Annotated in this window: 55 protein-coding genes; 31 read left to right on the top strand and 24 right to left on the bottom strand. The window is 72.6% G+C overall.

The window, feature by feature from the left end:
- The first annotated feature begins 279 nt into the window (after positions 1-279).
- The 3 genes from ACZ37P_RS19055 to ACZ37P_RS19045 all read left to right on the top strand — a co-directional run bounded on the left by ACZ37P_RS19055 (position 280) and on the right by ACZ37P_RS19045 (position 3392).
- Positions 280-870: a lytic polysaccharide monooxygenase auxiliary activity family 9 protein gene (locus ACZ37P_RS19055; protein ID WP_355350307.1), complete on the top strand. Its 591-nt coding sequence runs from the start codon at positions 280-282 to the stop codon at positions 868-870.
- Positions 871-1036: 166 nt separating this feature from the next.
- Positions 1037-2371, top strand: coding sequence for a hypothetical protein (locus ACZ37P_RS19050; protein ID WP_467347585.1), 1335 nt, complete (start codon positions 1037-1039; stop codon positions 2369-2371).
- Positions 2372-2630: 259 nt separating this feature from the next.
- A complete protein-coding gene (locus tag ACZ37P_RS19045; RefSeq protein ID WP_401854251.1) occupies positions 2631-3392 on the top strand; it encodes a class I SAM-dependent methyltransferase in 762 nt (253 codons plus the stop codon).
- Between the two features lie 36 nt (positions 3393-3428).
- On the opposite strand, the gene ACZ37P_RS19040 is transcribed toward ACZ37P_RS19045, so the two are convergent.
- The 13 genes from ACZ37P_RS19040 to ACZ37P_RS18980 form a co-directional block, all read right to left on the bottom strand.
- Positions 3429-3980, bottom strand: coding sequence for a flavin reductase family protein (locus tag ACZ37P_RS19040; protein WP_355345797.1), 552 nt, complete (start codon positions 3978-3980; stop codon positions 3429-3431).
- Between the two features lie 74 nt (positions 3981-4054).
- The gene (locus ACZ37P_RS19035) at positions 4055-4861 is read right to left on the bottom strand and encodes an alpha/beta hydrolase (protein ID WP_355345800.1); all 807 of its coding nucleotides are present in this window, start codon (positions 4859-4861) and stop codon (positions 4055-4057) included.
- Positions 4858-6021, bottom strand: coding sequence for an LLM class flavin-dependent oxidoreductase (locus ACZ37P_RS19030; protein ID WP_467347582.1), 1164 nt, complete (start codon positions 6019-6021; stop codon positions 4858-4860). The genes ACZ37P_RS19035 and ACZ37P_RS19030 overlap by 4 nt, the downstream gene beginning before the upstream one ends.
- A gap of 51 nt (positions 6022-6072) precedes the next feature.
- The gene (locus tag ACZ37P_RS19025) at positions 6073-7293 is read right to left on the bottom strand and encodes an acyl-CoA dehydrogenase family protein (protein ID WP_391052327.1); all 1221 of its coding nucleotides are present in this window, start codon (positions 7291-7293) and stop codon (positions 6073-6075) included.
- Positions 7290-9797, bottom strand: a complete 2508-nt coding sequence (locus ACZ37P_RS19020; protein ID WP_467347581.1) for a molybdopterin-dependent oxidoreductase — start codon at positions 9795-9797, stop codon at positions 7290-7292. The genes ACZ37P_RS19025 and ACZ37P_RS19020 overlap by 4 nt, the downstream gene beginning before the upstream one ends.
- Positions 9794-10876 (bottom strand): LLM class flavin-dependent oxidoreductase, encoded by a 1083-nt coding sequence (locus ACZ37P_RS19015; RefSeq protein ID WP_467347580.1) that lies wholly within the window; start codon positions 10874-10876, stop codon positions 9794-9796. The genes ACZ37P_RS19020 and ACZ37P_RS19015 overlap by 4 nt, the downstream gene beginning before the upstream one ends.
- A gap of 45 nt (positions 10877-10921) precedes the next feature.
- Positions 10922-12016 (bottom strand): ABC transporter ATP-binding protein, encoded by a 1095-nt coding sequence (locus ACZ37P_RS19010; protein ID WP_467347579.1) that lies wholly within the window; start codon positions 12014-12016, stop codon positions 10922-10924.
- Positions 12013-13236: an ABC transporter ATP-binding protein gene (locus ACZ37P_RS19005; RefSeq protein ID WP_467347577.1), complete on the bottom strand. Its 1224-nt coding sequence runs from the start codon at positions 13234-13236 to the stop codon at positions 12013-12015. Before ACZ37P_RS19005 ends, ACZ37P_RS19010 begins: the two co-directional genes overlap by 4 nt.
- On the bottom strand, positions 13220-14104 hold the full coding sequence (locus ACZ37P_RS19000; protein WP_391052338.1) for an ABC transporter permease: 885 nt from the start codon (positions 14102-14104) through the stop codon (positions 13220-13222). The genes ACZ37P_RS19005 and ACZ37P_RS19000 overlap by 17 nt, the downstream gene beginning before the upstream one ends.
- Positions 14101-15177, bottom strand: coding sequence for an ABC transporter permease (locus tag ACZ37P_RS18995; protein WP_467347576.1), 1077 nt, complete (start codon positions 15175-15177; stop codon positions 14101-14103). Before ACZ37P_RS18995 ends, ACZ37P_RS19000 begins: the two co-directional genes overlap by 4 nt.
- The gene (locus ACZ37P_RS18990; RefSeq protein ID WP_467347574.1) at positions 15174-16715 is read right to left on the bottom strand and encodes an ABC transporter substrate-binding protein; all 1542 of its coding nucleotides are present in this window, start codon (positions 16713-16715) and stop codon (positions 15174-15176) included. Before ACZ37P_RS18990 ends, ACZ37P_RS18995 begins: the two co-directional genes overlap by 4 nt.
- A gap of 579 nt (positions 16716-17294) precedes the next feature.
- The gene (locus ACZ37P_RS18985) at positions 17295-18221 is read right to left on the bottom strand and encodes a DsbA family oxidoreductase (protein ID WP_467347572.1); all 927 of its coding nucleotides are present in this window, start codon (positions 18219-18221) and stop codon (positions 17295-17297) included.
- The gene (locus tag ACZ37P_RS18980) at positions 18218-18721 is read right to left on the bottom strand and encodes an RrF2 family transcriptional regulator (RefSeq protein ID WP_467347571.1); all 504 of its coding nucleotides are present in this window, start codon (positions 18719-18721) and stop codon (positions 18218-18220) included. The genes ACZ37P_RS18985 and ACZ37P_RS18980 overlap by 4 nt, the downstream gene beginning before the upstream one ends.
- Positions 18722-18860: 139 nt before the next feature.
- Between ACZ37P_RS18980 and ACZ37P_RS18975 the strand changes: the two genes are divergently transcribed.
- Positions 18861-19367 (top strand): cupin domain-containing protein, encoded by a 507-nt coding sequence (locus ACZ37P_RS18975; RefSeq protein ID WP_188282239.1) that lies wholly within the window; start codon positions 18861-18863, stop codon positions 19365-19367.
- Positions 19368-19459: 92 nt separating this feature from the next.
- On the opposite strand, the gene ACZ37P_RS18970 is transcribed toward ACZ37P_RS18975, so the two are convergent.
- The 9 genes from ACZ37P_RS18970 to ACZ37P_RS18930 all read right to left on the bottom strand — a co-directional run bounded on the left by ACZ37P_RS18970 (position 19460) and on the right by ACZ37P_RS18930 (position 34831).
- A complete protein-coding gene (locus ACZ37P_RS18970; protein WP_467347569.1) occupies positions 19460-22420 on the bottom strand; it encodes a glycoside hydrolase family 3 C-terminal domain-containing protein in 2961 nt (986 codons plus the stop codon).
- Between the two features lie 415 nt (positions 22421-22835).
- The gene (locus ACZ37P_RS18965; protein WP_467347567.1) at positions 22836-25445 is read right to left on the bottom strand and encodes a discoidin domain-containing protein; all 2610 of its coding nucleotides are present in this window, start codon (positions 25443-25445) and stop codon (positions 22836-22838) included.
- A gap of 493 nt (positions 25446-25938) precedes the next feature.
- Positions 25939-27903 (bottom strand): alkaline phosphatase family protein, encoded by a 1965-nt coding sequence (locus tag ACZ37P_RS18960; protein WP_467347565.1) that lies wholly within the window; start codon positions 27901-27903, stop codon positions 25939-25941.
- A 182-nt stretch (positions 27904-28085) separates the two neighbouring features.
- Positions 28086-29363 (bottom strand): iron uptake transporter deferrochelatase/peroxidase subunit, encoded by a 1278-nt coding sequence (gene efeB / locus ACZ37P_RS18955; protein WP_467347563.1) that lies wholly within the window; start codon positions 29361-29363, stop codon positions 28086-28088.
- Positions 29360-30655, bottom strand: coding sequence for an EfeM/EfeO family lipoprotein (locus ACZ37P_RS18950; protein ID WP_467347561.1), 1296 nt, complete (start codon positions 30653-30655; stop codon positions 29360-29362). The genes efeB and ACZ37P_RS18950 overlap by 4 nt, the downstream gene beginning before the upstream one ends.
- Before the next feature lie 182 nt (positions 30656-30837).
- Entirely contained in the window at positions 30838-32091 is a 1254-nt protein-coding gene (locus tag ACZ37P_RS18945; RefSeq protein ID WP_467347560.1) for a glycoside hydrolase family 3 N-terminal domain-containing protein, read from the bottom strand.
- Positions 32092-32334: 243 nt separating this feature from the next.
- Entirely contained in the window at positions 32335-33732 is a 1398-nt protein-coding gene (locus tag ACZ37P_RS18940) for an RNA polymerase sigma factor (RefSeq protein ID WP_467347558.1), read from the bottom strand.
- 42 nt (positions 33733-33774) lie between these two features.
- On the bottom strand, positions 33775-34104 hold the full coding sequence (locus ACZ37P_RS18935) for a YciI family protein (protein ID WP_391117591.1): 330 nt from the start codon (positions 34102-34104) through the stop codon (positions 33775-33777).
- 148 nt (positions 34105-34252) lie between these two features.
- Positions 34253-34831 (bottom strand): YoaK family protein, encoded by a 579-nt coding sequence (locus ACZ37P_RS18930; RefSeq protein WP_467347556.1) that lies wholly within the window; start codon positions 34829-34831, stop codon positions 34253-34255.
- A 36-nt stretch (positions 34832-34867) separates the two neighbouring features.
- On the opposite strand from ACZ37P_RS18930, the gene ACZ37P_RS18925 reads away from it, so the two are divergent.
- Complete coding sequence (locus tag ACZ37P_RS18925) at positions 34868-36511, top strand: recombinase family protein (RefSeq protein ID WP_467347554.1); 1644 nt, start codon at positions 34868-34870, stop codon at positions 36509-36511.
- Here ACZ37P_RS18925 and ACZ37P_RS18920 read toward each other — a convergent pair.
- Together ACZ37P_RS18920 and ACZ37P_RS18915 are read right to left on the bottom strand one after the other, a co-directional pair.
- Entirely contained in the window at positions 36413-37198 is a 786-nt protein-coding gene (locus ACZ37P_RS18920; RefSeq protein WP_467347552.1) for a hypothetical protein, read from the bottom strand. The genes ACZ37P_RS18925 and ACZ37P_RS18920 overlap by 99 nt on opposite strands.
- Positions 37199-37314: 116 nt before the next feature.
- Complete coding sequence (locus tag ACZ37P_RS18915) at positions 37315-37815, bottom strand: hypothetical protein (protein ID WP_467347551.1); 501 nt, start codon at positions 37813-37815, stop codon at positions 37315-37317.
- Positions 37816-37967: 152 nt separating this feature from the next.
- Here ACZ37P_RS18915 and ACZ37P_RS18910 point away from each other — a divergent pair, with 152 nt between their 5' ends.
- The 26 genes from ACZ37P_RS18910 to ACZ37P_RS18785 all read left to right on the top strand — a co-directional run bounded on the left by ACZ37P_RS18910 (position 37968) and on the right by ACZ37P_RS18785 (position 50023).
- Complete coding sequence (locus ACZ37P_RS18910) at positions 37968-38252, top strand: helix-turn-helix domain-containing protein (protein WP_467347550.1); 285 nt, start codon at positions 37968-37970, stop codon at positions 38250-38252.
- Positions 38249-38419 carry a hypothetical protein gene (locus ACZ37P_RS18905; protein ID WP_467347548.1) on the top strand — a complete coding sequence of 57 codons (171 nt, stop codon included), beginning with the start codon at positions 38249-38251 and terminating at the stop codon, positions 38417-38419. The genes ACZ37P_RS18910 and ACZ37P_RS18905 overlap by 4 nt, the downstream gene beginning before the upstream one ends.
- Positions 38420-38640: 221 nt before the next feature.
- On the top strand, positions 38641-39432 hold the full coding sequence (locus ACZ37P_RS18900; protein ID WP_467347546.1) for a hypothetical protein: 792 nt from the start codon (positions 38641-38643) through the stop codon (positions 39430-39432).
- A 32-nt stretch (positions 39433-39464) separates the two neighbouring features.
- Positions 39465-40079 carry a LuxR C-terminal-related transcriptional regulator gene (locus ACZ37P_RS18895; RefSeq protein WP_467347544.1) on the top strand — a complete coding sequence of 205 codons (615 nt, stop codon included), beginning with the start codon at positions 39465-39467 and terminating at the stop codon, positions 40077-40079.
- Positions 40076-40276: a hypothetical protein gene (locus tag ACZ37P_RS18890; RefSeq protein ID WP_467347543.1), complete on the top strand. Its 201-nt coding sequence runs from the start codon at positions 40076-40078 to the stop codon at positions 40274-40276. The genes ACZ37P_RS18895 and ACZ37P_RS18890 overlap by 4 nt, the downstream gene beginning before the upstream one ends.
- A complete protein-coding gene (locus tag ACZ37P_RS18885) occupies positions 40276-40629 on the top strand; it encodes a hypothetical protein (protein WP_467347541.1) in 354 nt (117 codons plus the stop codon). The genes ACZ37P_RS18890 and ACZ37P_RS18885 overlap by 1 nt, the downstream gene beginning before the upstream one ends.
- A gap of 5 nt (positions 40630-40634) precedes the next feature.
- Positions 40635-40856, top strand: a complete 222-nt coding sequence (locus ACZ37P_RS18880) for a hypothetical protein (protein ID WP_467347539.1) — start codon at positions 40635-40637, stop codon at positions 40854-40856.
- Positions 40853-41239: a hypothetical protein gene (locus tag ACZ37P_RS18875; protein ID WP_467347538.1), complete on the top strand. Its 387-nt coding sequence runs from the start codon at positions 40853-40855 to the stop codon at positions 41237-41239. The genes ACZ37P_RS18880 and ACZ37P_RS18875 overlap by 4 nt, the downstream gene beginning before the upstream one ends.
- Entirely contained in the window at positions 41236-42078 is an 843-nt protein-coding gene (locus ACZ37P_RS18870) for a hypothetical protein (protein WP_467347536.1), read from the top strand. The genes ACZ37P_RS18875 and ACZ37P_RS18870 overlap by 4 nt, the downstream gene beginning before the upstream one ends.
- 182 nt (positions 42079-42260) lie before the next feature.
- On the top strand, positions 42261-42404 hold the full coding sequence (locus tag ACZ37P_RS18865) for a hypothetical protein (protein ID WP_467347535.1): 144 nt from the start codon (positions 42261-42263) through the stop codon (positions 42402-42404).
- Entirely contained in the window at positions 42404-42760 is a 357-nt protein-coding gene (locus ACZ37P_RS18860) for a hypothetical protein (RefSeq protein ID WP_467347534.1), read from the top strand. Before ACZ37P_RS18865 ends, ACZ37P_RS18860 begins: the two co-directional genes overlap by 1 nt.
- A 32-nt stretch (positions 42761-42792) precedes the next feature.
- Positions 42793-43311 carry a Holliday junction endonuclease gene (locus tag ACZ37P_RS18855; RefSeq protein WP_467347532.1) on the top strand — a complete coding sequence of 173 codons (519 nt, stop codon included), beginning with the start codon at positions 42793-42795 and terminating at the stop codon, positions 43309-43311.
- The gene (locus ACZ37P_RS18850) at positions 43308-43559 is read left to right on the top strand and encodes a hypothetical protein (RefSeq protein ID WP_467347531.1); all 252 of its coding nucleotides are present in this window, start codon (positions 43308-43310) and stop codon (positions 43557-43559) included. The genes ACZ37P_RS18855 and ACZ37P_RS18850 overlap by 4 nt, the downstream gene beginning before the upstream one ends.
- A complete protein-coding gene (locus ACZ37P_RS18845; RefSeq protein ID WP_467347529.1) occupies positions 43556-44074 on the top strand; it encodes a hypothetical protein in 519 nt (172 codons plus the stop codon). Before ACZ37P_RS18850 ends, ACZ37P_RS18845 begins: the two co-directional genes overlap by 4 nt.
- Before the next feature lie 53 nt (positions 44075-44127).
- The gene (locus ACZ37P_RS18840; protein WP_467347527.1) at positions 44128-45411 is read left to right on the top strand and encodes a hypothetical protein; all 1284 of its coding nucleotides are present in this window, start codon (positions 44128-44130) and stop codon (positions 45409-45411) included.
- A gap of 101 nt (positions 45412-45512) precedes the next feature.
- A complete protein-coding gene (locus ACZ37P_RS18835; protein ID WP_467347526.1) occupies positions 45513-46358 on the top strand; it encodes a hypothetical protein in 846 nt (281 codons plus the stop codon).
- A gap of 47 nt (positions 46359-46405) precedes the next feature.
- On the top strand, positions 46406-46606 hold the full coding sequence (locus tag ACZ37P_RS18830) for a hypothetical protein (RefSeq protein ID WP_467347524.1): 201 nt from the start codon (positions 46406-46408) through the stop codon (positions 46604-46606).
- The gene (locus ACZ37P_RS18825; protein ID WP_467347522.1) at positions 46603-46935 is read left to right on the top strand and encodes a hypothetical protein; all 333 of its coding nucleotides are present in this window, start codon (positions 46603-46605) and stop codon (positions 46933-46935) included. The genes ACZ37P_RS18830 and ACZ37P_RS18825 overlap by 4 nt, the downstream gene beginning before the upstream one ends.
- A complete protein-coding gene (locus ACZ37P_RS18820; protein ID WP_467347521.1) occupies positions 46932-47258 on the top strand; it encodes a hypothetical protein in 327 nt (108 codons plus the stop codon). Before ACZ37P_RS18825 ends, ACZ37P_RS18820 begins: the two co-directional genes overlap by 4 nt.
- A complete protein-coding gene (locus ACZ37P_RS18815; protein WP_467347519.1) occupies positions 47255-47713 on the top strand; it encodes a hypothetical protein in 459 nt (152 codons plus the stop codon). The genes ACZ37P_RS18820 and ACZ37P_RS18815 overlap by 4 nt, the downstream gene beginning before the upstream one ends.
- Positions 47710-47976 (top strand): hypothetical protein, encoded by a 267-nt coding sequence (locus tag ACZ37P_RS18810; protein WP_467347517.1) that lies wholly within the window; start codon positions 47710-47712, stop codon positions 47974-47976. The genes ACZ37P_RS18815 and ACZ37P_RS18810 overlap by 4 nt, the downstream gene beginning before the upstream one ends.
- A complete protein-coding gene (locus tag ACZ37P_RS18805; protein ID WP_467347516.1) occupies positions 47973-48251 on the top strand; it encodes a hypothetical protein in 279 nt (92 codons plus the stop codon). The genes ACZ37P_RS18810 and ACZ37P_RS18805 overlap by 4 nt, the downstream gene beginning before the upstream one ends.
- Positions 48248-48661 carry a hypothetical protein gene (locus ACZ37P_RS18800; RefSeq protein ID WP_467347514.1) on the top strand — a complete coding sequence of 138 codons (414 nt, stop codon included), beginning with the start codon at positions 48248-48250 and terminating at the stop codon, positions 48659-48661. Before ACZ37P_RS18805 ends, ACZ37P_RS18800 begins: the two co-directional genes overlap by 4 nt.
- Positions 48658-48885, top strand: coding sequence for a hypothetical protein (locus ACZ37P_RS18795; RefSeq protein WP_467347512.1), 228 nt, complete (start codon positions 48658-48660; stop codon positions 48883-48885). Before ACZ37P_RS18800 ends, ACZ37P_RS18795 begins: the two co-directional genes overlap by 4 nt.
- Positions 48885-49490, top strand: a complete 606-nt coding sequence (locus ACZ37P_RS18790; RefSeq protein WP_467347510.1) for a hypothetical protein — start codon at positions 48885-48887, stop codon at positions 49488-49490. The genes ACZ37P_RS18795 and ACZ37P_RS18790 overlap by 1 nt, the downstream gene beginning before the upstream one ends.
- Complete coding sequence (locus tag ACZ37P_RS18785) at positions 49487-50023, top strand: hypothetical protein (RefSeq protein ID WP_467347508.1); 537 nt, start codon at positions 49487-49489, stop codon at positions 50021-50023. The genes ACZ37P_RS18790 and ACZ37P_RS18785 overlap by 4 nt, the downstream gene beginning before the upstream one ends.
- The last annotated feature ends 102 nt before the right edge of the window (positions 50024-50125 follow it).

Below are 50125 nucleotides of genomic sequence, written 5' to 3'. Positions count from 1 at the left end.
CCCCCTCCCCCCCCCCCCCCCCCCCCCCCCCACCCCCTCCCCCCCCCCCCCCCCACCCACCCCCCCCCCCCCCCCCCCCCCCCCCCCCCCCGCCGTGCGTAGCGGACACATTGCGCCGCCGCACGGCTGATTCTTGGTGTGGACATGACTAAATCCTGGGACTAGGGTGCGACTTGGTCTAGACCTGGATCGGTGTGGTCTTGTGCCGCACGGGCAGGTCCGGGCCGCGTACGACCGTAGACATCCGCGGAACTCCCCCACGTTCTCAAGGAGTACGCCATGCGCAAGAAGATCAGTGCGGCCGTGATCGGGCTCGGCGTCGCCGGTTCGTTCGTGCTCGCCACCGGAAGCGCCAGCAGTCACGGCTACATCAGCACCCCGCCCAGCCGCCAGGCGCTGTGCGCCGCCGGGACCGTCACGAACTGCGGCGACATCCAGTACGAGCCGCAGAGCGTCGAGGGCCCCAAGGGCTTCCCGGCCGGCGGTCCCGCCGACGGCAAGATCTGCAGCGGCGCCAACAGCCGCTTCGCCCAGCTCGACGACCCGCGCAACGGCGGCTGGCCCGCCACGCACGTGACGGGCGGTCAGAGCTACACCTTCACCTGGAAGTTGACCGCCCGGCACTCGACGACCGACTTCTCGTACTACCTGACCAAGGCCGGGTACGACCCGAAGAAGCCGCTCACCCGGGCGATGCTCAACACCACGCCCTTCCTGAAGATCCCCTACAACGGCTCCCAGCCGCCCGCCACCGTCGTCCACCAGGGCACGATCCCCAGCGGGCTGAGCGGCAAGCAGCTCATCGTCGGCGTCTGGACCATCGCGGACACCGCGAACGCCTTCTACTCCTGCGCCGACGTGCAGTTCTGACGCACCGTCCGGGGCCGCCGCCGTCCTGCCCCGCTGACGGCGCGTCACCGTAACGCCCGGCGTGGGCAGCCGCACCCGCGCCGCCGCGTAGGGCAGTGTCGAAGCCGGAACCGGGCCGTTCGGACGCCCGGACGGCGCGCGACACGACGACGGAGGCGGCAGCGGGATGCGGACACGACGGGGACGGCGACTGACGCGGGGCCTCGGCCCGAGGCGGGCGCGCGGCGGAGTGCTCGCCGCGGCGGCCCTCACGGCTGCGGCGGCGCTCGCCGGAACGGGAGCGGGCGCGGCGACGGCGACGGCGGCGCCCGGCGACGGGGTACGGGATTCGGCCTTCGCCCCGGTGCCGGACGTTTCCGCTGCCGCGCCCGCGCCCGGCGGCCCCGACCTGCCGGTGTGGCGCAGCCGCCGCGCGGCCGGGCCCGAGCGGGACGAGGAACTGCGCGCCGTGGCGGCCCGCGACTCGCTCGACGCGTGGTCGGTCGGCTACCGCGAGGACCCGTCGGGCGTGAACGTCCCCGTCGCCGAGCGGTTCGACGGCGCCCGGTGGAACGCCACCGGCCCGCTCGCCCACCGGCCGTCCGGCGGCGCGGCGGCGAACGGCAAGCTCGACGCCGTACTGCCGCTGTCCGCCCGTGACGTCTGGGCCGTCGGCTCCTGGAACGACGCCGCGGCGTTCCAGGACCGCTCGCTGGCCGAGCACTTCGACGGCCGCCGCTGGCAGGAGGTCCCGCTGCCCGCGGAGGCCGCCGACCGGTCGGCGTACCCGTCGGCGCTCGCGGGCACCGGCCCGGACGACCTCTGGACGGTCGGCGTCACCGCGCAGGACCGGATCGGCGCGCCGCGCCCGCTGGCGTACCACTGGAACGGGCGCGCCTGGTCGTCGGTCGCCACCCCGGAGCCTGGCGGCGACGCGCTGCTGTCGGGTGCGGCGGCCGACGGCGACGGTCGTGTCTGGGCCGTCGGCGTCGTCTACGACGCGCGGGGCGAGGGCCGCCCGCTCGTCGAGCGCTGGGACGGCGCGGCCTGGCTGATCGTGCCGACGCCGCACACCGCCGGCCGCGGCGAGTCGCTGGAGAGCGTCGCCGTGCTCGGCCCCGACGACGTGTGGGCGGTCGGCGGGAGCAGCACGCCGGACGGCACGAACTCCCCGCTGACCCTGCACTGGGACGGGCGTACGTGGACGGAGGTCGCGGGGCCCGCCGTCCACGCGGACCTGCACGGCGTCACCGCGTACGGCGAGCACGGCCTGCTCGCCGTCGGCGAGCAACAGGGCGTGGCCACACCGGCGTTCACCATGCGCTGGGACGGCGCGGCCTGGCACGCCGAGCCCGCGGCGACCGACGCGGCGGGCCAGGGTGCCTCGCTCTTCGGCGTGGCCGCCGTGCCGCACCCGCTGCCCGGCACACCCACCGCGTGGGCGGTCGGCTCGACCCTTCCCCAGTTCCAGCCGACCTGGCGGCCGATCGTCCAGGGCTACGGCGGGGTGCCGGTGCGCTGAGCGGCAGGGGCCGCCTCCGGCGCGGGACGGCCCCCTTGCTGGCCGGCTCCTCAGGTACGGCCCGTGGTCCAGGCGCCGGTTGATCGAGGCCCGGGTGTGATTGAGGTCCGAGGTGGTCGAGGTCCGAGGTGGTCGAAGCCTGGGCTGGTCGAGGCTCGGGTGTGTTCGAGGCCCGAGCCCTGGCTGGTCGAGGTCCGAGGCGGTCGGGGTCCGGGTTAATGGAGTGGTCCGGCAGACGGCCTGCGGCGATGATGCCGGGATGGAACGTGACTTCGACGCGCTGGTGGCGGAGGCCGACTCGGTGTCGGTCGACGGGTGGGACTTCTCCTGGCTGGACGGGCGGGCGACCGAGCAGCGGCCGTCGTGGGGGTATCAGCGGCGGATGGGCGAGCGTCTCGGCCGGGCGTCGGCCGCGCTCGACATCCAGACCGGCGGCGGCGAAGTGCTCGCCGGGGTGCCCGCGCTGCCGCCGCTGATGGCCGCGACCGAGTCGTGGCCGCCGAATGTGGCCAAGGCGACCGCGCTGCTGCACCCGCGCGGCGCGGTCGTCGTCGCGGACACGGACGAGCCCCCGCTGCCCTTCGCCGACGAGGCGTTCGACCTGGTGACCAGCCGCCACCCCGTGACGGTGTGGTGGGACGAGATCGCGCGCGTCCTGCGCCCCGGCGGCACGTACTTCTCCCAACAGGTCGGCCCGGCCAGCGCGTTCGAACTCGTGGAGTTCTTCCTCGGAGAGCAGCCCGACGCGGTGCGCGGCGCGCGCCACCCCGACCTGGCGCGTGCGGGCGCCGCCGCGGCCGGACTCGAGGTGGTCGACCTGCGCGCCGAGTCGCTGCGGATGGAATTCCACGACATCGGCGCGGTCGTCTACTACCTGCGCAAGGTCATCTGGATGGTCCCCGGCTTCACGGTCGCCGAGCACCGCGACACCCTGCGCGCCCTGCACGAACACATCACGTCCGAGGGGTCGTTCACGGCCACGGTGACCCGCTTCCTCATCGAGGCGCGGAAGGCGGCCTGACGCCGGGACCGCCCCCCCCCGCGACGCCCGCCGCGGTTACGCGCGGGGCCGGTCGGTGTGGAAGGTGCCGAACGCCCCGTCGTGGTGGACCAGCGGCGAGTCCGCGCCGGGACCTCCCGCGTCCTCCACATGGCCGACCACGAGGAAGTGGTCGCCGACGTCGTGGACGTGCACGGTACGGGCGGTCAGCCAGGCCGGCACCCCGGACAGCAGCGGCAGCCCGCCCGTGTCCGGTGTCCAGTCCACCCCGGCGAACCGGTCCACTCCACTGCGCGCGAAGCCCCGCGCCAGGTCCTCCTGGTCGGACCCGAGCAGATGCACCGCGAAACGGTCGGCCGACCTGACGGCGCCCGCCGTGGACGCCGTGGTGGACAAGTAGAAGGACACCAGGGCCGGTTCGAGGGATGCCGAGGTGAAGGACGTCGCGGTGAATCCCGCGGGACCCGGCACGGTCACGACGGTCACCGCCGTCGCCTGCCGCCGCAGCGTACGCCGCAGCAGATCGGCCGGACGTACCGCTCCGGCGGCGGAACGGGTGTGATCCACGGGTGAGTTGGTGGCAGCGGCGAGCGACGGGGTCGCGGTCATGACGGGCGGTCCTTCCGGGTCGGATGCCAGGGGAGTGGCCGGACCCCTTACGGGGCCCGGCACATGGCGGGGCGTCAGGGCGCGGCGACCGGGGTCACCGTGAGGATCGGCGGGAGCGAGGGAGCGATACGCAGCCGCTCCAGCCACTGGACGACGAGGGCGGCGACACTGCGGTGCTGGATGTCGTTGAGCACGTCGTGCCTGCCGTCCGTCACCGTGGCCAGGGTCGCCGCGGGCAGCCGCGCGGCCAGGGAGTGGGCGACGGACGGCGCGGAGACCGGGTCGGCCGCGCCGTGCAGCACGAGGGCCGGGAACGGGAGCCCGGCTGTGAGCGCCGCGTCGGCGGCCTCGGCCAGCGCGCCGGGGACGGGGGCGGCGAGGGCGCCGGCGACGAACAGCGGGTCGGCGTCCAGCCGCCCCCGGTGCGTCGGGCACGCCGTGCGTACGGCCAGCTCGTCGTCCCACCCGGCCGCCGCGCCCGGTTCCGGCGCCCCGGCGAGCAGCAGCGCGTCCGGTGCGACGCCCGTACGCCCCGCGGCTGCCAGCGCGTGCAGGGCCCCGCTGTCGGAACCGGCCAGCACCAGCGGCCTGGCCGCGCCCGCCGCGATCGCTTCGACGGCGCCCGCGACCGGCTCGGGATCGCCGTCCTCGGGCACGTCGAGTACGTGGACGACATACGCGTCGGCCGCCAGCCGTCGGCCGAACCGCTCGTACACGCCCGGGTGTTCACCGCGCCCGGGGAGCAGGACGACGGTGCCGCGGTGCGCCAGGCCCGCGGCCGGGTACCAGTCCGCGACCGGCGCGGCCTCCTCCGCCGGGCTCGGGACTCGCGGGTGCACCGGGTCGCCGGTGGCCTCGGCGAGGCCGACCGGGGCGCTCATCGGGCACCGCTCACGGCGGCGACCGCGGGAGCGGAGCCGGACACGCCCGTCGCGTCCGCGTCGCGCCGGGCCACCTCGGCCCGGACCAACGGCAGCAGGTCACGGCCGTAGTCGATCACGTCGTCCAGCGGGTCGTAGCCGCGGATCAGCAGCGTGGTGACGCCGATGTCCACGTAGTCCAGCAGCGCCTGGGCGACGGTCTCCGGCGTGCCGACCAGGGCGGTCGAATTGCCCGCCGCCCCGGTCGCCTTGGCGGTGGGGGTCCACAGCGCGCGGTCGTGCAGCTCCCCCTTGGCCGCGGCGGCGAGCAGCCGCTGCGAGCCGGTGTTCTGCGGCTGGGCGTCCGGGCCGACCGGCAGGGTCGTGCGGCGGCTGCCGACGAACGACCCCGCCGCGCCGCGGGAGTTGATGGTGTCCAGGATGCGGTGCGCGCGGTCCCACGCCTCCTCCTCGGTACGGCCGAGGATCGGCCGGAAGGAGACGCTGATCCGCGGCGGCTCGGTGCGGCCCGCCGCCTCGGCCGCGGCCCGCACGGACGCGATCTGCTCCGCCGTCTCCGCCAGCGGTTCGCCCCACAGCGCGAAGACGTCGGCGTGCTTGCCGCCGACCCGGTAGGCCGCCTCGGACGAGCCGCCGAAGTACAGCGGGATGCGGGGCTCGGTGACCGGGCGCACCTCGGAGAGGTAGTCCTCATAGTGGTAGAAGCGGCCCTCGTGGCTGACCGGTTCCGTGCTGGTCCAGGCGGACTTGAGGATGCCGATGTACTCGTCGGTCCGCGCGTAGCGGTCGTCCTTGCCGAGGTGGTCGCCGTCCCTGCGCTGCTCGGCGTCGTGCCCGCCGGTGATGATGTGCACCGCGGTGCGCCCGCCGGAGAACTGGTCGAGGGTGGCGAAGGTCCTGGCCGCAAGGGTCGGGGCGACGAAGCCGGGGCGGTGCGCCACCAACAGGCCCAACCGCTCGGTGTGCGCGGCGACATGGGCGGCGACCTGCGTACCGTCGGGGCTGCCGGAGCCGTAGCCGATCAGGACGCGGTCGAAGCCCGCCTCCTCGTGGGCGAGGGCGAACCGCCGCGTGTAGTCGGGGTCGACGACCGGCCCGGACGGAGGACGGACCTCGGAGACGTCGCGGGTGCCGATCATGCCGATGAACTCAACAGGCATGGCTGCTGGGGCCTTTCGTGAGAGGGAGCGGGAGAGAAAGCGAAAAGGGGGTCAGCGGGCGGACCCGCCGAGGTCGAGGGCGGCGCGCCCGGTGCCGAGCAGCACCGAGTCGTCCTGCGGGGTGTGGACGCGGGAGCACAGCACGTCCCGCAGATGGCGTTGCAGCGGGTTGTCGTTGGTCAGGCCGTTGTTGCCGATCAGCGCGACGGCCTGCTCGACCGAACCGATCGCGGCCCGGGTGCCGAGCACCTTCGCGCCGCCCGCCTCCGCGGCGGCGAGCGGATCGCCGCTGTCGACGGCCTCGGCCAGCGCCGCCACCAGCCTTTCCGCACCGGCCAGTTGGACCTCGATCTCGCCGACCGCGCTCTGGAAGCGCGGCAGCGTGGCCAGCGGAGCGCCGAGCGCGCTGGGCACGCGCTCGTGCAGGAAACCGGTCAGCCACCGCTGGGCGGCGCGCGCCACGCCGAGGTAGAGCGCGGTCAGGCCCAGCGAGTTCCAGGCACCGCCCACGACGTCCCGGCCGCCGTCCTGGCCGGGCTCCGCGAGCCCGGCGGTGCGGCCGAGCGGCACACGGACCGAGTCGAACAGCACGTCGTCGCTGCGGCTGGCGCGCAGCCCCAAGTGGTTCCAGGTGGGCCGCACTTCGATGCCCGGCGAGTCGGTGCGCACCAGGAACGAACCGGTCCGCACCGGCTCCTCGTCGGTGCGCGCCCACACCATCATCCAGCGCAGCGCCACCGCGCCGGTCGAGAAGATCTTGTGCCCGGTCAGCTCCCAGTGGTCCTCGCGCCGCCGCGCGGTGGCCGCCGGAAGCCCGCCGCGTACCGGACTGCCCAGATCGGGCTCCACCCGCAGGGCGTTCACCAGCGCCGGGCGTCGCGCCGACTCGGCCAGCAGCTCGCCGTAGGTGTCCTGCGGCCAGTGCGGGGCGCGGGCCTGCGCCGCGTGCGCGAACAGCGTCATCGACGTGACCAGGGCGACCGCCGGATCGCCGCCGCCGAGCGCCCGCAGGATGCGTACGGTGTCGGCGAGACCGGCCCCCGCGCCGCCGTGGCCGCGGTCGACGGTCGCGGTGAGCAGTCCGGCGGCGTGCACGGCGGCCACGCCCTCGTGCGGGAAGCTCGCGTCCCGGTCGTGCTCACCGGCCCGCGCGGCCAGCGCCGCCGCGACCTCGGGCAGCCGGTCGTAGTCGGGTGCGGGCAGGCCGGTGGCGGCGGCGTCCGCGGGCGCGGCGGAGCCGGTGCCGGACGAGGACGCGAGGTCGGTGGTCACGGTGTGGCCTTCCTGTGGTGGGGCCGTTCGAAGTGGGGGTCGCCGGGCTCGGGTGGTCCGAGGCGGCCGTACGGGCCGGGCGCGTACGTGTCAGCGGTGGCCGGTCCCGCGGCGGCCGTCGAGGGTGTCGCGTGCGCCGTACGGCCCGCGCGCGGATCGTCGGCGAAGGCGGGCGGCCGGCGGACGGTCACCTCGGGCGGCGGCCCTCCGGCCCACAACTCGACCTCGACCAGCGCGTGTTGGCCGGTGCAGCCCTGGGAGAGCCGTGAGCTGGGGATGTCGGCGGTCAGCACGTTCGGATTGCCGTGCGCGCACAGCGGCGGCTCGTGACCGGGCACCGGGTCGAACCACGCGCCGGTCGGCAGCCGTACGACACCGGGCCGTACCCGGTCGGTGAGCACCGCGCCCGCCAGGCAGGCGCCCCGGTCGTTGAAGATCCGCACCAGATCGCCGTCGCGGACCGAACGGGCCGCCGCGTCCGCCGGATGGATCCGCAGCGCCTCGCGCCCGGCGACCTTGGCGTCCAGGCTCGCGGCCCCGGTGTCGAGCTGACTGTGCAGCCGGTTGGCGGGCTGGTTCGCGATCAGCAGCAGCGGCAGCCGGTCCGCGGCCGGGGCGCCCGGCCACTCGTCGGGTTCGAGCCAGGCCGGGTGGCCGGGGCAGTCGGGCAGCCCGAGGGCGGCCACCGTCGCGCTGGTCAGCTCGATCCGGCCGCTGGGGGTGGCCAGGGGCGCGCCCAGCGGGTCGGCCCTGAAGCTGGCGAAGAGCGTGCGCTCGGCGGGCTGCGGCGGCAGTTCCCACTCGCCCGCCGACCAGAAGTCCGCGAAGGCGGGCGGCTCGCCGCCCCCGGTCGCCGCCAACTCCTCGGCCCACCGCGTGTACAGGTGCTCCAGCCATCCCGCCGGGTCCCGTCCCTCGGTGAACCGCTCGCCGAATCCGAGGCGTTCGGCCAGACCGGCCAGGATCGCGTGGTCGTCGCGGGCCTCGCCGACCGGCTCGACCGCGCGGTGCATGGCGATCAGATGGGTGTCGCGCCGCCCGCCGCCGATGTCCTCACGCTCCAGGGACGTGGTGGCGGGGAACACCAGGTCGGCGTGGCGGGCGGTCGCCGTCCAGTGCGTCTCGTGCACCAGCACGGTGTCCGGCCGCCCGAAGGCGCGCCGCAGCCTGCCAAGGTCCTGATGGTGGTGGAAGGGGTTGCCGCCGGCCCAGTGCACCAGCCGGATGTCCGGGTAGCGGCGGCGCGTGCCGTCGTAGTCGTACTCCTCGCCGGGACGCAGCAGCAGGTCCGCGATCCGGGCGCAGGGGATGAACTCCGCGACGGGATTGGGCCCTTGGGGCAGATACGGCAGCCGGACCTGCGGACCGGTGTCCCCCACGTCGCCCATCGAGCCGTAGCCGTGGCCGAATCCGCCGCCCGGCAGTCCGATCTGGCCGAGCAGCGCGGCCAGCGCGAGCGCCGCCCACACCGGCTGCTCGCCGTGCTGGATGCGCTGCAACGACCAGGTGACGGTGACCAGGGTGCGCTGCCGCGCGGCGCTGCGGGCCAGGTCGCGGATTCGGTCGGCCGGGATGCCGGTGAGCGCCGCGGCCCACCGCGCGTCCTTCACCGTGCCGTCGTCGGCGCCGCGCAGATAGCGCAGGAAGGTGTCGGCCCCGGCGCAGTACCGGTCGACGAACTCCCGGTCGTACAGGCCCTCGTCGACCAGGGTGTGGGCGAGCGCCAGCATCAGCGCGGTGTCGGTCGCCGGGCGGATCGGGTACCAGTCGGCGTCCAGGCCGTCCGGCAGGTCGTCGCGCAGCGGGCTGACCAGCGCGACCCGGGCACCGGCCGCGGCCAGCGCCGACAGATGGCCGGGCGTGCCGTGCCGGGTCACCCCGCCGGGGGTGACATGCACGTTCTTCGCGGGGATTCCGCCGAAGGCGATGATCAGTTCGGTGTGCCCGGTGATCGTCGGCCAGGTGGACGAGGACCGCAGCACCGACTCCGCGTCGCCGACCAGATACGGCAGCAGCACCAGCGAGGTGCCCAGGCTGTACGAGTTGCGCGAGCCCGTGTAGCCGCCGAACTGCGCCAGGAACCGGTGGAGTTGGCTCTGCGCGTGGTGGAAGCGCCCCGCGCTCGCCCAGCCGTACGAGCCGCCGAACACCGCTGTGTTGCCGAACTCGTCGCGGACCCGCGCCAGTTCGGCGGCGGCCAGGTCAAGCGCCTCGTCCCAGCCGAGTTCCACGAAGGGCTCGTCGCCGCGCCCGGAGGTGGGACCGGGGCCGTGCTCCAGCCAGCCGCGCCGGGCGGCGGGCCGCCGGATCCGGGTGGCGTGCCGGAGCGAGCCCGGCACACCGCGCAGCAGCGGTGACGGCGAGGGGTCGGCGGGGTGCGGGACGGCGGTGACCGTGCCGTCCGCGTTCCGCCGTACCCCGAACGCCCCCCAGTGGGAGGTCGTCGGGGTGACCGCCCCGGCCCTCCTCCCCACCGAGGGCGCGCTCCCGGTCCCGGCGGTCATACGGCAGCCGCTCCGGTCAGCGCGGCGCCGTCGGTCTGCTCGCGGACCAGCCGCACCAGGGCGCCGTAGTCGCGGGCGTCCTCCAGCGGGCTGAAGCCGCGGATCAGGAGGGTCGACACGCCCAGGCCCACGTAGTCCAGCAGCGACTCGGCGACCTGCTCGTAACTGCCCACCAGCGCGGTGGAGTTGCCCGCGGCCCCGGTGACCTTGGCGACCGCGGTCCACAGCCGCTTGTCGTGCACGTCGCCCTTGGCGGCGTATTCGAGCAGCCTGCGCGAGCCCTCCTGCGCGGTGTGGTCGAGGTTGAACGCCTTGCGCACCTCGCCCGCCTTCTCCTTCGTCAGCCGCAGGACGTCCTCGGCGCGGCGCCACGCCTCGGCCTCCGTGGCGGCCGGTATCGGGCGCAGGCTGACGCTGAACCGCGGGTCGCGGCCGTACGGCGACGCCGCCGCGCGGACCTGCCGGATGCGCTCGGCGATCCCCGCGAGCGGCTCGCCCCAGAAGGCGTACACATCCGCGTGCTTGCCGCCGACCCGCACCGCGTCACCGGACGCGCCGCCGAAGTACACCGGGATCGGATCGGCCGGGCGGACCGACGAGTAGCCGCCGCGCACGGTGTAGAACTCGCCCTCGTAGTCGAAGGGTTCGGCCGACTCCCACTCCTTGCGCACCACGTCGAGGAACTCGTCGGTGCGCCGGTAGCGGGTCGGCTTGTCGCTGAGGTCGCCGTCCCGCGCCTGGTCGGCGTCGTCGCCTCCGGTGATGACGTGCAGCGCGACCCGGCCAGGGTGGAAGGCGTCGAGCGTGGCGTACTTGCGGGCCGTGAGCGTCGGGGCGACGAAACCGGGACGGTGGGCGAGCAGCACACCGAGCCGGGTCGTACGGCTCAGGATCTGGTCGGCGACGGTGAAGCCGTCGGGGCTCGCGGAGGAGTGCGCGACCAGCACACGGTCGAAGCCGGACTCCTCGTGCGCCAGGGCCAGTTCGGTCAGGTAGCCGGGGTCGACGACAGGCCCGGACGCGGCGCCGGTCTCACTGAACTGCTGGGTGCTGGCGATGCCGATGAATTCGATGGGCACGGGGTCTCTCCCGAAGATCGTGGGGTTGCTGGTGGTGGGCGCGGGTCAGCGGGCGGCGGCGACCGGGTGGTGACAGGCGGCGGCCCGCTCGCCCGAGTGCGGAGAACTGCCCGGTTGCGTACGGCAGTCGGCGTCCGCCAGCGGGCAGCGGTGGGCGAAGACGCAGGCGCCGGGGTCGGCCGCCCAGACCGGCACCTCACCGGGCGGCCCCGGCCGCTCGCGCCGCTTCGACGGATCGCGGTCCACGCGGGGCGCGGACGCGGTGAGCAGCGCGGTGTACGGGTGCAGCGGGCGGGCCAACACATCGGCGGTCGGGCCCTGTTCGACCAGCCGCCCCCGGTACAGCACCGCGATCCGGTCGGCGATCCCGGCCAGCGAGCTGAGGTCGTGCGAGATGACGACGACGGCCACGCCCAGGTCACGGCGCAACTCGTCCAGCAGCCGCAGCACATGGTTGCGGTTCGAGGCGTCCAGCGCGCTGACCGGCTCGTCCGCCAGCAGCAACGCGGGCCGCGTGACGATCGCCCGCGCCAAGGACACGCGCTGACGCTGGCCGCCGGAGAGCTGGGCCGGAATCCGGCCGCCCAGGGTGCCCGCGTCGAGCCCCACCCGGTGCAGCGCCTCCGCCACCCGGCCGCGCCGCTCGGCGCGCTCCACCCCGGCGACCGCCAACGGCTCGCCCACCAGGTCGTTCACCGTCAGATCCGGGTCCAGCGAACGCAGCGGGTCCTGGAACATGTACTGCACCAGCCCGGACCGCCGGTGGTCGCGCAACTCCCGTCCGCGCAGCGCGCCGACCTCGACGCCCGCCACGCCGATCCGCCCGGCCACCACCGGCGCCAGCCCGACCACGGCCCGCGCCAGCGTCGTCTTTCCCGACCCGGTCTCGCCGATCACCCCGAGGATCTGACCGGCCGTCACCTCCAGGTCCACACCTCTCAGCACGGGGGCGCTGTGGCTGTGGCCGGGGCGCCGCTGGTAGGTGACACCGAGCCCTTCGACCTGGAGCGCGGGCGCCGACGCCCGCGTCTCGCGTTCGGCGGCGGGCACCGCGGACGGCGCGACCGGCCGCTCGATGTCCGCCGTGGGCGGGGAGACGTCGGAGACCGGCGCCGTGCGGGCCGCGGGGGTGGTGGTCATGCGGGCACCTCCTGGAGGGGCGGCGGGGACAGGGCGAGTTCCGCGGCGCGCACGCAGCGGACACGGCGGCCGTCGGCGGTCGCGGTGAGCGGCACCGGCCGCGTACGGCAGCGGTCCTCGGCGAAGGCGCAGCGGTCGGCGAACCGGCAGCCGACCGGGGCCTCGCCCGCCTCGGGCGGACGGCCGGGGATGACGGCCAGCTCGCGGCGGTTCCAGTCGCCGAGGGAGGCGACGCGCAGCAGCGCGGCGGTGTAGGGGTGCGCGGGGCGGTGGACGACGTCCTGGGTGGGGCCGTCCTCGACGATCTCGCCCGCGTAGAAGACCAGCACCCGGTCGGTGACCTCGGCGACGACGGCCAGGTCGTGGGTGACCAGCAGCAGGGCGAGACCGCGCTCGTCGCGCAACTGGGCCAGCAGATCGAGGACTTCGGCCTGCACGACGGTGTCGAGCGCCGTCGTCGCCTCGTCCGCGACGAGCAGCCGCGGATCGCAGGCGACCGCGATGGCGATCAGGACGCGTTGCAGCATGCCGCCCGACAGCTCGTGCGGGTACCGGTGGTAGACGTCGGCGGGATCGCGCAGGCCGACCGAGGCGAAGAGTTCCACGGCCCGCTCGTGCGCCCGCGCCCGCTTCAGACCGAGGCGTACGCGCAGCGGCTCCGCGAGCTGGCGGCCCACGGTCAGCGCCGGGTTGAGATACGAGGCCGGGTCCTGGAAGACCGCGCCCAGCTCCACCCCGCGCAGCCGCTCCCACTGCCGCTTGTCGAGCGCGGTCAGATCGGTACCGGCCGACGAGGCGGCGCCCGACGACTTCCTGGCCGAGGACTTCGCGGCCGACGCCTTGCCGAACGACCGGCTTGCGGGCGACGCCTTTCCGGCCGCCGACGCACCCGCCGCCGACCCACCCGCGTCCGAGGCACCGGCCGTCGCCGTACCGACCGCTTCCGTACCGTCGGGATCCGCACCGGCCAGCACCGCGCTGCCCGCCGACACCTGGCAGCCGGGCGGCAGCACGCCGAGCAGCGAGCGGCAGGTCAGCGTCTTGCCGCTGCCCGACTCGCCGACGACGCCGACGGCCTCGCCCGCGTGGACGGTGAAGGACACGTCGCGGACGGCCTCGGCGCGACCGCCGGAGACGGTGATGTGCAGCCCGTCCACGGTGAGTACGGGTCCTGTCGCACCGACGGTGCGGGCACGGCCCGGCTCAGACAGCGACGACACGGTCATCGGCCTTCCTCCCCTGGGGTTCGCGGGCGGCTCGCGGCTCGGCCCCGACATCGGCGCCGCTGTCCCGTACGGCGTCCGCGAGCAGATTGAGCGCGCCGACGGTGATCATGATCAGGACGCCGGGCAGGGCGGGCGCCCACGGCTGCTGGGCGAGATAGCCCAGGTCGCTGGCGAGCATGCCGCCCCAGGTCGGGGCGGGCGGCTGGACGCCGACGCCGAGGAAGGTCAGCGAGGCGACGGTCAGCAGCGCCGTCGCCAGCGCGTGGGCCGTGGTCACGGCGATCGTCGGCAGCACCTTCGCGGCGATGTGGGTCCGCAGGATCCGGCCGCGCGAGGCGCCCATCAGCTCCGCGGCCTCCACGTACTGGGCCTGCTTCAGGCCCAGCGCGGCGGCGCGGGACACCCGGAAGAACAGCGGGGCCAGCAGCACGCCGAGCGCGAGCATCGCCTGGTTGAGGCCGTTGCCGAAGACGCCGATCGCGGCGATGGCGAAGAGGGTGAACGGCAGCGTCATCAGCGCGTCCACCGCGCGCAGCGCGGCCCACTCGAAGCCGCGGCCGAGCCACAGCGACGCGAGGCCCGGCACGACGCCGAGGACCATCGCCGCGCCGACCGACTCGACCGCGCCGAGCACGGAGCGGCCGGTGCCCGCCAGCAGCCTGCTCAGGACGTCCCTGCCGAGGTAGTCCGTCCCCAACAGGTGTGATCCGCTGGGACCTTGGAGCACCCGCGCGGTGTCCTGCGCGAGCGGGTCCTGCGGGGCGATCACCCCGCCGAGCACCGCGAGCAGGGCGACGACGGCGAGTACGGCCAGTGCGAAACGGGCGGCGGGCACCCGTCCGGTGCGGCGCAGCGTCCTCATGAGGCACCGCCACGTGACGCGCCGTCAGCGAGCGCGGCGTCTCCCGATGCCGCGTTCGCCTTCGAACGGCCCCTGCGGGCGGCCGGGTTGAGCGCCAGCAGACCGGCGTTGATCGCGATGTTGGCGAGCAGGACCACCGCCACCGTGACCAGCAGCGTGCCCTGGATGACCGGCACATCGTGCTGCTGGGCCGCCTGGAGGGAGAGCTGCGCGATACCGGGCAGGTTGAAGATCCGCTCGGTGACGACCGCGCCGCCGATCAGCATCGGCACGCTCATGCCGAGGACGGTGAGCGCGGGTCCCGCCGCGTTGCGCAGCACGTGCCCGAAGAGCACCCGCCGGGCCGACAGACCGCGCATCATCGCGCCCGTCACGTAATTCGCCCGCAACTCCCCGACCAGCGAGGCCCGTAGCTGCCGGGCCACGTTCGCGGCGGCGTCCAGGCTGAGCGCGAAGGCGGGCAGCGACGCGAAGCGCAGCCACTGCGCCGGATCGTCGCCGAAGGCGGTGTAGCCGCCGGACGGCAGCCACCCGAGCTTCACCGACACCACCGCGATCAGACCGATCGCGACGACGAAGGCCGGCAGCGTACCGAGCACCGAGCAGGCCGCCGTGATCGCGCGGTCCAGCCGCCCGCCGTTGCTGTACGCGGCGGCGATCCCGCCCGCCGCGCCGAGCAGCACGGCGATCACCAGGGCGAGACCGGCGATCGACAGGTCCACCGGCAGCGCCCGGAAGACGCTGTCGGAGACCGGGAGCGTGGTGAACCAGGAGCGCCCGAGATCGCCGGTCAGGGCGTGGCCGAGCCAGCTCACGTACTGCACCGGCAGCGGCCGGTCCAGGCCGAAGGCGTGGTTCATCCGGTCGATGTCGGCGGGCGTGGCGGTCTCGCCGAGCACCGCCGCGCCGGGGTTGGCGTTCGACAGCGCGCCGAGCCCGAAGGTCAGCAGCGACGACAGCAGGAACACGGTGGCGGTGGTGAGCACCGCGGAACCGATCGGCCGCGGCGCGATCAGCGCCCGGCGGGCCCGTGCCGACCGCCGCCGGGGCAGCGCGGCGGCGAGCGCCGTCATCCGACGGTCACCCCTTCGAAGCGCTGCACCACCGTGGTCTCGGGCAGCGCCGACACCCCGCGGGCCCTGGCGAGGATGCGCGGCACAGTGAACAGGAAGACGTTCGGCGTGGTGCGCACCGCGGTGGCGCTCGCGGCCTGGAGGACCTTCGGGTAGTCGGGGGAGTCGAGCGGAGTGCGGGTCACCTTGTCGATGGCGGCGGCCAGCTCCGGCGGCGTGGTGCGGCCCGGATTCATCAACCCCTGCTCACCGAAGAGCACTTGGAACGCCTGCACGGCGGAGTCGCGGCCCGCGAACTGGTCGACGGCCAACTGCCGGTCGTGCTGGATGTAGATGATCTGGGTGAACTGCGCCTCGGGGATGACCTCGATCTTCGCGTTGATCCCGACCTTCTTGAGCTGCGCCTGGATCTGCTCGGGCTCGCCCTGCGCGGCGCCCGTGGTCAGCGTGAGGTCCAGGCCGCCCGCGTGCCCGGCCTCCGCGAGCAACCGCTTGGCCTTCTCCGGGTCGTACGGGAAGAGATTCGCGCTGGCCGGGTCGTACCCCGCGTAACCCTTCGGGAAGGGCTGGTAGCTGACCTCGCCGTGGCCGAACGCCTGGGTCTTCAGCAGCGCCTCACGGTCGATCGCGTACTTCAGCGCCTCGACCACCTTGGGGTCGTCGAACGGCGCCTTGCTGCTGTTCACATCCAGGGTGGCGACCACCATCGAGGGAATGACCTGCACTTCGAGCCCGGCCGCCTTGGCCGCCTCGACCTGGCTGCCCGGGATCTGCGCCACGTTGTACTGCCCCGACTGGAGCGCCGCGACGACCGTGGAGGCGTCGGGCAGCGGGTACAGCTCGAAGTTGTTCAGCTTGATCGAGGCCGCGTCCCAGTACGTGGGGTTGCGCCGCAGGACGGCCTTGGCGTTCTGGGTGTACGAGGTCAGCGTGAAGGGTCCCGAGCCGGCCGGTTTGGAGGCGATGCCCGCGGCGTCCGAGGTGAAGGCGGCCGGATTGACGACCATCCCGGTCTTGCCCGCCAGCAGGTTGGGGAGCTGGTAATCCGCGTGCGTCAGGTCGATCACGACGGTCGTGGCGTTCGGCGCGGACACCGCCTTGACCGAGGTGAGCTGCGGTGCGACCAGCGACTTGGGGTCGGTACGGCCGCGGTCGAGGCTCTTCTTGACGGCGGTGGCGTCCAGCGCGGAGCCGTCCGAGAAGGTCAGTCCGGGACGCAGGGTGAAGGTCACCTGCGTGCCCAGGGCGTTGTACTTCCACGCGCTGGCGAGCGCCGGTACGGCCGCGCCGTGCGGGTCGAGCTTCGTGAGGCCCGCGTAGACCAGGGAGAGCGAGTGCACGTCCCATCCGGCGGAGGAGAAGACCGGGTCCCACGAAGTGGGCAGCGCCCAGCCCCACTTGAGGACGGAGGAGCCCGCGCTGCTCCCCGAGGTACCGCTGCCACTGCCGCAGGCCGCGAGCGCCAGGGCGGCGCCCGCGCCGAGGCCGAGCCCGAGGAAGGAACGTCTGCTCGGGGAGGAGGGAAGAGAACTGGTCACGGCGGCACGATTCATGACGAGGCGTCACCTTTCGAGGGTGCGTTTCGAGGGGGTGCCCTCGACGGTGAGGGCGGCGCGACGGGGGCGGCATACAGCGTGCCGTTCCGCTCGGCGACGGCCAGGAGACCGGCGCGCCGAGGACGGAGGCGGCACGGATCGCGGTGCGGCGCCATGGCGGCGGCACTGGGCGGTGGGCGTGACGGGGGAGTGCCGCGCCGGGGGCGGGTGCCTCAGGCGGTTACGGCGGGGGTCATGGCGTGGACGTCACGGGACGACGGGGCCACGGAAAGACGAGCGGGAGAACGCGTGGGCGGGGCGCACGGGCCTGGACACAGGCCGGCCGATCGGGGGCCTGGGGCCTGGGGTCTGCGGGGCGGTCAGGCGCCGCGCGAGGGCCACGGGCGTACGGTCAGCGACAGAGAGCGCTGCTGGTACGCAGGAAGTCCACGTAGCGGCACACCACACCGGGGTGCGTCGTAAGCATGTGCCCATCCTGACTGCCGGGGCGAGCCGATGTCAATGGACACCAAAAGGTGTCTCATTCGGTGGAACGGTGACCGCGTGCGAAAGACCCGCTGGTCAACGCGGCAGCGGGGGTACGGATACGGGGGCCGGGTATGCCGCGGCCTCGGCCGGGTGGAGCCACAGCGGCCCGTTCCCGGTGGCCACCGGGACGGCCGACGCGGGCGGCGCGACCCCCGGCGCCAGCAGCTCCCACTCCGGCCCGGTCAGGCTGCGGTGGTACGCCAACAGGGCCTCGGCGGACGGCTGTTCGGCCGACACGGACACCCCGGGGGCGACCGCGAGCGCCGCCTCCAGATAGCTCGCCGCCGGGCGCCTGCCGGGCACCACGCGACGCCCGAGCGGCCCGGTCAGTACGACGGTGGGCAGCGCGTACCGCAGCTCTCCCGACGGGGTCTCCTTGGCGGTGCCGGGATGCGGCCCCGCCGCTGTGACGGTCAGCACATCGGCCAGCGGGGCGCGCGTCTCGCGGTGGTCGGCCGTCACGGCGGCGAGCACCCGGGGGGACGCAACGTCGGCGGCCAGGCGTACGGGGTCGAGACCGGGCACGCCGTCGGCGGCGGCCAGCGCCAGGTCCAGCGTGTCGGCGGGCTCGCCGGTCACGAACATCGTCTCGCGCAGCCGCCGCAGCACCCGGTCGGCCACCTGCCCGCCCTGCGCCTCGGCCGCCTTGGCGACCAGCGAGGCGGGCCAGCTCGTCGCCGCCACCCGGCTCAGCCGCACCGCGTGCGGAGCCCCGGTGTGCCCGCTGATCTCCCGGACGAAGCCCTCGTACCACCGGGTCTCGGCCGCCGGATCGGGCGCCGGGTCGTCGTCGGTGTCGAAGAGGATGCCGAACACCCGCCGCCATGACGCCTGTTCGCCGAGCGCGGCCCGCAGCGCGCGGAAGACGGGCTCGGAGCCCCACGCCCACGGACAGAGCGGATCGGTGTACTCGGTGACCTGGAGGCGGTCGGTGCCACCGGGCGGCGGGGGACCGGTCATGCCACGCCCGCCAGGCGGTCCTCGCCCGCCGAAGGGGCGGACGGAGCGGCGATCGGAGCGGTGTCCGGCGCGGCGGCCTGTGCGCCACCGGCCGCGGCCGACCCGGACGGCAGCAGCGCGGCGATCGTCACCCCGGCCAGCACGGCGGCGGCGCCCTCCTCGATCGTGCGCCACACACTCGGCAGGCCCGTGGCGGGCGTCGGATAGGCCAGCTCGGCCAACGGCTCGCCGCGCAGCGTGATCACCTCGCCGTCCACGGCGCGCACCACGTCGAGCAGCGTGATCTCGGCGGCGGGTCTGGTCAGCCAGTAGCCGCCCTCACAGCCGCGCTGGCTGCGCACCAGCCCCGCCCGCCGCAGCTCGCCGACCACGGACTTCAGGAATCGGAACGGAATCTCCTGCGAGGAGGCGATGGCCTCGCAGGTCAGCGGGCGGTCGATGTCGCAGGCCAGCTCCATGAGGGCCCGCGCGGCGTAGTCCGCCTTCGCGGAGATATGCATGGCTCCAGTATGGCGCGCCGGACGGCGGAAGTCGGCACCGCGGGCGGCTCCACCGGCCACGGAAGGGTGCGTCTGTGCAGGTGAGCCGTAATGGACACCTCTTGACATCTTTTCCGGACGCCCTCTAGCGTCGTCTGCCATGAGCGATCAGCCGACCATCGCCGGTGAGGGATTCCATCCGCATCTCCCGGCCGGTTCCGACCCTTCGCACGGCTCGCTGCGCAGCCGACTGCACCACATCAGGGCCGACGGCCTCGACGGCGACACCGCGCAGACCGGCGGCATGCGGCGGTTCGCGGCGATCAGCGGCGGGACCGTCGGGTCCGAGCGGCTGTGGATGGGCCAGACCCATGTCGCCCCCGCCACCGCCTCCTCCGACCACCACCACGGCGAGTCGGAGACCGCGATCTATGTCGTCAGCGGACGCCCGGAGTTCGTCTTCGTGGACGACTCCGGCGGCGAGCCGGAGGAGGTGCGGCTGCGCGCCGCGCCCGGCGACTACATCTTCGTACCCCCCTTCGTGCCGCACCGCGAGGAGAACCCGGACGACTCCGAGGAGGCCGTGGTCGTCATCGCCCGCAGCACCCAGGAGGCGATCGTGGTGAACCTCCCGAGCCTGTACGCGCTTCCGGGTGACGGCTCCTGACGAGCCGTCACCCGGAAGGTCACGCGAAGCGGTCACCGGGGCCGGTCACCGGGGCCGGTGCCGTCATGTGTGTCCGAGACCGGCGGCCGGGGTCAGTCGTTGACCAGGTCGAACTCCTCCCAGGGGCCGATCGCCGCACGGTTGGCGATCAGGGCGGCGGCGCCCGCGTTCTCCGCCGTCACATACTGATGGTTGGAGTGGGCGCGCAGCGTCACCGCGCCGTCCGGGTCGTGGATCAGGTCGAAGGTCTCGGCGGCGCCGATGGTACTGCTGCTCGCGATCAGCGCACCGGCCCCGGAGTTGGGGGTGGTCACGTACTTGTTGTTGGCGTGCGCCCGCAGCGCGACCGTCCCTGAACCGAGGTCGATCGCGTCGAAGGTCTCCCAGGGGCCGATCGCCGTACGGTTGGCGATGAGCGCCGCCGCGCCCGCGTTCTCCGCCGTCACGTACTGGCTGTTGGCGTGCGCCTTGAGGCTGATCGTGGTGCTCTGACCCGGATTCCCCGTCCCGCCGCCCGGGATGGTGGTCTGGCCGGTGAGGCGGATGTCGCGGGAGGAGGAGCCGACGTAGACGGCGTTGGTGCCTGCCGCGTTGGTCCAGGTGGTGGTCCAGTACTGGAAGCTGCGGGCGTCCAGGGTGACCGTGACGTGCTGGCTCTGGCCGGGGTTGAGGCTGACCCGCTGGAAGCCGCGCAGGTTCTTGGGCGGTTCGCCGGTGGTGGCGGGCTGTCCGACGTAGACCTGGGCGACCTCGGCGCCCGCTCGTGTGCCGGTGTTGGTGACGTCGAAGCCGACCGCGACGTTGCCGTTCGCGTCGGGCGCGCCGACCGTCAGGCCCGAGTAGCCGAAGGTCGTGTAGGACAGGCCGAAGCCGAACGGGTACGCGGGCGTCTTGTTCTGCGAGTCGTACCAGCGGTAGCCGACGTTGATGCCCTCGCTGTACTGCACGGTGTTGTTCTGGCCGGGCCATTGGGCCGGGGTGTGGGCGGGGACGTCGGCGATCGAGGCGGGGAAGGTCACCGGCAGCTTGCCGGAGAAGTTGACGTCGCCGTAGAGGAGCCGGGCGATGGCGTTGCCGTCCTCCTGGCCCGGATACCAGTTCTCGATGATGCCCCGGACGGAGTTGGCCCACGGCATGGCGATCGCCGAGCCGCTGTTGACGACCACGATGGTGTTGGGGTTGGCCGCCGCGACATCGGTGACGAGCTGGTTCTGGTCGCCGGACAGTGAGATGTCGTTGATGTCGGCGCCTTCGCCCTCGCCCTTGTTCACGAAGACGATCGCGGTGTCCGCGTTGCGCGCCGCCGTGACGGCCTCGCCGTGCAGGTCCTGGTTGGGGATCTGCCAGCCCAGTTCCAGCTCGCTGCCGCCGCCGTCCTGGAAGTAGTCGATCTCGACGCTGACCGGCTGGCCCGCGGTGAGCGTCACCGTGCCCGTCTTCGTGGTGGTCGGCTGATTCGCCCAGTTGTTGATGATCTGCTGGCCGTTGACGAACAGCCTGCTGCCGTCGTCACTGGTCAGGGCGAAGGTGTACGTACCGGTGGTCGGCGGGGTCAGCGTGCCGGTCCACTTCGCCGACCAGCCGGTCGCCGGGACACCGGACGCCGGAGAGGCGCCGCCCCACAGGAAGTTCAGCGTCGGGTCGACCCGCGAGAGGACCGGCGTGCCGCCCATCGACGTCCCGTTGTAGAACTGCCCGTACAGGCCGTGGCCGCTGCCCGAAGAGGGCGTCAGATACGGGCTGTCGACGATCTCGCCGCTCGGGGAGGCGTACCCCTGGGCGTAGTTGACGCTCGCGCCGCTGCCCGCGCGGGTGACCAGCGCCGAGTACGGGGTCACGACCGAGGACGAGCCGACGTGCGTGCTGCCGCCGCCCGCCGTCATGGCGTTGGGACCCGCGTCGTCGCCGATCACGGCGATCTTCTTGTTCGCGGAGCCCAGCGGCAGCGCGGCGGAGGCGTTCTTCAGCAGGACGCTGCCCTCCTCGGCGACCTGCCGGGCCGTGGTCCGGTGCGCGTCCGTGCTGACCGGCGTGGTGATGGTGCCGGTCTGCGTGGTGTCGAAGAGCCCGGAGGCGAACATCGCGGTGAGGATGCGGCGGACGTGCCCGTCGAGCGTGGCCTGCGAGACCTGGCCGGAGGCCACCGCGTTGGTGAGCGCCGTGCCGTAGAAGTCGCTGCCGTTCATCTCCATGTCCAGGCCGTTGTTGGCCGAGGCGACCGTGGAGTGGGTGCCGCCCCAGTCGGAGGTGACGAAGCCGGTGAAGCCGAGGTTGCCCTCCAGCACCTGCTGGATCAACTGGGCGTTCTCGCAGGCGAAGGTGCCCGCGACCGAGGCGTAGGAACACATCACCGAGTACGCCTGGCCCTGCTTGACGGCGGCTTCGAAGGCGGGCAGGTAGATCTCCCGCTGGGTACGGTCGGACATGATGACGTTGTCCGAGGCGTTGTTGCGGTTGGTCTCCTGGTTGTAGTCCGCGTAGTGCTTGACCTGGGCCATCGGGCCCTGGCTCTGGATGCCCTGGATGTCGGCTGCGCCCAACTGGCCTGTCAGATAAGGGTCTTCGCCCAGTGACTCGAAGGCGCGGCCCCAGCGCGGGTCGCGCACGATGTTGATCGTCGGGCCGAGCACCACGTTGGCGCCCTTGCCCCACTCCTCGTTGCCGATCACCTGGCCGTAGCTCTTGGCCAGGTCGCGGTCCCAGGAGGCCGCGGCGGCCACCGGGGCCGGGAGCTGTGTGACGCCGCCCGCGCCGTCCGCGACGCCCGCCGGGCCGTCCTGGAGGCGTAACTGGGGTATGCCGAGACGGGTGTTGGCGTCCACGCAGGCGCCCCATGAGCACTGCGCGCCGCCGTGCATCATCGTGATCTTCTCGGCGTTGGTCATCTGCGCCAGCAGAGCGTCGGCGCGCTGCGCGGGGGTGTCGGCCGCGCTCATCCACGGCCGGGCGTCGACCGCCGACGCGGACTGCGCGGGCAGGGGTCCGGCGGTCAGCGCGGCCAGCGCGGCGACCGCGATGGCGAGCACGCTGGAGAGCAGGGGGCGTCGTCTCATCGCCACTCCGTTCGGGTTCGGCGGGCGGTGTGGGGTGCCGCCCGTGCCAGGGGGGATGGAGCCCAAGAGTGCTCACCGAGGATTGTGCTCAACTTGCGCACAGGTCAAGGGTTATTGCAGATTCGACGCCGCCATATTGCGTGAAGTCGGCCGCTACGACCGCCTGTTGCGTCCGCGACTGCCCTGATTAGGTGCGATCCCGAACACCCGGAGTCGGCCCGAGACGGCGCGCGCGAGCGGCCCGAGACGGCACGCGCCGAGCGGCCCGGACCCGTACGGCCCGCTCCCGGACATGCGGAAGGGCCGCCGCCCTGAACAGGGCGGCGGCCCCTCGCACTCGGTGGTGCCCGTAGGCGCGCCTGTGGGGCGACGCGCCTACGGGGTCTCAGGCGCCATGACGGCCTTCGTCATGGGGTTACGGGTACGACGTCACCGTGGACGGTACGGTCGAGGTGCCCGACGTGCCCGGCCCGGTGTTGTTGATGACGTGGGCGTATTGGCCCATGCCGCCGAGCGAGACGACCAACAGGTCGTGGAACTTCACGCCCGCCGTGGTCGGTGCCTCGAAGCCGTGGTCCTGGATGATCGACGGATCGGCCGTGTAGTTGCAGTAGCTGCCGAGACCCCAGCCCTCGTGGGTGGTGACGTTGTCGTCCACCTTGTAGGCCGCGAACCCGCGGATACTGCCGTTCTGGACCGCCGCCTGGTTCGGGGCGTCGTAGGCCTTCTCGTTCTGGAAGAAGATCGTCCTGCCGTTCTGACCGGACCACTCCACGTCGTACTTCTTGAAGTGCTCCACGAACAGGCCGGTCGCCAGCACGTTGTTGCCGTTGACCTTCAGACCGATGTCGGCCGGGTTGACGTTCCAGCCGGTCGGCGCGCTGCCGTGGTCGGCACGCCAGATCCAGGTGTGGTCGATGATGACGTCATTGCTGTTGATCTCGAACGCGGTCTGGGCCTGAGCGGCGCGCGCGCCGCCGACCCGGGCGAACACGTCCTGGACCGTGGTCGGGTTGGCCGAGTGGTTCGCGGACGAACCGGGCGCGCCGACCTGGAGGAGCTGCGGCGAGTTGCCCGCACCGGCGTCGATCAGGAAGCTCGCCAGCCGGACGCCGTCCACGTCGGCGACCTTCACCGCGTCCACGCCGTTGTCCGGGACGACCGTGGCGTAGCCGAGGCCGAGGACGACGGTGTTGGCGCGCGTGACGTTGATCGGCTGGTCCACGTGGTAGATGCCCGGAGTGAGCAGCAGGTTCAGCCCCTGCGCGAGCGCCGCGTTGATGGTCGCCGCGGAGTCGCCGGGGTGCGCCACGTAGAACTGCGTCAGCGGGATCGACGTACCCGGCGTGTTGGGCCAGGAGGTGCCGCTCGCGTTCTGCCGCAGGCTCGGCACGAACACCGAGTAGTTGTTGCCGTCCAGGTACATGTACGGCTTCTCACGCGACTCCGGCGTCGTGGCCAGCGTCGTGTAGACCGGGTTCGGGAAGCCCTGCGCCGGAGCGCCCTTCACACCCGAGAACACCATGTTCCACACGCCGTTGGTCCAGCCGCCGATGGAGCTGTCGCGGGTGTACCACTGCTGCTGCGAGTACGGGCCCACGGTGCCGTCGATCTTGCTGTCGGCGATGTAGCCGCCACTCGCCCAGCCGTAACCGGCCGGTGCCAGGTTCAGACCGCCCTGGACGTGGATCCGGCGGAACGGCGCGGCCTGCGCGACGGCCCAGCGGTCGTCGCCGCTGACCGGCTTGATGGCCAGGTTCTCCACCGAGCGCCAGAAGTTCTGGGTCGCGTTGCCGTTGAACCAGCCCGCGTCGACGGTGATGTCACCGTTGATCTGGACGTCGTCCGGGTTCTTGCCCAGGCCGGAGACCGAGGTGTAGAAGCCGACCTGGTCGTTGATGCCGTTGTACGTACCCGGCTTGAAGAAGACCTGGTAGCGGGCGTCACCGAACTGGTTGGACTCCTGCTGGGCGAAGATCTGGTCGAGCTGGCCCTGGAGGTTGGGCGTGGACGGGTCGAAGACCTTGACGTTGGGGCCGAGGTCGCCGCCGCCCTGGATCGGGCCGGTGCCGCCACCGCCGCTGCCCGCGGTGCCGAACACCTGGAACTCCCACAGGGAGTAGCCGTATCCGGTGGCGCGGACCGTGCCGTACACCCGGACGTAGCGCCCGGTGCCGGTCACGGTGAGCGTCTGGTTGCCGCCCGTGCCGGTGGTGGTGGAGTAGATGTCGGTCCAGTTCGTGCCGTCGGCCGAGGTCTGGATCTTGAAGGACTTGGCGTACGCCGCCTCCCAGTTGAGCGCGACCGAGCTGATGGTCGCGGACGCGCCCAGGTCGACCTGGAGCCACTGCGGGTCGCTGGCCGCGCTGGACCAGCGGGTGCCGGCGTTGCCGTCGACCGCGGCCGAGGCGGGCGTGCCCGCGTTCTCGGTCGAGGACGCGGTGGCGGTCTTGCCCTGCGAGAGCAGCGTCCCGGTGGCCGGCGGGTTGCCCCCGCCGCCCGTGCTGCCGTAGACCTGGAACTCCCAGAGCGAGTAACCGTAACCGGTCGCGCGCGCCGTACCGTACATACGGACATAACGCCCGGAAGCGTTTACGGCGACTGTCTGGACACCACCGGTCGCGGTGGTGGTGGAGTAGGCGTCGGTCCAGTTCGTGCCGTCGGCCGAGGTCTGGATCTTGAACGCCTTGGCGTACGCCGCCTCCCAGTTGAGGGTGACGGAGCTGATGGCCGCCGTGGCGCCGAGGTCGACCTGGAGCCACTGCGGGTCGGAGGCGGCGCTGGACCAGCGGGTGCCGGTGTTGCCGTCGACCGCGGCCGAGGCGGGCGTGCCCGCGTTCTCGGTCGACGACGCCGTCGCGGTCTTGCCCTGGGAGAGCAGTGTGTCCGCCGCGCGGGCGGAGTGCGAGGGTACGAAGAGGAGCAACGAGGCGATCAGGGCCGTGATGATCGCCGCGGCGGTGTTACGCCGATTCGCCGGTGCTGATGGTCTCAGCGCCGTCGAGCCGGAGGGGGGAGCGAGCATGAGCAACTCTCCTGGTTCCACACGTGGGGGGGCAGGGGTCGGTGATCGTCCGGCCGAACTGCGGTGGCCGGACGACAGGATGCTGCTGAAACGGTGAAGTCCGGGCGGGCGCCCACCTGTTGAGGTGAGAGCGCTCTCCCGGGTGCACACCGCGATGGTTCTCCCTGTGTTTCATCCATGTCAAGAGTTGTGCACAGAGTGCGTCCTCCCGAATGGGGAAGCTCCAGAAATCCGGGCAAAGCCGTCGTAGCTGGTGACACAAGTTGAACGCACTGCGGTGACCAGCGGGTATGTCAGGACGTCTCCGCGCGGCAGGCCGCTTGACGCGCCGTCGCACCTCGCCCGCACCCCGGTCCGACCCGGAAACGCTTCCGTATACCTTCAGAGCATGAAGCCGCAGTGGACTGCGGTGGTATGTGCGGCGGATGGCGAAAAGGGCCGTTCCCGACGCGCGCGAGGCGCACCGGGAACGGCCCTGGGGCAGAGCGTCGGATCAGACCGCGGTGGTCGACCTGCGACGGCCGCGGCGGGCGTAGTAGAGCGCCCCGCCGCCGACGAGCAGTACGCCCGCGGTGATGCCCAGCGGCAGGACCGGGGAGGTGCCGCCGGTCTCCGCGAGGGTCTGCGTGGAGGCGTCGTTGTGACCGCCGGACGAGCCGCCCGAGTGCGAACCGCCGTTGGAGCCGCCGGAGTTCGCGCCGCCGGAGTTCGCGCCGCCCGAGGGGGAGCCGCCGGAGGTGCCGTGGCCGCCCCCGCCGTGGGTGTCGATGTCCTTGACCGACTTCACGGAGCCGTCGGCGTTCAGCAGCACCTGCTTGTTGTTCGGGTGCTTGAAGTCGAACGCGCCGGTCAGCGAGTTGGCGCGGCTGTCGAAGGACGCGTCACCGACCCGGCCGGTCTTCCAGTTGTCCTCGATGAACTTGGTGATCGACGCCTGCTCGGTGCGGGTGTGGTCGACCGAATTCACCTTGCTGTACGGGGAGATGACCAGCAGCGGCTGCCGGGTGCCGGGGCCGCAGCGGTCCGCGTAGCCACCGGCCGACGCGGGACCCGCCTGGCACGCCGGGCTGTCGACGGCCTTGCCGTTGGAGCCGACCGTGCTGTCCTTCGAGCCGTTCTGCGGCTTGGCGTACGCGTGGTCGTACCAGCCGTCGGAGTCGTCGTACGCGACGACGACCGCGGTGTCCTTCCAGGAGGAGGACGCCTGGACCGCGTTGATCTCCTTGACGAGGAAGTTCTGCTCGTCGGTCGGGTCGGAGTAGGCGGCGTGGCCGTCCTGGTACTCGGCGGCCTTGAGGAAGCTGACGGCGGGCAGGCTGCCCGCCTTGAGCGCGGAGTCGAAGTCGGTCAGGTCGTAGTTGTGGTTCGCCTGGCCGTTGTGCCCGATCTCGGCGGTGTTCTTCGGCGCGAGGTGGTGCGGGTTCGACGTCGACGCGTAGTACTGGAACGGCGAGTGGTGCGGGCTGTAGTCGACCGAGGACGCGCCGGCGATGTTGGCGTGCGTGGAGTTGGCGCAGCTCGCGTAGTCGCCGCTCTTGCCGTCCCACGCGGTGGAGGGACGGAAGCCGCCCTGGAACCAGCCCCAGGTGACCTTCTTGGAGTTCAGCAGGTCACCGACGTTCTTGCCGCGCATGACCGCCAGCGCGTTGGTGCCGGTGTGGCTGTTGTCCGAGCAGTCGTCGAACGCCGGGTCGGGGTCGTTGATGACCGTGCCGACGCCCTTGGCGTCGGGGGAGACCACCGTGTACGCGTCCGGCTTCGCCGTCTGCTTCGGGTGCTCGGTGCCCGAGGCCGGGTCGACCGAGATGACACCGTGCGTCTGACCGGAGATCAGGTTGAGCGCGCCCGGCGTGGACGGACCGTACGTGGAGCTGTACGAGTTGTCGCCCAGCGAGTAGTGCTGCGCGTAGTTCCACAGGCCCGTGACGGTGTTGCCGTCGTAGTAGTCCATCACCAGACCGGGCTCGCCGAACAGGCCGCCAGAACACTTGCTGGTCTCGGTGTTCTGGACGTACGCGTCGGCCTTGCCGCCGTTGGCCGCGTACTGCTCGGGGCCGTAGTTGTGGTTCTGGTCGCAGGTCACGGTCTGGTCGGGGGAGAGCCGCTTGGGCGCGTACTGGTTCGGGTTGGTCTTGAGCAGACCGGCGTGCGCGAGGGTGTCGATGTTCTTCGGCGTGTTCCCGGCCGCCGTGAACTTCGTGCCGTCGGTGTTCGCCGCGGCCGGGTAGCTGCCGAAGTAGTGGTCGAAGGAGACGTTCTCCTGGAAGATCACCACCAGGTGCTTGATCGGCGTCTCGGTGCCGCCACCGCCGTTGTGCGACGGGGAGTCGGCCAGGGCCGGCGCCGCCGTCCCGCCCATCAGCACGAGCGCCGCAACTCCGGCGAACGCCCCCCACCGGGCGGCCCGTACGCGCGGGCCCGCCCCTCTGCTCCTGCCAGAACCGCTTGTGGTGCTCATACTTTCTCAGCCTCCGCTAAGTGCCGCGTCGCGCGTGCCGCTGTCATTCGTGCACGGTGTCGAACGCGATCGTCATGGCGGTCCGCGACATGACAAAGGCACAGCGGTGGAGGCGGGGTGAACAGCGGGTCAGTAAAATCTTAGGAAGCCTTGACCCCGCTTTTACACTCTGAGCTGCGGTTTCAGGCGAGCAGCCCGCTGCCGAGCCAGTCGGACCGGTCGCGCACTCCCGGCAGGACGAAGAAATAGCCGCCGCCGAACGGGGTGATGTAGTCCACCAGCGGCTCACCCGCGAGGCGCTTTTGCACCGTCGCGAACTGCCGCTCGATGTCCTGCTGATAACAGACGAAGATCAGCCCCATGTCGAGGTTGCCATTGCTGTCCATACCGCGGTCGTAGTTGTAACCACGGCGCAGAATACGGGAGTTGTCGGTGCGCGCGGTGCGCGGATTGGCGACCCGGATATGGCTGTCCAACGGGATCACATCGCCGGTCGGATCCTGCGCGAATCGCGGTGTGTCGAATTCCCTGGTCCCGTCCAGCGGCGCGCCGGTGTCCCGGCTGCGGCCGAACATCCGCTCCTGTTCGGTGATCGAGACCCGGTCCCAGAACTCCACCAGCATCCGGATCGTCCGCACCACCTGGTACGTGCCTCCGGTCGTCCAGGCGGGCTCGCCGCCGCCCCCGGCGCCCCGCACCCAGAGCAGCTCGTTCGCGGTGGCCGGATCGCTGATGTCCGGATTGGAGGTGCCGTCCTTGAAACCCATGTGGTTGCGCGGTGTGCCGCTGGGCCGCGGCGGGCTGGTGAAACCGTCCAGCCGCCAGCGCACCTGCATCCCGCCGCGGGTGTGCCGGGCGATGTCGCGCAGCGCGTGCAGCGCCGTGTCCGGGTGCGGCGCGGAGAGCTGGAGGCTCAGGTCCCCGTGGCACCAGTCGGGTTGGAGGTCGTCGTCCTCGAAAGCGGGCATCGTGCTCAGCCGCAGCGGCTTGCGGTCCTTGAGCCCGAACCGCTCGTCGAAGAGCGACGCACCCACCCCGACGGTGACGGTCAGACCGTCGCCCGGCACCTTCGGGCCCAGCGTGCCGCTGTCCGACGGCGAGTCCGTGATGCCGAGCGCCGCGGGTGTGCCGCCGCCGGTCAGGAACCTCGCGCGGTCGGTGACGGTGTGCAGCAGCTCGGTCAGTTCACGCCGGTCGGCGGCGGTGACGTCGAAGGACAGGAAGAGCGAGGACTGCTGCACCGGCCGCGTGACGCCCGCCTGGTGCGGGCCGTGGAAGTCGGCGTTCGCGCGTGCCGCCGGCGCCGGGGCCGGGCCGGCGGCGGAAGCGGTCGCGCCCGTCAGCGCGGCGGCGCCACCGGCCGCCGCGCCGACGGCGCCCACACCGAGCGCCGCGCCGCGCAGAAAGCCGCGCCGCCGCAGGTCGCCCGCGCCCGCCACGGGCCCGTGCGTGTCCGTCATGCCGTCCTCCGTACATCGAAGATCGTCGCCACCGGGGCGAGTTGTTCGAGCAGATCGCCGAAGTCGGCGTTGATCCGCTGGCGCTGATCGTGTGTCAGCTTGTCGAGCGGCGTCCACGTCCCACCGTGGTGCGCGGCGTCCAGGTCGCGCTCCGCGCGCTTGAGCGACGCGTCGAGCTCGGCGGTCCGCGGGTCACGCGGGGCGAGCAGGGCGTGCAGCCGGCCGAGCAGTTCCTTTGTGCCGTCGAGATTCGCGCGGGCCGTGGCCAGATTCGTACCGCTGCCGTAGTCCGTACGGCCGGTCAGCTCGAACTGCTCGGCGTTCTCCACGATCTCGTGCGCGCGCAGTCCCAGGTCGGCCGGGTCCATCCGCTCCTGCGACCAGCCGTCGCGCAGCGTCGCCACGTCCTTGACCAGCGCGGCGGCCGGGCCGCGCAGCGAGTCGGCGGAGGCGCCGTGCCACAGCCCGTACTCGATCCGGTGGAAGCCGGTGAAGTCCGCGGAGGCGACCGAGCCAGGCGTGAGCGAGGCCGTGCCGTTGATCGCGCCGTCCGCGTCGCCGAAGGTGCCGTACGCGGCGCCCATCCGCTCGTAGACCAGGTGCGCGCTCAGCCAGTCGCGGCGGGCCGCGGTCAGATCGCCGCCGTCGACGTCCGACCTGAGGGCGCCGACGCCGCGGGCGAGGTCGTCGATCCGGGCGCCGACCCACCGCTGGTACGCCAGCGTCGGCGGGATCAGATCGTGCTGGGTGACCGGCACGGCGGCCGGACCCCGGGGAGCCTTGCCTGGTACGACGACGGTCGGCCCGGTGACCGCGTCGGTGTCCTCCTGGAGGCACTTGAACGCGTACGAGCCGCTGCCCAGGTCCACCGCCATCGGCCGGGTGATGCCCGGCGCCAGGCCCTCCACCTCGCCGTAGACCTTCCCGCTGCGCGGGTCGGTCAGATAGACCTCGGTGGCGCTCGCGCCGGTGTTGCGCAGGTCGAAGACCTGCGTGCCCGGCTTCGGCGTGATCCAGCCCCGGCCGCAGCCGCCCGTGGACGCGTCCACCGCCGTGTGCCGCAGACCGTCCGACGCGGTGGCGGGAGCGGCGTGCTTGTCGGTGTGACCGCCACCGCCGCCGACGGTGAGCACCGCCGCGGTGACCGCTCCGGCGACGGCGAGCCCGGCCGCGGCCACCTGCCACATCGGCACGCGGCGGAGTCGGTGCGGTGGCGGCGGAGCTATGCCGTCTGGTTCGGCGGACACACCGGACCTCCAGATGTCGGTGCAGTGGAACGGGGCGCCGTTCATGCTAAGCACCTCACGACCGCGCACCCACCTGCGCCAAGGTCAGGAATCCACAATTCCCCGGCAGTTCACCCTTGGGTCACATAAGGGCACCCTTACCGGGGCTTTCGGCCGGTGAAGTGCCTTGTCGCGCCCGGAGCACCGTCACCCGTCAGCAGCACCGTCACACGTTGCGCCGTAGCGCCTCAGCAGCTCAGCAGGCCCGCGTTGACCTTGGCGGTCAGGATGCGGTGCAGGCTGTCGTCGACCGCGGCGCGCAGCGTCGCGTCCTTCGGGAGCCGGTCGATGACGGCTGCGGTCATCGGGGCGATGTCGCTCGGCCGGACCGTCAGCAGCATGTTGCCGCCCGCGGCGAAGAAGTCCAGCGCGCGCTGCGCGGGGGTACGGTCGCTGACGGCGACGGCCGCGCCGATGTCGTCGGAGATGACCGCGCCCTTGAAGCCGAGCTGGGTGCGCAGCAGGTCGTGCAGGACGATGCGCGAGAAGACCGCCTGGTTGTCGGGGTCGATCTTCGTATAGGTCGCCGACGAGACCATGATGAACGGCGTGCCCGCCTGGATGGCGCTGCGGAACGGCTGGAGGTAGGAGTCGTTACGGGTGGTCACCGTGTCCGTGACGCCCGCCGTCAGGTCGGTGTTGCCGCGGACCCGGCCGAGGCCGGGAAAGTGCTTGGCCGTGGGAACGACCCCGGACTGCCGCATGCCGAGCAGAAACGCGTCGCTGTGCGTGGCGACGGTCGCGGGATCGTTTCCGTACTCCCGGTGCAGCTCGCCGATCGGCGCGTTGACGCCCACCAGATCCGCCGGGACCGTGTCCGCGACCGGGGCCAGGTTCATGTTCACCCCGGCCGCCTTGAGCTGGCCCGCCCACGTCGCCGCCTCCTGCCGGAGCCGCGACGCGGACCACTGACCCTGCGTGACCGCGTTCGGCATGCTGGAGAAGCCGGGGCCGTTGAGCACCTGGACCTCGCCGCCCTCCTGGTCGGTGGAGACCAGCAGCCGCAGATTCGAGCCCTTGACGGGGGTGGCGAGCGTCCGCACCCGGTCGGTGACCCCCTTGACCGCCTGTGTGCCCGCCGAGGTGTGGCCCATCAGGATGACCGCGCCCACCTTGCCCTGCGTGATCGCCGACGCCTCGGAGCCGGTCATCCCGGTGGACGTCACGGCCGACATGAAGAGCTGCCCGACGCGCTGGGCGGTCGACATCGCGCCCGCCGTCCGGTCCACGCAGCTCGCCTGCGCCTTGGTCGTGCTCGCCGCGGGCGGCGGTCCGGGAGTGGCGTGTGTCGTGCTGGGCGACGGTGACGCCGACGGGCGGGTCGACGTGGCCGTGGTCGTCGGCGCCGCGCTGGGCGACGCCGACGTCGTACCGGGCGCCACGGACGTGGCCGACGTGTCACCGCTCCCGCCCCCGTTGGAACAGGCCGCGACAGTGACCATCAGCCCCACCGCGAGCCCCACCCCACGCCGTCGCGAGCGGGACGTTCGGCTGGCGGCACCAGGAGCAGTCGGCAGACGCACGGGAAGACCTCACACCTTTTCGATCACACGGAAACGGAACGTATGCACTCATCCCCTTCCCCCTGAGGCGCCAGTTGTCTCATGTGACCTGGAGAAACCCCCGCGATGGGTGTGACACGCCCCGGCAAGGTCCTTACCCAGGGGAAGGCGTCGGAGCGGCCGTCAGCCGTCGGCCGGGTCCGGGGCGGTGGGAGGCGTCGAGCCGGACGTTCCGGTGCCGGATTCGACCTCGGCCAGGCGGCGGAGGAGGAAGCGGCGTTCCGGCGGGGTGGGGGAGAGGGCGATGGCCTCCCGGTAGGCGTCGGCGGCGGCGTCGGAGCGGCCGAGACGGCGCAGCAGGTCGGCGCGGGTGGCGGGGAGCAGGTGGTAGCCGTCGAGTCGGCCGCTCGCGGTGAGGGCGTCGACCAGGGCGAGGCCCGCGGCGGGCCCGCGGGCCATGGCGACGGCGACCGCGCGATTGAGCTCGACCACGGGGCCCGGCGTCATGCGCGCCAGTTCGCCGTAGAGGAGCGCGATCTGCGGCCAGTCGGTGGCGGCGGCCTCGGCGGCGCTCGCGTGACAGGCGGCGATGGCGGCCTGGACCTGGTACGGCCCCGGGCGGCGGGCGAGCAGGGCGTCCTCCACGACGGCGAGCCCCTCGGCGATCTCGTCCCGGTCCCAGGCCGTACGGTCCTGCTCGTCGAGCGGCACCAGGTCACCGGCCGCGTCGGTACGGGCGGCGGCGCGCGCGTCGTGCAGCAGCATCAGCGCGAGCAGGCCGCGCGCCTCCGGCTCGTACGGCAGCAGCGCGGCCAGCAGCCGGGCCAGCCGGATCGCCTCGGCCGTGACGCGCCGCTGGTCGGCGCTGTCCGCCGTGTCGGCGCCGGGCGCGTAACCGGCGTTGAACAGCAGGTACAGCACGGCGAGTACGGCGGAGGTCCGCTCCGGGAGCAGGTCGCGCGGCGGCACGCGGAAGGGGATGCCCGCGTGCCGGATCTTGCCCTTGGCGCGGGTGAGCCGCTGCCCCATCGTGCCCTCGGGCACCAGGAAGGCCCGCGCGATCTCCGCCGTGCTCAGCCCGGTCAGGGTCCGCAGGGTCAGCGCGACGCGGGACGGCAGCGGCAGCGCGGGGTGGCAGCAGGTGAAGATCAGCCGCAGCCGGTCGTCCGGTACGGGATCGTCGTCGTTCCCGGGCGGCGGGAGGGCGTCGTCCACCGGGGTCAGCACGGCCGCCTCCCGCAGCTTGCGTTTCTCGTTCGCCGCCCTGCGCAGCCGGTCCAGGGCGCGGTTGCGGGCGGTGGTGGTCAGCCAGGCACCGGGCCTGCGCGGCACGCCGTCGACCGGCCAGCGCTCCAGCGCCCGCGCGAAGGCGTCCTGCGCGCACTCCTCCGCGAGGTCCCAGTCGCCGGTCATGCCGATCACCGCCGCCACGACCCGGCCCCACTCCTCGGACCAGGTCGCGGCGACGGCGTCCTTGACGGGGTCGGGGCGGCGCGGCCCCGACGGGGGACGCGCCTGTCCGCGCCCGGAGTCCCCGTGCGCCCCGGTCACCGCCCAGGACTCCGCGTCCCGACCCGTCATCGCCTCACTCCGCCCCGCCACCTCGTCAGCCCGCGGCTCGCGTCACTCCGTCCAGAACGGCCGCACCTCGACCATCCCGTACCGCGCCACCGGATGCTTCGCGGCGATCGCGATCGCCTCGTCCAGATCGGCGCAGTCGATGATGTCGAAGCCGCAGATCTGCTCCTTCGTCTCGGCGAAGGGCCCGTCCGTGATCAGCGGCGCGCCGTCCTTGAACCGTACGGTGGTCGCGTCCTGCGCCGGACGGATGCGGCTGCCCAGCAGCCGGGTGCCGTTGCGGGTCGTCTCCGCGACCCACGGCATCGCGTCCATCTCCTCCTCGGGCGCGTCGGCCAGCGATCCGTCGTCGCAGATGAGCAGCAGATACTTCATGGTCCTTCTCCTTCTCCGGTCACTCCGGAGGTCGCGATGCCTCCGGCGGCCACGGGCCTCTTCCTCCCGTGCGTCCACCCCTACGACGATCGGGAACCGCCGGAAACTACACCGGGCGGAAAGAACTTCGGCACGAGCCGCGTCCGCGTCACGCCGCCGCCGTCCAGCCGAGCGCCGAGCGCCGGTGCGGGAACAACGCCACCGCCACCGCGACCAGCGCCGCACCGGCGATGAGCAGCGGCAGCGCCCGGTGCCCGTGCCCGATCAGCGCGGCACCGGCCAGGGCCCCGAGGAACATCGCCGCCGCCGAGAGCAGCCTGCGCCCCGCCTTGCTTGTCTCGCCGCCCGCCAGGCGGCTGTCCGAGGCCACGCCGGTGATGGTCAGGGTCAGCACCGTGGTCGTCAGGTCGGGCACGGCCAGCCGCCGTACCACCGCGTTCTGCCCGCCCATCGCGAAGCCCAGCAGCACGACCAGGCACCAGCGGCTCCACCCGGCGGCCGGCAGGTCGACCAGCTCGCCGACCACGTAACAGACCAGGACGAGCAGCGCCTGCCCGGCCGTCACCGCGAGCAGCAGCCGCGCCCGGTGCCGCACGACACGGTTGGCCAGCCGCCCCGCGGCCAGCGCGCCCACGGCGAAGGAGAGCAGCGACAGGACGGAGGCGGTCAGCGAGAAGCCGCTGGAACCGGCGAGCGAGAAGGCCATGAAGACGACGTTACCAATCATCTGTCTGTAACTCGGAACCTGAGGGACAATCGACGCATGACCAGTACGGCATCGGCGGCTGTTGAACGCATATGCGCGGGTTACGCGCGCATCAGCGACGACAAGAAGGGCGACTCCCATGGTGTCGCCGCGCAGGAGAGCGAAGACCGGGACTTCGGCGAGGAGATCGAGCATCCGATCGATGAGATGTACGTGGACAACGACATCTCGGCATTCTCAGGGGCAGAACGGCCGGAATATCAGCGGCTCTTGGTAGACATGGCGGCCGACCGGATCGGCTGGATCATCATCTGGCATGCCAACCGGCTGCACCGCTCGGTCGAGGAAGTGCTGCACTTCATCAAGATCGCCCGCGCCCATAACGTCCGAATCTTCAGCGTGATGCTCGGTGGCGAATACAACCTCAACCGTGCTTCCGGCAGGGATCAGCTCGTCGCTGACACCTTGAAGGCGGAGACGGAGTCCGCCCACCGCGGTGAGCGGATCACTCTCGGCCGGAAGGCGCAGGCCGCAAACGGCCACTGGGGCGGAGGCAACCGGCCCTTCGGCTGGGGAATTCCCTTCGAGCCGCCGCTCTATCGCCGCGTACTGGTGAACAAGACCACCCGCGAGCATGCCGACGTACAGCTCCTCGACATGAGCAAGCACAATCCTGCGGAGGCCGCGGAAATCGCGAAGTGGGCGGACGACGTCCTCGCAGGAGTTCCCATTGCCCAGATCGTCACCGATTTGCGCAAGCGGGGTGTGAAGACCGTGTCACAGCAGGCGGGGCGGACGATCCGGCGCAAAGGAAAGGAGCTCCCACCCGCGCCCTGGAGCGTCCAGGCAGTCAGGCAGGTCCTGATGTATCCGCGAGTGAGCGGCCATGCCGTACACCAGGGGAAGATCGTCGTGCGCGATGCGTGGCCGGCTGTGATCCCCGACGAAAAGCGGCTGCGGATCATCGAGCTGTTCGCCGATCCTGGCCGGAAGACCTCGCCCGGCAATACCCCCAAGTGGCTGGGAAGTCTGATCTTCCTATGCGGACGGTGCCTCGACGGCAAGACGATGACGGTCCGTGGGAACGGTTCCGGGGTACCGCATTACAAGTGCCAGTCGGGCAGCCACTGCTCCGTCCCCGCCCATGAGCTGAATCAGTACATTACGGATCTGGTCATCGGCATTCTCAGCAGTCCGGATGCTTCCGGGCTGCTCGAGGTACCGGAAGAGATCGACATCGATGGCCTCAAGGCGCAGCGTGCAGTGCACGAGGGCAGGAAGGGGACCGCCGCGCGCCTCTTCGCCACTGGGGCGATCGACGGTCAACAGCTCGCCGAGATCAGTGCCATCGCCGATGCCGCTATCGCTGAGATCGCTGAGGATCTGACAGTGGCCGCCCGTATCGACCCGATCGCGGACCTGGTGGCTGCCGACCATGCCGAGGCGCACTGGAAGTCGCTCTCGCTCGGTCGGCAGCGTGAGGTGCTGCGCGCGCTGATGACCGTCACCGTCTATCCGGGCGCCGGGAAGAAGGCGGGCCGCAAGATCGTCGACGTCGATCCCGATTTTGTGAAGATCGAGCCTCTGCGGAGGCGACGCGCGTTATCCGTTGCGTCCCAGGCAGGCCCCGAGCCGGAGGACACGGCCGAGGTGGACGTGCAGGCACAGGCCGCCCAGACCGGTGACCGTCGGCGGGACTGACTGCGGCGGGCTTGTCGCCGTCTGAGAGGCCGTCGGTGTCGAGGGTGAGTCCGGCGCCCCGTTCGTCGGGATGACGGCGGCTGTGGAGGTCGACACTCCTTCGGCCGGCCGCGAAGGGCTGGCGGCGACGTAGTCGGCCGCGTCTGTCGCACGGACCGCGGTGGTGCTCCAGGAGCTGCTCGTCGGCGCCCTGGACGGACTCGGCATATGGGACGGAGCGCCCGCGAGCGCTGACCGGGAGGGAGACGAGGACGACGGTGCGCCGGGCAGAGCGGTGTCACGGTCGACGGGTCCGTGCGCAGCTGGCGGTGCGGGCGCGCGGTCGTCATCCTGTCCGCGGAGACCGGGGGAGGCGACGAGACTCGCGGCGAGACCTGCCGCGGCCAGGGTGACCGTCACGATCAGGGCGGGGCGTTCTCGGGAGCGGCGAGCGGCCCTGGCGATCCTGGCGGTGAGCAGCGCCAGCGCCCCGGCCAGGCTCCCGCCTTTGATGAGACGGAACTGGCGCCGCCGCTCGTCCGGTGTCGGCGGTGCCCCGTTGCGCAGGCCGCCGCTCATCACCCATTCCAGGGCTTGCTGGACGCGGGCGTCGCTGCGCTCGCGCTCGGTTTTCCAGTGCCGCGTCAGGAGCACACCGGCCGCCATGAAGGCAGCACCGATTGCTCCGGCCGCAATGATCTCGATCATCACGCATCCCCGGGTTGTGCCGATTCGTCCGTGGGGGGCGAACTTGCACCCTGCACCTGGTCTGAGGTGCCGTCAGGGGCGTGTGCATCGATCGTGACTGAACCGTGATGTCCCAACTACTGCGCGCGGCGCTCCCGTTGATCGCCCTCCTGGTCGTCGGAGCCCGGCATTCGCCATTCCGGATCGGCGGCCAGATGGGTCTCGATCCGTCGTCGGAGCCGGGCCCGCTCCCGGGCGGTGAGAGTCGCCCCGGCTGCGTCGATGGACGCCTGGAGCATCGCCCACCGAGGATCTTCGGTATCGCCCTGCTGTGTGGCGGTGGTGTTCCGCTTGAGGGACCGCAGTTCCGCCGCGGCGTCCGCCCTGCCGGCGTCTTCCAGGTCTTCGGGGGAAACGCCTACTACCTCCGCCATGCGAGCCAGGGTGTCGGCTGGGCCGACGACCTGGACTTGCACGCCTTTGCTGACCGACTGTGTGCCGCTGACGATCTGCCGCCACCGCCCGTCGCTTATTCCCGCGAGGGCGGCCGCCTTGCGTGCGGACAGGCGGGCGCGCTTTGTCGCGGCCTCAAGGAGGGCACCTTCGGGCAGCTGCCGTGGGGGGCGCGGAGTGCTCATGTGCCTACCTTCGCACACCTTCGCACTTGTACGGCAAGGGGGCCTCACAGGACCCACACATTCAGGGGTCGGAATACGCCATGGGCGCGCACGGGTGCGAAGGGGCGCACAAGAGGGTTGCAGTTCGCAGCACTTCGCAATAATGTCCACGCATGGCAAGCACCCCGCGGAAAGGTCCCAAGTGGCCTCTCGACCATGAGCCCGAGGCCGTGACGTACGCCCGCGAACACGCGGGACTCACGAAAACGGAGGTCGCAGCGGCGCTCGGGGTCTCGCTCAGTCTCGTCAGTGAGATCGAGGGGGGCACCCGCAATGCGACTCCCGAAACCATCACGAGGTTGGCCAAAGTCCTGAACTGCCCCCGTGTCGTCCTGGAGCGCAAGCGCTCCACTGCGGACGGCGGTCCGGACGCTGACAGCGCCGTAGGCGCGGCATGACGCGCGAACAGCGCGCCGAGGCTGTCGCCCGCGTCCTGGCCGACTGGCCGCCGCTCGACGACGAACAACGGGCCCGGCTCACGGTCCTTCTGCGGACTCCCGATACCCGCAGGGCGACTGGCGAGAACCGCAACGCGGTCGCCGGAGCCCGGACGGCGGCCGCCTGATGATCGCCCTGCAATGCGAGGAGTGCGGCCAGCGGAACGCCGCCTGGCGTGCGATTTGCAAGCGGTGCGGCTATCAGCTCCAGCGTTTTTTCGCTCCGCGGCACATCCCGAAATCCTGCGCTCATCGCACGCCCTGACGCACGAAAAGGGGCCGCCGCTTCACCGGCAGCCCCTCCGCACTACTGATCCACCGTCACTCACCATCACGAGAGGAGTGGACCGTGATCCAGGATCGCACACCCGGTGTCCAGCCGGACGAGACGAAACGGCGCCAGCACCTGCTCGCCGCGATACACGCCCGGGGCGGCACGATCTCCACCGCGGAAGCGGCCCGCATCAACGCCGCCGGCGGATTCGGCCCGAACCGCAACACGGCCCGGCTCGACTTGGGCTGCCTCGTGGGCAGCGGAGACTTGACCGCCCGCGAGGTGGACGGCAGGCGGCGGTACTCGCTGCCCCACGCGGACATGCGCGCCCGCGACGCCGCCGCGACGCCGGGCCCGTGGTGTACGGACGGCTGGGAGATCTTCCAGGGCGAGCGGTACGCGCCGGGCGCGACGTGGATCGGCGAGACGTGCCGTCCCAACGACACCGACGGCGCCGTCGCCGACGCCGAGTTCACCGCCGCCGCCCGCACCGGCATCCCCGTCCTGCTGGCCGACACCGACCGGCTGCGGGCCGAGAACCGCGGGCACGTCCGGCACGCGGGGTCTCTTCTGCGCGCCCTGCGCGACGCGGAGGCTCGTGTCCGTGAGCTCAATGCCGCCGCCGACCTGGCGACGGAGTACCGGGTCCCGCTCCCCGTCCCTTCAGGCGGCTGGCTGCTAGTGCGCCGGGGCGCGGACGGCCAGTGGGCCGTCACCACCGGGGTCGTGCGCGGTCGGCACGTATGGACCCCGGACGGCTGGCGCCACGGCGCACTGCTCGCCGACGACGAGATCTACCGCTGGTCGCGGACCGAGGCGCTCGGCGCCGCGATCCGCGAGGCCGCAGACCCGGGCCGTGTCCTGTGAAGGCGCCCCTGCCCGCGCTCGAGGGCGCCACGATGCGCTTGACGCCCGCGCAGCAGAGGGTCGTCATCGCGATGAGCCAGGGCGGGTCCCGCGCGGACGTCGCACAGCGCCTGGGCCTCTCAACGATGACGGTCGCCTCACACCTGCGGCACGCCCGGACACGCGCCGGGTGCACCTCCACCGAGCAGCTCGTCGCCCTCGTTGTCAGCGAACAGTGCGCCGCGGCGGCCCCCGCCACGGACACCCCGACGCTGCCCGACGGCGCCGAACTCACCCCGGCCCGGCTCGCTGAAATCGTCCGCCTCACGGACGGCCTCGGCGGCAGCCGCCGCCTGGACCTCGCACCGGCCTACGCCGCACTGCACGACCTGCTCGCCGACCGTGTCCGACTGATCGGGCTCAGCCCAGTCACCGCCCCCTGTCCGCTCAGCCCGGACCTGCTGCGGTCCGCCATCGCTATGGCGGCCGGGGAGTCGACCCACGACGAAGCAGTGCGGAGCGGCGTGCCGCAGCACGTGGTCGCCTACCGCCGGGCGCGGGTCCGGAGAGCCCTGGGTGCCCGGACCACCGCACATGCCGTCGCCATCGCCATGGCCCGCGCCTGGATCATCCCCGCCGACATCCACGTTCCCGGAGGCACGTCATGACCTCCCTCGGCCGTCGGGGCGCTGGCCACGTCGAGCCCATGGGGGACGCGGAGCGCGTCCTCGGACAGATCCAGCGCGGCGAGGTCCGCGCCGGTCGCGCCGCCGCCCGTGAGATTGCCGCCCGCCACCAGGCCGAATACGGCGACGACGTCTGGGGCCCCGCGAGCACCCGCGCACCCGAGAAGGGACACCACTGATGACGCCCCCCGGCTACAAGGGCACCGTCCTCGTCGACCAGGCCGTCACCGGCTACCTCGCGACGCTCGCCCGGCAGCTCCCCGAAGGGACGCGCGTCCGCCACACCGCCGGCCGCGCAGGAACCGTGCGCCGCGACGAGCCCGCCAACGTCCCCGGCCTGTTCGACGGCCAGCCCACCGCGTGGTGCATCTCCAGCGTCGCCGACGGCACCTCGATGGTCTGCGTCGCGTGGGACAACCCGTACTCGCTGCGCTGGATCCAGTGGGTGCCCGCCGACAGCGTGACCCGCCTGACCGGCGGCGCCCGCGCGAACAAGCCCGCCCTCGCCGTCGGTTCGGGCACGGGGCGGTGACCGGCATGTGGCTCATCCTCATCGCGCTCACCGCGGTCCTCGCCGCCACGGCCGCCGCCGCACTGCACATCCATACCTCCGGAAGCGGCCCGGACTGGGTCGTCCTCGCCACCGCCACCGCCGCCGGGTCCCTCGACACCGACCCGGGCGCCTTCGCCGACGCGCACACCCGCCTCACCCCCGGCGCACCGCTCCCCGGGCAGCAGGGGCGGAGGCGGTCGGCATGAGCGAGCAACTGGCCTTCCCCGCGCCAGCTCCGCCCAAGCAGTACGGGCTCATCGTCGACGAGGTCCGCCTCTACGCCATCGCCAGCCCGGCCACCAACTGGTGGGTCGAGCAAGCCGCCCGCTTCGAGGCCCGGGGCGCCGCCCGCATCCTCCTCACCTGTATCGCCGGAGCCATCACCGAGTACGGGCCGTGGGACCGCGACGACGCCGAGTTCATGCGCGACCACATGGTCGAGAAGGGCGTCACTCCGAAGGTGCTCTCGCTCCGCGAATGGATGCCGGAGCTGCCCGAGTGCACCGGATTCGGGAGCTGCAAGCGCTGCGGTCGGAGCCACGGGAAGCAGATCATTCCGCTTCTGTCCGGCGCCGGAGGTGCCGCATGAGCGTCGAGGACCAGATGCGCACCACGCTGCTCCGGCTCGGGGCGACGCCCGAGAAGGCCGAAGAGGTCATCGCCGAGAGCATCGAGAAGGCCCGAAGGGCGCGCGACCGGATCCGCACAGAGGCGCTCGCCGAGGCCGAGGCCACGGCCCGCAGGGTCGTCGCGCGGCTGTGGGGCGACGGCACGACGCAACAGCAACTCGACCGGGCAGGCGGCGCCCGCGCTGTCGAGTGGGAGATCGGATATCTCGCCGCCGGGCCGGGCGGCACCGGCGGGGCAGGGAAGGACACCGGCGGCGCCATCCAGGCGCCCGCGGGCGAGTCCACCCAGGCGGCGCCCGATCTGTACGGCCGCGTCCATGACGCTCTCAGCGGCCTGTCCGCGGTGCTGCCCCCGCACACCGTGCGCAAGTACACCGCCCGCGTGGTCGAGGCCGTGACGCCGCTGGTGGCGTACCGGCCGGTGTGGGACAGCGGCCTGCCGCCCGGCGGCACCGTGTGCTCGATCTGCGGTGACCCCGTCGAATCCGAGCCGTGCGCCAAGCACGCGCAGGTTGCTTCGCGCACCGAGCGGTCGTACTGGGCCGCCATCGCCGACGCCCTCAACGCCGCCGCGACCGCGGGGATGCCCGTCGGCATCGACATCGACGGCACCCTCACCGACCGCCAGCACTGGTCCGTGGTGTGGGACCGCGCAGATGAACGCTGGGCCGTCGCCGGATACGACGACGGAATCGAGTCCGGCTGCTCCCTGTGCAGGCGCCCTCTGGCCGCCCACGGCGGATGGGCGCTCCGGCACCTCTACACCACCCACACCGCCGGGGCCGGTGAGCAGCGATGACGACCACGACTCCGGCCGCGACCACCGTGCACGCCACTGGTCTTCCGACTTCCCGCAGGGCGTCAAAGTCGCCCGTGCCGATGCTGAGCACCGTCGGCACGGGAGCCAAGGCGGCGGAGGGGCGGTCCCACGCTCTCGCCCCCATGACGCCGCCTGCGCCCTGCGGGACCGCCGGGCCGGAGGTGCCTGACACCTCTGGCCCGGCAACCACCACCAGTCCGGACGCCGACTTCAAGGCGACCGTGGCCGCCGGATTCCTCGAAGGCGTCGACGCGTTCGTCGTACGCATCGACACCTGCGCGCCTCGGGCAGAGCGGGAGGCGTGATGAGCCACGAGCAAGAGGACGCCTTCATCAGGGAGATGGCCGCGCGGGGTGTGCGAGCCGTACGACAGGAGGACTTCACACCGGAGAACTTTCTCGACACGGTCCGCGAGAACCGGCGCCGCTACGCCACCGACGGGCGTACGCAGGAACTCGGGCGCCTCGGATCGCAATTGGCCACCGACTTGGAAGCCGCAACCGGTCTGCCGCCTGAGGCCATCGCGGCCGTCCTGATCGGCACGGCCGCCCGTCTCGGCGGTCTGGCCGTGCAGGGCGCACCGGCCACGGTTCTTATCGAGCTGATCGGGTTCACCGCTGCCGACCTCGACCGCGCCGCGAAGGCCGGTGAGCGGCCGTGAGCGCTCCCCGGGTGACTGGCCTGGATCTCTCGATGACCGCCACCGGCATCGCGCTGCCCGACGGCACGACGAGGACCGTCAAGCCGCGCTCGGGCGACGGCGACCGGCGCCTCCAGCACATCGTCACCGAGATCGAGGTGGCGCTCGGCGGCGGCACCGGGGCCACCGGGCCGGACCTCTGCGACCTCGCCGTCATCGAGGAAGCACCGCCGGGACTCAAGGGCCCCGCGATCAGGGCGATCCACATGGTCCACGGCGCGGTCCGGCTGTGGCTGCTCGACTTCGGCATCCCCTACGCGGTGATCAACCCCATGACCCTCAAGGCGTACGCGACCGGCAGCCCCAAGGCCGACAAGGTCGCGATGGCCATGGCCGCGTTCAAGAGGACCGGCCGGGAGTTCGGCGACGACAACCAGGCGGACGCCGCGTGGCTGCGCTGGGCAGGACTCGACCGCCTCGGCGCCCCGGAGGTCGCGCTGCCCAAGGCTCAGCGCATTCGCCTCGATGCGGCGGACTGGCCCGGTCCGCCTGGGCGCGAGGTGACGCGGTGAGCCGTCATCAGCGGTCCGCCGAGCGCCGTCGGCCCCCGTGTGCCCTGGGCATCGGCACCTGTCCGGGCTGCGGGAAACGCCGGTACGTCGACCGGCGCCAGGCCAGGAGAGCGGCCCGCGCGCAGTTCCCCGAAGACGTCCTGCGCGCCTACCGCTGCGGCGACTACTGGCACATCGGCAACAGCGCCGCATGGAGCAAGCACGGCGACGCCCGTGACCCGAAGATCCTGAAGGGCATTTCATCGTGACGAAGCTGAAGTTCGAGAGCCAGCCCGCCACAGCGGCCGTCGAGGCCCTGGAGCCCTATATCCGGCCGCTGTACGCGAGCCCCGGCATGCGGCTGATGGCGGTCATCGAGCTGGCCACGACCGAGCGTACGGAGCCGTCGCCGGACAGCGAGAAGGTCCCGGTGGTGAAGGTGCGGATCACACATCTGGAGATTCCCGGCGAGGACCAGGTCGGCATGATCCGCGAAGTGCAGCGCGCCTTGTTCCTCCAGCGGACCGCGCGCGGGACGTTCGGCGAGGACGAACAGTTGGAGATCGCCCCCGACATCCTGCGCCTGGCCGCGGGCCGGATCCACGCGATCGGCTACGCCCACCTCAAGGCCCACCTGCGGCGATGGGCGGACTACACCCACCGCCTGACGTACGGGCCAGACCTGACGGTCAGCGAGATGAAACACGAACTCGACCTCGTCAACAAGGGCCTGGAAGCCGCGCTGAACCCCGCCAACGGCGCAGGAGAAGGCCCCGTCGACTGACCGTTCCGGCATCCCCGCCTGGCCCGCCCGCACCCCTGAAGGAGGTGATCCTCATGCCCCGCCAGCAGCGCGTCCGTGTGCCGCTCCGTCTCATCGTCTCGCCGACGTACGGTGACGCCGCGCTGCCGGTGTTCATGAAGATCGCTTCTCTGGGAGCGCGCCGGGAGGGCTGCACCGCGGGCGTCGCATACCTCGCGCAGATCCTTGGCACGTCGCCCTCGACGATCGAGCGGGGCCTGGCGCAGCTGTCCCGGCCAGCGCCGTGCGACGACGTCGTGGAGATCACCACGGTCCGGCGTACGCTGCCGGGCGGCCAGGGCACGACCGCGGTGCGCCGCGTACGGGCCCCGCAGGCGCGTGAAGCGTTCGTGTGGCTGCCGTCCCGCGCCGCCGACGCGCTCAACGGCAGGCAGTTGCGCGCCTACGCGGCGATCTCGTACGCCGTCGTCACCGGGGTGCCGGTCACGCATGCCGAGCTGGGGGTGGTGCTGCGGCACCGCACCGGCCGCAGGGCCGGCCAGGCGCTCGACCCGCGGTCGGTCGCCCGCATCGTCCAGGGCCTTGCCGCCCTGGGCTGGATCAGCATCCAGGCGCGCGCCGGGGGCCGGGGCCGCCACGCCTACACCGTCCACGAGCAGCCGTCGCAGCAGACCCTCGACGTACCGGACGCCGGTGACGGATCGGGTGTGGATCTTGGTGACGGATCCCTCGCGACTAAGGAAGACCCGTCAACTGACTCACCTGATGACGCGACGGCCGGTGGTTCCATCCGCCGTAGGCGAGAGACCGGTAGAAGAGGTGTGGACAACCGAGCCGAACTCGACGACGTAGAGGTCTTCGGGCGGCCCCGGACCAGGCCGGACGCTTCCGGGCGGCCGTACGCCGGGCCCGCGTTGAGTCTCGCTCCGCGGATCTGGACCGTCCTCACCCCCGTACACCGCCTGCTGCCGGGCCTGTCTCCGTACGTCGTCCGCCAGCTGGCCCGCCAGGTCGGCGCCCAACTCGACCAGGGCATCGAACCCGAGCGGATCCGTGCCCGCATCGAGGCCCGCTACGCCTCCACGCAGACGATCCGCGACCCGGGCCGCTGGCTCCTCGGCGCGGCCGTCGTACGCCACGGCTGCGGCCTGACCGCCTGCGAGTCCGGACGGATCTGGCGCACCGGCGAGGCCTGCGAGGTGTGCGCGGACCTGCGCGCCGCTGATCCCGCCGACTCGCCCGACCCCCGGTATCAGCGCCAGCGACCAGACGGTCACCGCTACCAGCCGGACCGCCGCGGTGCCTGCGCCCGCTGCGACCTCCCCGCTCCCAACTCCCGCCACCTGGAGACGGCATGACGGCTCCGGGCTCACACGACGAAGGGGCCGGTCGCCTCACGACCAGCCCCTCCACCGCCCGCGCCGCACACGGCGCCAGCGAACTCCCGAAGGAGCAGACCGTGACCACCCTAGCGCCCGCCACTCTCACCGAGCTCGACGTACTCGCCGTCGACGGACCCACCGCACTGGTCATCACCATCAGCCCGGAACTGGCGAAGGCCCTCCTCGGCCGGAACACCCACAACCGCAGGGTCCGCGACCGCGCTGTCGGCGACTACGCCCGCGACATGAGGGCCGGTCACTGGTCGCTCAACGGCGAGGCGATCAAGATCGCCACCGACGGCACCATCCTCGACGGCCAGCACCGCCTCCGCGCAGTCACCCTCGCTGACATCAGCGTGGACATGTTCGTCGTCATCGGTCTCGACCCGTCCACGCAGGAAACGATGGACACCGGCCGAAGGCGTACCACCGCCGATGCGATGAGCCTGCGCGGCGAGACACACTCTGTGACACTGGCCGCGATCCTGCGCCGAGTCTGGTCCTGGAACAGCGGGGACTACCGCTTCGCCGGGAACAACTCGCCGACCACGGCCGAATGCGCGCAGCTCCTCGCCGGGCACCCCGAGATCCGCCGGTCCGCCGAGATCGCCGTGCGCACTCGCCAGGCGTTCCCGCACATCCCGCAGTCAGTGCTCGGCACCGCCCACTTCTTGTTCAACGCGATCGACGCCGACGAGACGGTCTGGTTCTTCCAGCGTCTCGCCGACGGTGCGGAACTCCCCGTTGGCCACCCGATCCTCGCCCTGCGGGCACGGGCCACCTCCGAGCGCCTGGACAGCGCGCGCATCAGCGAGAGCCGCCACATGGCCTACCTCGTGCGCACCTGGAACGCCGTCCGTGACGGCCGCTCCCTGGACCGCCTGGTCCACCCGCCGAACGGCTCGGTGCCCATGCCGAAGTAGCCGCCCCGGCACGCCGCTTCTTGCCCCGTCCTCTGCCTGGAGAATCCATGACCGCGTCCGTCTGCCCGTCCTGCTCCGCCACCAAGGCCGCCCGGCACTACCTGTGCCACGGCTGCTGGTTCACACTGCCCGCCGCAGCGCGTACGGCGCTGAACCGGCGTGACAGCAGGGCGTCCGAGCGGCTGCGGGAGCTTTACGACCAGATCGGCGGCGGCGCCGCGCTCGGCAATATCGGGATCTCGCCATGACCGGCCCGGGCCCGCGGCCCGCCAGCGCGCAGCTGGTCGCGCTTGCCGTCGCCGCGCGGCCGGACTGGCCCGAGAGCAGCGTCCGCGACGCCCTGGCCCGCGCTCACTACGCGGGCATGACGTGGGGCCTGATTTACGCCGAGACCGGCCGCCTCCTGGGCGACCCGGACGCCGTCCCCGCAGACCTGGCCGCGGCCGCGCCCGAGCTGTGGCGCCGCCGCCGTACGGCCCCCAGCCCCGATACCGCCCACCGTGGCGCGGCCCTGGCCCGCGCCGCGATCACCACCACCGAACCTACCGACCTTTCCGAAGGAGATGAGCTGCGATGACAACCATCACCGCCGTGGCTCAACCGGTGCGTCCCGCGCGCCAGTTCACCGATCCGTCTGGCCGCAGATGGGACCTCGACGGTCATTTCCTCGACTTCCACGTCGCCGGCTGGACATGGGACGGACGCCCGTACGACAGCGCCGGGCCCGTCCTGCACACCTCCGGCGAGCCTAACCGCACCGAGACCCTCATCGCCCTCGCGCAGTGCGCCGGCCTGTGGCAGGTCCCCCTGGACGCCCGCCAGGACCTCGCGCACCTCCTCGACCCGATGGATGCCCTGCTGCGCGGCTGCGCCGGACCCGGTACGGCGGTGCGCCGGTGAAGGCCCGCGAATCCCTGTACGCCGCGGTGATGAGCGGCGGCGAGCACAGCCCGGCCCGCAGCGAGCACGCCTCCGCGGTGATCGACACCTTCCGTCTCCAGGTCGAAGCCGAGGCGCTGCGTCACTCGAGGGAAAGCATCGTCGCCGAGCTGCGCGGCGCCGACCGTGCCCAGGCACTGCTGGACGCCGCGGCCGACCTTCGCAAGGGCAACACCAACTGGACCGTTGACGTCGCGGCGCAAGTGGTCGACGAGGTCGCCGGGTGGCTGGAGTTCCGGGCAGGACGCCGCGCCGCGGACGGCACGGGCCAGGCCGACGCCGCCGGGCCGACCCGGGGCTGCACGTGCATGCCGCACCGCAAACTGCCCTGCGGGCACTGCGTGATGGACCTGTGCGAGGACTGCGGTCACTGCTCCGGGCAGGGCTGCCGGTGCGTCTGCGAGACCGGGGAATGAGCGCCGCGAGCGCCGGGCCTCGTCGGGTCCGCCACGCCCAGGTCGCCGCAGCGGCACGGCAGGCGCCAGGCCAGTGGGTCAAGGCGGGCGCGTACCGCAGTCCTTCCTCCGCGGAGGGCATGGTCCGCTTCGTCACGAAGGGTTCCTCGGCCACCGCCGGCCTGGCCGCCTACGACCCGCCCGGCTCATTCGAGGGCGAAACACGCCGCACGGAGCTCTACGTCGAGCTCTGGGTGCGCTACGTCGGCGAGGCGGAGCAGTGAGCGGCGCCGGGCGCCGGGCGCCCAGACCACGCACGGACCACGCCGCCGTCGCGCAGGCCGCCCGCCGTATGCCGGGGGAGTGGGTGCGCGCCGGCGAGTACGGCTCCGGCCTGTCCGCAGGTACCGCCGTCCGCCGGATTCTCGCCGGATCAGAGCGTGAACTGCGCGCCTACCGGCCGGCCGGCGCGTTCGACGCCGAGGTCCGCCAGAGCGTGGACGCGACCGAGATGTGGGTCCGCTACACCGGCACTCGGCAGGCGGTGAACGCCAGGTGAGCCCCGACGACTACGACCGCCTGTACGCCGAGGCCCGGGACGGGGCGCCGTTCTCCAACAGCGACCAGGGCATGGAGTGGATGGCCCGGAACTGTGACCGGTGCATCCACGACAAGCCCGCCCGGCAGGGCGACGACGCACGCGGCTGCCCGCTGGTCCTGGTCGCGCTCATGAACCGCACCCCGGCCCAGTGGCTCGCCGAGACCGAACGAGCCCAGGTCTACGCCGACTTCACCTGCATCGAGTTCCGCGACGAGAACGACGGCCCCGGCCCGGAGCCGCGGCCGGTCCCGACGCCGCCCGGCCAGGGCGAACTCCTCCCGCGTGCCCCGTACGAGGGCCACCGCATGCTCACCGCCACCCCCGAACCCACCGCGGCCCTGGCCGCGAGCAAGGACTACACCCCGTGAACCCGAAGGCTTCCCGATCCCAGCGCCGCGCTGTCTCCCGCGACCAGGCGCGCCGCGACGCCCAGTACGGCACCGGCCTGCGCCTGACCCCGGTCGAGGGCGGCAAGACCGAGCGGACCGCCACCGGCGGCCGCCCCCGCACCGTGGCCGCCGACTCCCAGCCGGAATGCGCCTCCCATCACCGCAAGCTGCCGTGCTTCCGCTGCGACGGGGCGGTGGCCTGATGGAGACGCGCCGCTCTCTGCGCAGACAGATCGAGGACCTGCGCGCCGACAAGGACCGGCTGATCGGCGAGCGTGACACCGCCCGCACCGGCCAGCGGACGGCTGAGTTCAATCTGAGGCGGAAGATCACCGAGGTCAACGAGCTGCGCGACCTGGCCGACCACCCCGCAGTCACGCTGGAGGTGCTGCCGACAGGCGACACCCGATCCGATGCCGGTGACCCGGGTGCCCGCCTCGCGGCTGCCGCCAAGCGCAACGGGGAACTCCACGCCGAGAACGCCCTCCTGCGCGCCCGCTCCGCAGCCCCCGCCCCGGTGCTGACCGGCGGACCGGCGGCGGACGGCGTGGGGGGCAAGCCTCCGCTGTTCCTCATGTCCGGCCGGTCCGTGCCCACCGAGATCGTCAGCCTCCAGGCGCAGCTGCGGGCCGCCCGCGCGACAATCGCGGCGCTCGACGCGCAACTGTCGATGCTCCAGACCGCCAACGAGAAGAAGTTCCGGGAGGCCTACGACGAGCACGACAGCGTCGTGACGCCCGGGCCGGGGGAGCCGTTCGGAACCCGGCCCCGGCCGGTCAGCCTCCTCCGCAAGGCGGCCCGGCCGTGACCGCCCGCCACCGTTTCATGGTCTCCCGCCGCAGGCTGCGCGCCGAGGTGCGCCGCCTGGACGGCGAGGCGCGCCGCCTGACCCGCGAGAACAACAACCTGACCTGCGCGCTGGTCAAGGCCGCAGGTGAGCACGACGTCCTCGTCATCGAGCGGGACCGCCTGGGGCACCTGGCGGCCGAGCGGGGAGAACGCGTCGACGTGTACGAGCGGGAGCTGCGCGAGGCCGGGGTCCAGCTGACGGCGGTACGCGCCGAGCTGGCCAACGCCACCGCCGTGCGGCAGCTGGGCGCGTCGCTGCACCCGACCCCGGACGAACTCGCCGCCGCGGGAAGGGTCGCGGCCGACACCGTCGAGCTGGAAGCCCTGGACGAGTCGGTCGTCAACACCACGGGCACGGCCTGGCGCAGGCCCGCTTCCGCCGCTCCGGCCGCGGCCGCGGTGAAGGGGCCGGTCCGGGTCCGGCACCTCGCCGAGGCCTTCGGCGCCGCCTCGGTCCCCGCCCTGCCGCCCGTGGTGGCCGGCACCTCCTAGCCCGGCGGGGGGGGGGGGGGGGGAGACCCCCCCCCCCCCCCCCCCTCCCCCCCACCCCCCCCCCCCCCCCCCCCCCCCCCCCCCCCCCCCCCCCCCCCCCCT

The sequence above is a fragment of the Streptomyces sp. NPDC024632 genome (assembly GCF_055559175.1).
The sequence above is the reverse complement of the archived record's forward strand: the minus strand, read 5'-3'. Positions and strand labels throughout refer to the sequence as shown.

Excerpts from the sequence above, each read along its gene's own strand:
- ACZ37P_RS18985 (WP_467347572.1), bottom strand. The coding sequence starts at position 18,221 with ATGACCGGTCCCCCGCCGCCCGGTGGCACCGACCGCCTCCAGGTCACC.
- ACZ37P_RS18820 (WP_467347521.1), top strand. The coding sequence starts at position 46,932 with ATGACAACCATCACCGCCGTGGCTCAACCGGTGCGTCCCGCGCGCCAG.
- ACZ37P_RS19010 (WP_467347579.1), bottom strand. The coding sequence starts at position 12,016 with ATGACCACCACCCCCGCGGCCCGCACGGCGCCGGTCTCCGACGTCTCC.
- ACZ37P_RS18870 (WP_467347536.1), top strand. The coding sequence starts at position 41,236 with ATGAGCGTCGAGGACCAGATGCGCACCACGCTGCTCCGGCTCGGGGCG.
- ACZ37P_RS18860 (WP_467347534.1), top strand. The coding sequence starts at position 42,404 with ATGAGCCACGAGCAAGAGGACGCCTTCATCAGGGAGATGGCCGCGCGG.
- ACZ37P_RS18810 (WP_467347517.1), top strand. The coding sequence starts at position 47,710 with ATGAGCGCCGCGAGCGCCGGGCCTCGTCGGGTCCGCCACGCCCAGGTC.
- ACZ37P_RS18970 (WP_467347569.1), bottom strand. The coding sequence starts at position 22,420 with ATGAGACGACGCCCCCTGCTCTCCAGCGTGCTCGCCATCGCGGTCGCC.
- ACZ37P_RS18965 (WP_467347567.1), bottom strand. The coding sequence starts at position 25,445 with ATGCTCGCTCCCCCCTCCGGCTCGACGGCGCTGAGACCATCAGCACCG.
- ACZ37P_RS19045 (WP_401854251.1), top strand. The coding sequence starts at position 2,631 with ATGGAACGTGACTTCGACGCGCTGGTGGCGGAGGCCGACTCGGTGTCG.
- ACZ37P_RS19030 (WP_467347582.1), bottom strand. The coding sequence starts at position 6,021 with ATGCCTGTTGAGTTCATCGGCATGATCGGCACCCGCGACGTCTCCGAG.
- ACZ37P_RS18945 (WP_467347560.1), bottom strand. The coding sequence starts at position 32,091 with ATGGTCACTGTCGCGGCCTGTTCCAACGGGGGCGGGAGCGGTGACACG.
- ACZ37P_RS18905 (WP_467347548.1), top strand. The coding sequence starts at position 38,249 with ATGACGCGCGAACAGCGCGCCGAGGCTGTCGCCCGCGTCCTGGCCGAC.
- ACZ37P_RS18960 (WP_467347565.1), bottom strand. The coding sequence starts at position 27,903 with ATGAGCACCACAAGCGGTTCTGGCAGGAGCAGAGGGGCGGGCCCGCGC.
- ACZ37P_RS18980 (WP_467347571.1), bottom strand. The coding sequence starts at position 18,721 with ATGCATATCTCCGCGAAGGCGGACTACGCCGCGCGGGCCCTCATGGAG.
- ACZ37P_RS19035 (WP_355345800.1), bottom strand. The coding sequence starts at position 4,861 with ATGAGCGCCCCGGTCGGCCTCGCCGAGGCCACCGGCGACCCGGTGCAC.
- ACZ37P_RS18890 (WP_467347543.1), top strand. The coding sequence starts at position 40,076 with ATGACCTCCCTCGGCCGTCGGGGCGCTGGCCACGTCGAGCCCATGGGG.
- efeB (WP_467347563.1), bottom strand. The coding sequence starts at position 29,363 with ATGACGGACACGCACGGGCCCGTGGCGGGCGCGGGCGACCTGCGGCGG.
- ACZ37P_RS18910 (WP_467347550.1), top strand. The coding sequence starts at position 37,968 with ATGGCAAGCACCCCGCGGAAAGGTCCCAAGTGGCCTCTCGACCATGAG.
- ACZ37P_RS18930 (WP_467347556.1), bottom strand. The coding sequence starts at position 34,831 with ATGATTGGTAACGTCGTCTTCATGGCCTTCTCGCTCGCCGGTTCCAGC.
- ACZ37P_RS18925 (WP_467347554.1), top strand. The coding sequence starts at position 34,868 with ATGACCAGTACGGCATCGGCGGCTGTTGAACGCATATGCGCGGGTTAC.
- ACZ37P_RS18885 (WP_467347541.1), top strand. The coding sequence starts at position 40,276 with ATGACGCCCCCCGGCTACAAGGGCACCGTCCTCGTCGACCAGGCCGTC.
- ACZ37P_RS18920 (WP_467347552.1), bottom strand. The coding sequence starts at position 37,198 with ATGATCGAGATCATTGCGGCCGGAGCAATCGGTGCTGCCTTCATGGCG.
- ACZ37P_RS18790 (WP_467347510.1), top strand. The coding sequence starts at position 48,885 with ATGGAGACGCGCCGCTCTCTGCGCAGACAGATCGAGGACCTGCGCGCC.
- ACZ37P_RS18840 (WP_467347527.1), top strand. The coding sequence starts at position 44,128 with ATGCCCCGCCAGCAGCGCGTCCGTGTGCCGCTCCGTCTCATCGTCTCG.
- ACZ37P_RS18855 (WP_467347532.1), top strand. The coding sequence starts at position 42,793 with ATGACCGCCACCGGCATCGCGCTGCCCGACGGCACGACGAGGACCGTC.
- ACZ37P_RS19020 (WP_467347581.1), bottom strand. The coding sequence starts at position 9,797 with ATGACCGCCGGGACCGGGAGCGCGCCCTCGGTGGGGAGGAGGGCCGGG.
- ACZ37P_RS19040 (WP_355345797.1), bottom strand. The coding sequence starts at position 3,980 with ATGACCGCGACCCCGTCGCTCGCCGCTGCCACCAACTCACCCGTGGAT.
- ACZ37P_RS18875 (WP_467347538.1), top strand. The coding sequence starts at position 40,853 with ATGAGCGAGCAACTGGCCTTCCCCGCGCCAGCTCCGCCCAAGCAGTAC.
- ACZ37P_RS18880 (WP_467347539.1), top strand. The coding sequence starts at position 40,635 with ATGTGGCTCATCCTCATCGCGCTCACCGCGGTCCTCGCCGCCACGGCC.
- ACZ37P_RS18915 (WP_467347551.1), bottom strand. The coding sequence starts at position 37,815 with ATGAGCACTCCGCGCCCCCCACGGCAGCTGCCCGAAGGTGCCCTCCTT.
- ACZ37P_RS19055 (WP_355350307.1), top strand. The coding sequence starts at position 280 with ATGCGCAAGAAGATCAGTGCGGCCGTGATCGGGCTCGGCGTCGCCGGT.
- ACZ37P_RS18975 (WP_188282239.1), top strand. The coding sequence starts at position 18,861 with ATGAGCGATCAGCCGACCATCGCCGGTGAGGGATTCCATCCGCATCTC.
- ACZ37P_RS19000 (WP_391052338.1), bottom strand. The coding sequence starts at position 14,104 with ATGAGGACGCTGCGCCGCACCGGACGGGTGCCCGCCGCCCGTTTCGCA.
- ACZ37P_RS18895 (WP_467347544.1), top strand. The coding sequence starts at position 39,465 with ATGCGCTTGACGCCCGCGCAGCAGAGGGTCGTCATCGCGATGAGCCAG.
- ACZ37P_RS18995 (WP_467347576.1), bottom strand. The coding sequence starts at position 15,177 with ATGACGGCGCTCGCCGCCGCGCTGCCCCGGCGGCGGTCGGCACGGGCC.
- ACZ37P_RS18935 (WP_391117591.1), bottom strand. The coding sequence starts at position 34,104 with ATGAAGTATCTGCTGCTCATCTGCGACGACGGATCGCTGGCCGACGCG.
- ACZ37P_RS18825 (WP_467347522.1), top strand. The coding sequence starts at position 46,603 with ATGACCGGCCCGGGCCCGCGGCCCGCCAGCGCGCAGCTGGTCGCGCTT.
- ACZ37P_RS18830 (WP_467347524.1), top strand. The coding sequence starts at position 46,406 with ATGACCGCGTCCGTCTGCCCGTCCTGCTCCGCCACCAAGGCCGCCCGG.
- ACZ37P_RS19050 (WP_467347585.1), top strand. The coding sequence starts at position 1,037 with ATGCGGACACGACGGGGACGGCGACTGACGCGGGGCCTCGGCCCGAGG.
- ACZ37P_RS18940 (WP_467347558.1), bottom strand. The coding sequence starts at position 33,732 with ATGACGGGTCGGGACGCGGAGTCCTGGGCGGTGACCGGGGCGCACGGG.
- ACZ37P_RS18950 (WP_467347561.1), bottom strand. The coding sequence starts at position 30,655 with ATGAACGGCGCCCCGTTCCACTGCACCGACATCTGGAGGTCCGGTGTG.